General features: G+C 64.1%; 56 protein-coding genes and 1 pseudogene (1 of these 57 cut by a window edge). 27 read left to right on the top strand and 30 right to left on the bottom strand.

Annotated features, from left to right (window positions below; translation table 11 throughout):
- Positions 1 to 207, top strand: the 3' end of a protein-coding gene (glk, locus tag SO140_RS33000) for a glucokinase (RefSeq protein WP_449381735.1). 771 nt of this gene lie to the left of the window's left edge; 207 of the gene's 978 nt are visible here — the last part of the coding sequence; the start codon falls outside the window, past its left edge; it ends in the stop codon at positions 205 to 207.
- A 101-nt stretch (positions 208 to 308) separates the two neighbouring features.
- Complete coding sequence (locus SO140_RS32995; RefSeq protein ID WP_449381681.1) at positions 309 to 548, top strand: hypothetical protein; 240 nt, start codon at positions 309 to 311, stop codon at positions 546 to 548.
- A gap of 30 nt (positions 549 to 578) precedes the next feature.
- Here the strand turns inward: SO140_RS32995 and SO140_RS32990 are convergent, their stop codons facing one another.
- Entirely contained in the window at positions 579 to 755 is a 177-nt protein-coding gene (locus SO140_RS32990; protein WP_498543608.1) for a hypothetical protein, read from the bottom strand.
- Between the two features lie 229 nt (positions 756 to 984).
- On the opposite strand from SO140_RS32990, the gene SO140_RS32985 reads away from it, so the two are divergent.
- Together SO140_RS32985 and SO140_RS32980 are read left to right on the top strand one after the other, a co-directional pair.
- Positions 985 to 1188: a hypothetical protein gene (locus SO140_RS32985; protein WP_449381683.1), complete on the top strand. Its 204-nt coding sequence runs from the start codon at positions 985 to 987 to the stop codon at positions 1186 to 1188.
- A gap of 148 nt (positions 1189 to 1336) precedes the next feature.
- Positions 1337 to 1492 carry a hypothetical protein gene (locus SO140_RS32980; RefSeq protein WP_449381684.1) on the top strand — a complete coding sequence of 52 codons (156 nt, stop codon included), beginning with the start codon at positions 1337 to 1339 and terminating at the stop codon, positions 1490 to 1492.
- A gap of 108 nt (positions 1493 to 1600) precedes the next feature.
- On the opposite strand, the gene SO140_RS32975 is transcribed toward SO140_RS32980, so the two are convergent.
- From SO140_RS32975 to SO140_RS32965, 3 genes are all read right to left on the bottom strand, one after another.
- Positions 1601 to 1867 (bottom strand): PilZ domain-containing protein, encoded by a 267-nt coding sequence (locus SO140_RS32975; protein WP_449381685.1) that lies wholly within the window; start codon positions 1865 to 1867, stop codon positions 1601 to 1603.
- Positions 1868 to 2177: 310 nt separating this feature from the next.
- Positions 2178 to 2567, bottom strand: a complete 390-nt coding sequence (locus SO140_RS32970) for a response regulator (protein ID WP_449381686.1) — start codon at positions 2565 to 2567, stop codon at positions 2178 to 2180.
- A gap of 102 nt (positions 2568 to 2669) precedes the next feature.
- Entirely contained in the window at positions 2670 to 3452 is a 783-nt protein-coding gene (locus SO140_RS32965) for a Spy/CpxP family protein refolding chaperone (RefSeq protein ID WP_449381687.1), read from the bottom strand.
- A 458-nt stretch (positions 3453 to 3910) separates the two neighbouring features.
- Here SO140_RS32965 and SO140_RS32960 point away from each other — a divergent pair, with 458 nt between their 5' ends.
- From SO140_RS32960 to SO140_RS32935, 6 genes are all read left to right on the top strand, one after another.
- A complete protein-coding gene (locus SO140_RS32960; protein ID WP_449381688.1) occupies positions 3911 to 5251 on the top strand; it encodes an ABC transporter substrate-binding protein in 1341 nt (446 codons plus the stop codon).
- Between the two features lie 162 nt (positions 5252 to 5413).
- Entirely contained in the window at positions 5414 to 6352 is a 939-nt protein-coding gene (locus tag SO140_RS32955) for a carbohydrate ABC transporter permease (protein ID WP_449381689.1), read from the top strand.
- Positions 6352 to 7263, top strand: a complete 912-nt coding sequence (locus SO140_RS32950) for a carbohydrate ABC transporter permease (RefSeq protein ID WP_449381690.1) — start codon at positions 6352 to 6354, stop codon at positions 7261 to 7263. Before SO140_RS32955 ends, SO140_RS32950 begins: the two co-directional genes overlap by 1 nt.
- Before the next feature lie 20 nt (positions 7264 to 7283).
- On the top strand, positions 7284 to 8384 hold the full coding sequence (locus SO140_RS32945) for an ABC transporter ATP-binding protein (protein WP_449381691.1): 1101 nt from the start codon (positions 7284 to 7286) through the stop codon (positions 8382 to 8384).
- Between the two features lie 37 nt (positions 8385 to 8421).
- Positions 8422 to 9411, top strand: a complete 990-nt coding sequence (locus SO140_RS32940; RefSeq protein ID WP_449381692.1) for a hydroxyacid dehydrogenase — start codon at positions 8422 to 8424, stop codon at positions 9409 to 9411.
- Positions 9412 to 9579: 168 nt separating this feature from the next.
- The gene (locus SO140_RS32935; protein WP_449381693.1) at positions 9580 to 10020 is read left to right on the top strand and encodes a hypothetical protein; all 441 of its coding nucleotides are present in this window, start codon (positions 9580 to 9582) and stop codon (positions 10018 to 10020) included.
- Between the two features lie 3 nt (positions 10021 to 10023).
- On the opposite strand, the gene SO140_RS32930 is transcribed toward SO140_RS32935, so the two are convergent.
- Complete coding sequence (locus tag SO140_RS32930; RefSeq protein ID WP_449381694.1) at positions 10024 to 10566, bottom strand: DUF1993 domain-containing protein; 543 nt, start codon at positions 10564 to 10566, stop codon at positions 10024 to 10026.
- 59 nt (positions 10567 to 10625) lie between these two features.
- Here SO140_RS32930 and SO140_RS32925 point away from each other — a divergent pair, with 59 nt between their 5' ends.
- Complete coding sequence (locus tag SO140_RS32925) at positions 10626 to 11411, top strand: transporter substrate-binding domain-containing protein (RefSeq protein ID WP_449381695.1); 786 nt, start codon at positions 10626 to 10628, stop codon at positions 11409 to 11411.
- Positions 11412 to 11589: 178 nt separating this feature from the next.
- A complete protein-coding gene (locus tag SO140_RS32920; protein WP_449381696.1) occupies positions 11590 to 12540 on the top strand; it encodes a DUF2147 domain-containing protein in 951 nt (316 codons plus the stop codon).
- Between the two features lie 127 nt (positions 12541 to 12667).
- On the opposite strand, the gene SO140_RS32915 is transcribed toward SO140_RS32920, so the two are convergent.
- The gene (locus tag SO140_RS32915) at positions 12668 to 13480 is read right to left on the bottom strand and encodes a class I SAM-dependent methyltransferase (RefSeq protein ID WP_449381697.1); all 813 of its coding nucleotides are present in this window, start codon (positions 13478 to 13480) and stop codon (positions 12668 to 12670) included.
- Positions 13481 to 13675: 195 nt separating this feature from the next.
- Here SO140_RS32915 and SO140_RS32910 point away from each other — a divergent pair, with 195 nt between their 5' ends.
- The 4 genes from SO140_RS32910 (at position 13676) to SO140_RS32895 (ending at position 16481) form a co-directional block, all read left to right on the top strand.
- A complete protein-coding gene (locus tag SO140_RS32910; protein ID WP_449381698.1) occupies positions 13676 to 14032 on the top strand; it encodes a hypothetical protein in 357 nt (118 codons plus the stop codon).
- A 239-nt stretch (positions 14033 to 14271) separates the two neighbouring features.
- The gene (locus SO140_RS32905; RefSeq protein ID WP_449381699.1) at positions 14272 to 15447 is read left to right on the top strand and encodes a TAXI family TRAP transporter solute-binding subunit; all 1176 of its coding nucleotides are present in this window, start codon (positions 14272 to 14274) and stop codon (positions 15445 to 15447) included.
- Positions 15448 to 15468: 21 nt separating this feature from the next.
- Entirely contained in the window at positions 15469 to 16050 is a 582-nt protein-coding gene (locus SO140_RS32900) for a hypothetical protein (protein ID WP_449381700.1), read from the top strand.
- 245 nt (positions 16051 to 16295) lie between these two features.
- Entirely contained in the window at positions 16296 to 16481 is a 186-nt protein-coding gene (locus SO140_RS32895; protein ID WP_449381701.1) for a hypothetical protein, read from the top strand.
- A 132-nt stretch (positions 16482 to 16613) separates the two neighbouring features.
- On the opposite strand, the gene SO140_RS32890 is transcribed toward SO140_RS32895, so the two are convergent.
- On the bottom strand, positions 16614 to 17018 hold the full coding sequence (locus SO140_RS32890; RefSeq protein WP_449381702.1) for a (R)-mandelonitrile lyase: 405 nt from the start codon (positions 17016 to 17018) through the stop codon (positions 16614 to 16616).
- Positions 17019 to 17035: 17 nt separating this feature from the next.
- Positions 17036 to 17734, bottom strand: a complete 699-nt coding sequence (locus SO140_RS32885) for a ribonuclease activity regulator RraA (protein ID WP_036012452.1) — start codon at positions 17732 to 17734, stop codon at positions 17036 to 17038.
- Between the two features lie 231 nt (positions 17735 to 17965).
- Here SO140_RS32885 and pxpB point away from each other — a divergent pair, with 231 nt between their 5' ends.
- From pxpB to SO140_RS32870, 3 genes are read left to right on the top strand one after another with little or no spacing between them, the layout of a single operon-like run.
- Positions 17966 to 18697, top strand: coding sequence for a 5-oxoprolinase subunit PxpB (pxpB, locus tag SO140_RS32880; RefSeq protein ID WP_449381703.1), 732 nt, complete (start codon positions 17966 to 17968; stop codon positions 18695 to 18697).
- Complete coding sequence (locus SO140_RS32875) at positions 18694 to 19731, top strand: 5-oxoprolinase subunit C family protein (RefSeq protein WP_449381704.1); 1038 nt, start codon at positions 18694 to 18696, stop codon at positions 19729 to 19731. Before pxpB ends, SO140_RS32875 begins: the two co-directional genes overlap by 4 nt.
- A gap of 24 nt (positions 19732 to 19755) precedes the next feature.
- A complete protein-coding gene (locus SO140_RS32870; protein ID WP_449381705.1) occupies positions 19756 to 20526 on the top strand; it encodes a LamB/YcsF family protein in 771 nt (256 codons plus the stop codon).
- 107 nt (positions 20527 to 20633) lie between these two features.
- On the opposite strand, the gene SO140_RS32865 is transcribed toward SO140_RS32870, so the two are convergent.
- The 6 genes from SO140_RS32865 to SO140_RS32840 all read right to left on the bottom strand — a co-directional run bounded on the left by SO140_RS32865 (position 20634) and on the right by SO140_RS32840 (position 27315).
- Entirely contained in the window at positions 20634 to 20786 is a 153-nt protein-coding gene (locus SO140_RS32865) for a hypothetical protein (RefSeq protein WP_449381706.1), read from the bottom strand.
- Between the two features lie 187 nt (positions 20787 to 20973).
- Complete coding sequence (locus tag SO140_RS32860; protein ID WP_449381707.1) at positions 20974 to 22590, bottom strand: sulfite reductase subunit alpha; 1617 nt, start codon at positions 22588 to 22590, stop codon at positions 20974 to 20976.
- Complete coding sequence (locus tag SO140_RS32855) at positions 22587 to 24368, bottom strand: NirA family protein (protein WP_449381708.1); 1782 nt, start codon at positions 24366 to 24368, stop codon at positions 22587 to 22589. The genes SO140_RS32860 and SO140_RS32855 overlap by 4 nt, the downstream gene beginning before the upstream one ends.
- A gap of 13 nt (positions 24369 to 24381) precedes the next feature.
- Positions 24382 to 25212: a formate/nitrite transporter family protein gene (locus tag SO140_RS32850; protein ID WP_498543607.1), complete on the bottom strand. Its 831-nt coding sequence runs from the start codon at positions 25210 to 25212 to the stop codon at positions 24382 to 24384.
- Between the two features lie 346 nt (positions 25213 to 25558).
- On the bottom strand, positions 25559 to 26728 hold the full coding sequence (locus tag SO140_RS32845; RefSeq protein ID WP_449381710.1) for a CmpA/NrtA family ABC transporter substrate-binding protein: 1170 nt from the start codon (positions 26726 to 26728) through the stop codon (positions 25559 to 25561).
- Positions 26725 to 27315 carry an ANTAR domain-containing response regulator gene (locus tag SO140_RS32840; protein WP_449381711.1) on the bottom strand — a complete coding sequence of 197 codons (591 nt, stop codon included), beginning with the start codon at positions 27313 to 27315 and terminating at the stop codon, positions 26725 to 26727. The genes SO140_RS32845 and SO140_RS32840 overlap by 4 nt, the downstream gene beginning before the upstream one ends.
- Positions 27316 to 27427: 112 nt before the next feature.
- On the opposite strand from SO140_RS32840, the gene rimO reads away from it, so the two are divergent.
- A complete protein-coding gene (gene rimO, locus SO140_RS32835) occupies positions 27428 to 28753 on the top strand; it encodes a 30S ribosomal protein S12 methylthiotransferase RimO (protein WP_449381712.1) in 1326 nt (441 codons plus the stop codon).
- A gap of 23 nt (positions 28754 to 28776) precedes the next feature.
- Here rimO and SO140_RS32830 read toward each other — a convergent pair whose 3' ends face one another.
- Together SO140_RS32830 and SO140_RS32825 are read right to left on the bottom strand one after the other, a co-directional pair.
- Positions 28777 to 30039: a methyl-accepting chemotaxis protein gene (locus SO140_RS32830; protein ID WP_449381713.1), complete on the bottom strand. Its 1263-nt coding sequence runs from the start codon at positions 30037 to 30039 to the stop codon at positions 28777 to 28779.
- An 86-nt stretch (positions 30040 to 30125) separates the two neighbouring features.
- Positions 30126 to 31076 carry a hypothetical protein gene (locus SO140_RS32825; protein ID WP_449381714.1) on the bottom strand — a complete coding sequence of 317 codons (951 nt, stop codon included), beginning with the start codon at positions 31074 to 31076 and terminating at the stop codon, positions 30126 to 30128.
- Between the two features lie 728 nt (positions 31077 to 31804).
- Between SO140_RS32825 and SO140_RS32820 the strand changes: the two genes are divergently transcribed.
- Positions 31805 to 33001 (top strand): acetylornithine transaminase, encoded by a 1197-nt coding sequence (locus SO140_RS32820; RefSeq protein WP_449381715.1) that lies wholly within the window; start codon positions 31805 to 31807, stop codon positions 32999 to 33001.
- A gap of 51 nt (positions 33002 to 33052) precedes the next feature.
- Here the strand turns inward: SO140_RS32820 and metG are convergent, their stop codons facing one another.
- From metG to pcsA, 4 genes are all read right to left on the bottom strand, one after another.
- Positions 33053 to 34735, bottom strand: a complete 1683-nt coding sequence (metG, locus tag SO140_RS32815; RefSeq protein ID WP_449381716.1) for a methionine--tRNA ligase — start codon at positions 34733 to 34735, stop codon at positions 33053 to 33055.
- Positions 34736 to 34984: 249 nt separating this feature from the next.
- Entirely contained in the window at positions 34985 to 35959 is a 975-nt protein-coding gene (locus SO140_RS32810) for a quinone oxidoreductase family protein (protein ID WP_449381717.1), read from the bottom strand.
- Positions 35960 to 36050: 91 nt separating this feature from the next.
- The gene (locus SO140_RS32805) at positions 36051 to 36776 is read right to left on the bottom strand and encodes a TerC family protein (protein ID WP_449381718.1); all 726 of its coding nucleotides are present in this window, start codon (positions 36774 to 36776) and stop codon (positions 36051 to 36053) included.
- Positions 36773 to 37498 (bottom strand): phosphatidylcholine synthase, encoded by a 726-nt coding sequence (pcsA, locus tag SO140_RS32800; protein WP_449381719.1) that lies wholly within the window; start codon positions 37496 to 37498, stop codon positions 36773 to 36775. Before pcsA ends, SO140_RS32805 begins: the two co-directional genes overlap by 4 nt.
- Positions 37499 to 37629: 131 nt before the next feature.
- Between pcsA and SO140_RS32795 the strand changes: the two genes are divergently transcribed.
- Complete coding sequence (locus tag SO140_RS32795) at positions 37630 to 38814, top strand: UbiH/UbiF family hydroxylase (protein WP_449381720.1); 1185 nt, start codon at positions 37630 to 37632, stop codon at positions 38812 to 38814.
- 9 nt (positions 38815 to 38823) lie between these two features.
- On the opposite strand, the gene SO140_RS32790 is transcribed toward SO140_RS32795, so the two are convergent.
- Positions 38824 to 39777, bottom strand: a complete 954-nt coding sequence (locus SO140_RS32790; protein WP_449381721.1) for an AEC family transporter — start codon at positions 39775 to 39777, stop codon at positions 38824 to 38826.
- A 106-nt stretch (positions 39778 to 39883) separates the two neighbouring features.
- Between SO140_RS32790 and hspQ the strand changes: the two genes are divergently transcribed.
- Positions 39884 to 40216, top strand: a complete 333-nt coding sequence (gene hspQ, locus SO140_RS32785; protein ID WP_027523411.1) for a heat shock protein HspQ — start codon at positions 39884 to 39886, stop codon at positions 40214 to 40216.
- 80 nt (positions 40217 to 40296) lie between these two features.
- On the opposite strand, the gene SO140_RS32780 is transcribed toward hspQ, so the two are convergent.
- Positions 40297 to 41115: an invasion associated locus B family protein gene (locus SO140_RS32780; protein WP_449381722.1), complete on the bottom strand. Its 819-nt coding sequence runs from the start codon at positions 41113 to 41115 to the stop codon at positions 40297 to 40299.
- A 266-nt stretch (positions 41116 to 41381) separates the two neighbouring features.
- On the opposite strand from SO140_RS32780, the gene SO140_RS32775 reads away from it, so the two are divergent.
- The 3 genes from SO140_RS32775 (at position 41382) to SO140_RS32765 (ending at position 46039) form a co-directional block, all read left to right on the top strand.
- A complete protein-coding gene (locus SO140_RS32775; RefSeq protein WP_449381723.1) occupies positions 41382 to 43199 on the top strand; it encodes an extracellular solute-binding protein in 1818 nt (605 codons plus the stop codon).
- 28 nt (positions 43200 to 43227) lie between these two features.
- Positions 43228 to 44730 (top strand): AMP-binding protein, encoded by a 1503-nt coding sequence (locus SO140_RS32770; protein WP_449381724.1) that lies wholly within the window; start codon positions 43228 to 43230, stop codon positions 44728 to 44730.
- Between the two features lie 85 nt (positions 44731 to 44815).
- On the top strand, positions 44816 to 46039 hold the full coding sequence (locus SO140_RS32765; protein ID WP_498540675.1) for a GGDEF domain-containing protein: 1224 nt from the start codon (positions 44816 to 44818) through the stop codon (positions 46037 to 46039).
- Positions 46040 to 46172: 133 nt separating this feature from the next.
- Here SO140_RS32765 and mfd read toward each other — a convergent pair whose 3' ends face one another.
- Both mfd and SO140_RS32755 read right to left on the bottom strand, forming a co-directional pair.
- The gene (gene mfd, locus SO140_RS32760) at positions 46173 to 49691 is read right to left on the bottom strand and encodes a transcription-repair coupling factor (protein ID WP_498540676.1); all 3519 of its coding nucleotides are present in this window, start codon (positions 49689 to 49691) and stop codon (positions 46173 to 46175) included.
- On the bottom strand, positions 49688 to 49978 hold the full coding sequence (locus SO140_RS32755; RefSeq protein ID WP_449381727.1) for an FAD assembly factor SdhE: 291 nt from the start codon (positions 49976 to 49978) through the stop codon (positions 49688 to 49690). Before SO140_RS32755 ends, mfd begins: the two co-directional genes overlap by 4 nt.
- A 206-nt stretch (positions 49979 to 50184) precedes the next feature.
- Here SO140_RS32755 and recG point away from each other — a divergent pair, with 206 nt between their 5' ends.
- Entirely contained in the window at positions 50185 to 52293 is a 2109-nt protein-coding gene (recG, locus tag SO140_RS32750; RefSeq protein WP_449381728.1) for an ATP-dependent DNA helicase RecG, read from the top strand.
- A 25-nt stretch (positions 52294 to 52318) separates the two neighbouring features.
- Here recG and SO140_RS32745 read toward each other — a convergent pair whose 3' ends face one another.
- From SO140_RS32745 to SO140_RS32720, 6 genes and pseudogenes are all read right to left on the bottom strand, one after another.
- Complete coding sequence (locus SO140_RS32745; RefSeq protein WP_449381729.1) at positions 52319 to 52882, bottom strand: MmyB family transcriptional regulator; 564 nt, start codon at positions 52880 to 52882, stop codon at positions 52319 to 52321.
- Between the two features lie 39 nt (positions 52883 to 52921).
- Positions 52922 to 53158, bottom strand: a complete 237-nt coding sequence (locus SO140_RS32740) for a helix-turn-helix domain-containing protein (RefSeq protein WP_449381730.1) — start codon at positions 53156 to 53158, stop codon at positions 52922 to 52924.
- 113 nt (positions 53159 to 53271) lie between these two features.
- Positions 53272 to 53661, bottom strand: a complete 390-nt coding sequence (locus SO140_RS32735; protein ID WP_449381731.1) for a nuclear transport factor 2 family protein — start codon at positions 53659 to 53661, stop codon at positions 53272 to 53274.
- A gap of 145 nt (positions 53662 to 53806) precedes the next feature.
- On the bottom strand, positions 53807 to 54664 hold the full coding sequence (locus tag SO140_RS32730; RefSeq protein ID WP_449381732.1) for an NAD(P)-dependent oxidoreductase: 858 nt from the start codon (positions 54662 to 54664) through the stop codon (positions 53807 to 53809).
- A 113-nt stretch (positions 54665 to 54777) separates the two neighbouring features.
- Positions 54778 to 55557: a DUF502 domain-containing protein gene (locus SO140_RS32725; protein WP_449381733.1), complete on the bottom strand. Its 780-nt coding sequence runs from the start codon at positions 55555 to 55557 to the stop codon at positions 54778 to 54780.
- A gap of 100 nt (positions 55558 to 55657) precedes the next feature.
- Positions 55658 to 55882, bottom strand: a pseudogene (locus tag SO140_RS32720) (glutamine--fructose-6-phosphate transaminase (isomerizing)); the annotation flags it as partial.

Genomic DNA, 55882 nt, shown 5'->3' with positions numbered 1-55882 from the left:
ACGTTCGGTGCTCGCGGCGGCGTCTATATCGCCGGCGGCATCGTCCCGCGCTTCCCGAAATTCCTCGCTGCCTCCGCCTTCCGCGAGCGCTTTGAGGCCAAGGGACGTTTCCGGGATTACCTGCACCCCATTCCGACCAGCATCATCGTCAAGCCGGACGCCAGCTTTGCCGGCCTGAAGGCTTTTTGCGATCACAGTACGGCTTGAGCCTTCGCCCCACGACTGCGGTGTCAAGCGTGAAACGCCTCACGGCTTGCCGCCCCGGCCGTGTTAGGATCACGGGGTTTGAGGGCTCGGGGGGGACTTTTGTGAAAGACCTGATCCGGATCATTGCGATTTCGTTTGTCTTGATTGCCCCTGGTTTTGCGCAAAAGCTGGTCGATCCAGGGGCGGTTGCGCCGGAATACCGCGACGCCGCGGAGCATCGCCGCGCCGAGCAACTGAGGCAGCGTGCCTGCGCCCTCAAGGCGGACCAGGCCAAGATCCTGCTGCGCGACCGCGCCGCCTTTGTGCTGAAATGCATCGACGCGGCCGATGCGAGCAAATAGCCCGTCGCCCGCTAGCGGCGTTTGCCAAGCTCACCGCGCTTGCGGCCGAGCATGCCTGCCAACGTCAGCCGTCAGACACGCCCATCCGCGCAACTGCGCGAGCGACCAGCCAAGCTCGGCCTGCGCGAAGTAGTCCAGCAGGATGGCGGCATAGCCGGCCACCCAGACGGCGACAATGATCGAAATGAAATCGAATTCGTCTTGCATTCGCGTATTCCAATGCCCTGCCGCTTAGCTATAGGCCCCGGCAGGCGAGAGCTCTGTGACCTCTTTCACAGCGGACGCGCGATCTACCATTGATCTCGCGCAAGGCAGGCGAGCCAATCCACAGCTGATTGCACCGGTCACGTCGCCGGACGCGAGTTCCTCCTTGCCCGCTGCCGTCGCTTGAACAACAATTCGCCCGTGGTGCGTGTGTACGATATGGGGGCGTGGCATGCGTAAGCTGGATGTGGGATTTGACTACCATCGCTATCACCGGTTGCTGACCGAGGCGGTGGACGAGGACAGGCGATTGGCGCTCATCGATCTCCTGATCGAGGAAAAGGCCAGGGATCAACTGGCCGCGCAGCGTGCCTCTGACCGGGCCGCGATGACGGCGCATACCATCGCCAAGGTGCTGCGAACGGGCCGCGACTAATCCCGGGCCACCAGCCCTGCCGGCCCGCCGCGGAGTCGGGTTTCGATTGCGATTCCGTTAAGGATGCCTAGCAATCCCGTATCAAACTTTCTGCGCTAGAGCTTTCCCCTACCTGATGCAATTCAGGATCAAAACAGGGGGAATTCACATGAGCATGCTTTCACTTGCTGAGATGCCGGCCCGCATTGAGGTCCGGTCGTTCGACAATGCCTTCAAGACCATCGTCTTCTTCTGCTGCATCGGTCTCGTCGCCTCGTTCAGCCTGATGGCGACCGGCATTGACCTGAGCGCCGGCTTGATGTGAGGACGAGACGCGTTGATTAGAGACGTTCTTTAGGTCAGTTTCACCGCAAGACATTGATCGAATGGCCGCCCCTCGGGCGGTCATTCTCGTTTTCGGCCCGCATGCAGCTCAGGAGCGCCGCGTTGCCTCCTCTGGGCCGACGAAGGCGAGTCCGATCCGGTTCTTCTGGATCCAGATCACCCGACAATCGTGGACCGAGGAGTCCTTGGCCATGACGAGGCGAAAACGCTGGGGAACGAAGGCGGGATTGTCGACGTCGATTGCCGCGCCGGCAGGCGAGATGTTGCGCACGACACAGCTCATCACCGAGCCGCCCGCGGAGACATAGGCCAGCTCTTCGATATCGATACGCGGATACTTTCGTTTGTCGTCCATGCGCGGTCTGCCTCGATCCAAGCCTAGCCGGACTGCCTAAACAAATTGCACGATCCTCGGGTTTCCCCAGCGTCTTTTCATTGTGCGATGCAATGGGGATGGCGGCTGGCGTGAAAGCCAATCACGCGCCCGCGTCGCGGGTTCCCGACAAGACCGCAGCTCGGCCACAGGTCGGGCGTGAATCGGTCGGCTTTTCTTCAAGTTCCCGTGACGAATTGGGCAGGCCGCGCCGCTGCGGCAGGATAGCCGGGCGCAGTGCCTTCCACCTACCCCAGGGCAAGGTTGCCCGGCTATTCGCCGCGAGCGGACGTCAGGCCGATCCGCTTTTCGAGGCGGCCGGTGCGCCGGGAAAAAGAGAATCGATGATCGCCTTGAGCTGGTCGATTGAAATCGGCTTGCGCAGGATCGGCCTGCGCCGGAGCAAGGACGGCAGCAATTCCGGTCCGTAACCCGTGGCGAACAGAAACGGTTTGCCGCGGCGCTCGATCAGGTCCGCGACGGGGTCGACGTAAAGCCCCATGAGATTGATGTCGAGAATGGCAAGATCGTATTGCGCCGTCATCGCGAAGGCGCTCGCGTCCTGAACATTGTCGGCCTCGGCCACAACATGGTGGCCAAGCTCCTCCACCATGTCGGCGATCATCATCCGGATCAACGCCTCGTCTTCGACCAGGAAAACGGAGAGTGCGCCCGTCGTCATATCAACCCCGCAGCGATCATTTGCAGCTAATCATAACTGCATCGCTGCGGGGATTCACGAGTTCGTGGCAGTCGAGCGCGACAAATCTTACTCAAACGCCGATCAATCCAGGCCGCGCTCGTGGCTGAGGCGCACCATTTCCTGGATGAACACTTCCTTCTGCTTGTCGTCCAGGCTCGAAAACAGCGGCTCGGCGGCATCGGCGACGTTGCGCTGGTCGGCCGCGCGGTCGATCAGGAACTGTGCCTCGTTGCGCATCTGCTCGATGATGTCGTCCGGCGGATCGCGCTTGGCGCGGGCAATCCGCAGATTGAGCCGCTCGGCACCATTATGCCCGAGGTAGTGCATGGCGCTGGAGAAACCGTACCAGTGCTTCTCCTGGTCAGGCGTGAGGTTCAGCTCGGTCTTGATGCGCTCGATATAGGAATCGCTGTTGGCGACGATCTGCTCGCCGGTGAGCTGCGGCGCGCCGTTCTGGGTGAGAACGGTGACGTCCTTTGTCGCATCCTTCGGTGCATCCTTGCCGGCCTTGGCGGTCTTGCTGCCCTTACCACTTTTGGCGTCCTTGGTGCCCTTGGCGTCGGCGCCCTTGTCGGCCCCCTGCTGCTTCGCGTCCTTGCTTGCGTCCTTGGCGGGCGGCGCCTGGTTGTTGTTGCCAACCCCGAGCACGCCGGTGAAGACACCGACCACGCCGCCAATCGCGCCGCCCAGCACGCCACCGACCGGGCCTGCAGCCTTGTTGCCGGCGGCCGCGCCCTCCTGAACTCCTTTGACCAGGCCCTGCGCATTGGCAACGCAAGCCGCGCCCAACAGCAATGCCACGACTGACCCGAGCGCGAACCATCGTCGCAGGCGAAGCCGCGCAGGCGGCGTCGGGTTGATCATTCTAGTCTCCATGTCGATCTGATTGGCTGCTCGGAGGGTGGAATCGCGGAAAGTCTGCCCGCCGGAACTCTAGCGTTTTCACGCCGCTCCGGTCCAGATCGAGGAGCGCCCCTCCACATCCGAAAAGTCTGTCCTGCGAACCGGTTAGTTCAGGGTTATTCGGAACTGCGGCGTAATTGCGCTCAAACGATCCTCGCCGATCCTGACCACAGTGTGCGTCGCAAAAGGATCAGTCCAGGTTCAACACCGCGACACATGCGCGACGCGGAGCTACTGAATTTTCGGACTCAACGTTAGTTCAAGAAACGCGCGCGTCGGATTTCTCGACAGACGCGATCAATTCTGATCTGATCGCGCTACCAATTCTCCGCGGCTCGCGTGACTGGCCACGCGAGGCGACGGCAAGAAAAACAAAACAACAAAAAGCAAAACAACGAACGCCAAAGCGAGGAAACGAGATGTCACGCAAGAAGCTTACGCGGCGACAATTTGTGGCCGCAACTGCCATGTCCTCCGCCGCCCTGATCACCGCGCCCTACGTGCGCGGCGCCTACGCCGCCGGCAAGCTCTCGATCGGCTTCTGGGACCACTGGGTGCCCGGCGCCAACGACAGCTCCAGAGCTCTCGTCAACGAGTGGGCAGCGAAGGAAAAGGTCGAAGTCTCCATCGACTACATCACCAGCAACAACAAGAAGATCGAGCTGACCGTTGCCGCCGAAGCGCAGGCCAAATCCGGTCACGACATTCTTCAGATGTACACCTGGTGGCCGCATGCTTATGCCGAGCAGCTGGAGCCCGTGAATGACGTCGTGGAGGCGGCGATCAAGCAGAACGGCGAGGTGAACGGCACCGTGAAATATCTCGGTCAGGCTGCCGGCAAATGGCTTGCCGTCCCCGCCACTCCGGGAAGCCAGATCAAGGGACCCTGCTCCCGCATCGATCTGATGAAGAAGCACGCCGGCATCGACGTTCAGGAGTTGTATCCGGCTGGCGGCCCACCGAAGGCAGACAGCTGGAACATGGATACCTTCCTGAAGGCGGCGGAAGCCTGCCAGAAGGCGGGCTTCGCATTCGGCATCGGTCTTGGCGAGACCACCGACAGCGTCGACACGGCGGGCGCCATCTTCCAGTCGTTCGGCGCCGAGCTCGTCAACTCCAAGGGCGACCTCACGGTGAAGACCGATCAGGTCCGCCAGGCGCTGGAATACTACAAAAAGCTGATCGCCTTCCTGCCGCCGGATGCGCCGTCCTGGGACGATGCCTCGAACAACAAATGGCTGATCTCGGGCCGCGGCGCGCTCATCATGAATCCGCCGAGCGCTTGGGCGGTTGCCAAGCGCGACGCGCCTCAAGTCGCCGAGCAATGCTGGACCCACGGTTTCCCGGCGGGTCCAAAGGGCCGCTTTGCGCCGTTCCTGCCGTATTTCTGGGGCCTTTGGAGCTTCTCCAAGAACAAGGAAGCGGCCAAGAGCCTGCTCACCTATCTGTCGCAGCCGTCATCGATCGAGAAATTCGTCGCGGCGAGCGGCGGCTATGACCTGCCGGCCTATGCCAACATGACGACGCTGAAGACCTGGGCCGAGGAAGGGCCGCCGAAGGGTACGCTCTATCATTATCCGAACCCCTACAACCATCAGACGCTGTCGATCGCGGCCTCTCCTGCGCCGCCGAAGATCGCCCAGCAGATCTATGCGCAGGCGACGCTGACCAAGATGGCGCTGCGCTTTGCGCAAGGGGAGAAGCTGGAGCAGTCGCTGGCCTGGGCCGAGGGCGAGTGCGAAGGCTTCATGCGAAGTTGAGCCGGGGTGTGCCACGGCGGTTCACGCCTCGCGCGTGGGCCGCCGGGCACCCCGCCATTCGCCGGACGTGATCAGATGAAGCCGACACGCGCGTGCCGGCTTCGACGTTGGACATCCTGCACGCAAGCTTGACCCAAGGAAGTTTGACCCGGGGAAACTGACATGGCCGATGTCGTCGTTGAGCACGGTCGCGTCGCGGGCACCGCGAACGCACGAAAACGGACGAGCCTGCACAACGCGTTGGGGCGAAAATCGACCGTAGCGTTCTTCCTGACGCTGCCGCTGATCCTCCTGATCGCGCTGCTCGTGCTCTACCCTGCCCTCTTCTCGATCCACCTCGCGACGCTGAACAAGTCGATGCAGAAGTTCGTCGGCTTCGGCAACTTCACCTTCCTGTTCAAGCGCGAAACGTTCTGGATGGTGGTCAAGCAGTCCTGCATCTTCGCGATCACCGCCGTGATCTTCAAGGCGCTGATCGGCTTCATCGTCGCGCATTTCGTGCACAATATTCCGGCCAAGGGCCAGCGCAAATGGCGCGGCATGCTGCTGGTGCCCTGGGTCATTCCGCCGGCGATGAGCACGCTGGCCTGGCTCTGGCTGTTCGATCCCTCCTATAGCGCATTCAACTACACGCTCTCATTGTTCGGCATCGGTCCCGTTAACTGGCTCGGTAGTGCCGCGTGGGCGCGCTTCTCCGTCATCCTGGTCAATGTCTGGTACGGCGCGCCGTTCTTCATGATCATGTATCTGGCGGCGCTGAAATCGGTGCCGGAGCAGCTCTATGAGGCCGCCGCAATCGACGGCGCCAATTGGTGGCAGCGGATCTGGTACGTGACGCTGCCGATGATGCGCAACATCATCGCGATCACGACGCTGTTCTCGCTGATCGTCACCTTCGCCAATTTCGACATCGTCCGCATCCTGACCTCGGGCGGGCCGCTCGACCAGACCCAGATCTTTGCCACCTACGCGTTCCGGGTCGGCATCGAGAGCAGTGACATCCCGCTCGGCGCCAGTGTCTCGCTGTTCATGGTCCCCATCCTCGCCGTCGCGGCGATCTTCATCCTGCGCGACGTCTCTAAACGCGGGAACGAATCCTGATGAGCACGCTCGCGATCGACAAGGCCGGCCCCCGGCGCAAGGTCAAATATGGCAGCATGAGCCGCGACCGCGCCTGGGCGCTGCGCTGGTCCTACTTCTTCCTGGTGCTGTTCGCGATCTTCTTCCTGACGCCGCCACTCTACATGGTGATCACCTCGCTCAAGAGCAGCGCGGAGATATCGGCTGCGACCAATCCATGGTGGGTTTTCCACCCGACGCTGTCGAATTACCTCGAACTCCTGACGTCCAACCAGTTTCTCCGATTTTTCTGGAATTCGTCGATCGTCTCGCTGGTGGTCGTGTTCGTGACCATGCTGATCAGCGTCCCCGCGGCGTTCGCGCTGGCGCGGATGCGGTTCTGGGGCTCGGCGACACTCGCGACCGGCGTCTTCCTGACCTACCTCGTCCCCGACAGCCTCCTGTTCATTCCGCTCTTCAAGATGTTCGCGCTGATCCAGGATCTGACTGGCATCACGTTGCTCAATCGATGGTACGTACTGCTGTTCGTCTATCCGACGCTGACGGTACCGTTCTGCACCTGGATCATGATCGGCTATTTTGCCTCGATCCCGAAGGAGCTCGATGAAGCCGCGATCATCGACGGGGCGTCCTGGCTGCAGACCCTGACCCGGATCTTCATTCCGGTGGCCCTGCCTGGCCTGATCGCCGCGACGATCTTTGCCTTCACCGTCTCCTGGGCCCAGTTCCTCTATCCCCTGGTGTTCACGACCTCCATCGACCAGCTCGTGCTGCCGGTCGGCATCACCACGACACTGATCAAGGGCGACGTCTTCAACTGGGGCCAGATCATGACGGGCGCGCTGCTCGGCGCGGCGCCGCCATTGGTCATCTACGCCTTCCTGATGGACTACTACATTGCCGGCCTGACCGCCGGTGCGACGAAGGGTTGAAAGCGAGAGGTTGACGATTCATGGCTGAAGTTTCCTTGCGCAAGGTGGTCAAACGTTACGACGACGTCGAGGCGGTGCGCGGCATCGATCTCGACATCGCAGACCACGAGTTCATCGTGCTGGTGGGCCCGTCGGGCTGCGGCAAGTCGACCACGCTGCGCATGATCGCGGGCCTCGAGGATATCAGCGACGGCGACATCACGATCGGCGGCGACGTCGTCAACGACGTTCCCCCGAAGGACCGCGACATTGCGATGGTGTTCCAGAACTACGCGCTTTATCCGCACATGACGGTGGCGGAGAACATGTCGTTCGGGCTGCGCCTGAAGCACTATCCCAAGGCCGAGATCAAGGCGCGCGTGACGGAGGCCGCCCGCCTCCTCGACATCACCGACCTGATCGACCGCAAGCCGAAGCAGCTCTCCGGCGGCCAGCGCCAGCGCGTTGCGATGGGGCGCGCGATCGTGCGCAATCCGAAAGTGTTTCTGTTCGACGAGCCGCTGTCCAACCTCGATGCCAAGCTGCGCGTGCAGATGCGCATCGAGATCAAGAAGGTGCATCAAAAGGTGCGCACCACCACAGTCTACGTTACCCACGACCAGGTCGAAGCGATGACGCTGGCGGACCGCGTCGTCGTGATGAACAAGGGCCGCATCGAGCAGATCGGCACGCCGAACGAGCTCTACCACAAGCCGGCGACGCGCTTCGTCGCGGGCTTCATCGGCTCGCCCGCGATGAATTTCGTGCCATGCCGGCTCGAGGACGTCGGCGGCCAGCTCAACATCCGCCTGACCGATCGTGTCTCCTTCCCGCTGCCGCCGGCGCGCGCCTCGCGCTACAACGCTCTGCCGCGCACCGACAAGCTGCAGCTCGGCATCCGCCCCGAGCACCTCACCGAGTCGCATGCGCATCTGGCGCCCGGGGTCGAGACCTTCGACACCGTGCTGGATGTCACCGAGCCCATGGGCATGGAGACGCTGGTCTACTTCACCCTCGAGGGCACGCCGGTCTGCGGCCGCGTCGATCCCAATGCCGGCGCCAAGGACGGGGCACCCATGCGTTTGGCGATGGACCTCAACAACATGCACCTGCTAAACGAGGCGACCGGCCTCGTGCTGTGATGGCCGGACGAGAAAAGCTTCGAGCAGGCAGGGAACGATGGCGGCCAACAAGAAGAAGATTTTTGTCACGCAAACTTTGTCGCGGGGCGCACGCGCCCTTCTCACCCAGCGGGACGACATCGAGCTCGTCGAGTTCTCCAATCTGATCTCGGCTTCGGATTTCCAGGCGATGCTGACGGCGCATGCGCCGGTTCATGGCGTGGCGCTCGGCGCAACCCGGTTCGGCGAGCCCGAGCTCGAGGCCTCCAGGGACATGAAGGTGGTGACGCGGATCGGCGTCGGCTACGACGCCGTCGACGTGCCTGCCCTCTCGCGCCGCAAGGTGCCACTGATGGTGGCAGGCAGCGCCAACTCGCCCTCGGTCGCGGAAGCCGCGCTGTTCATGATGCTGACGCTCGCCAAGCGCGCCCAGGAGCTGCACGCCTGCGTCAGGGACAACAAATGGGCCGACCGGCTCGGCATCCTGCCGTTCGATCTCTACGGCAAGACCGTGGTGATCGTCGGCTTTGGCCGCATCGGCAGCCGCACCGCCAAGCGCTGCCTCGCGATGGAAATGAACGTCCTGGTCTACGACCCCTACAAGCCGGCGGCCGACATCAAGGCTGCCGGTTGCGAGCCGGTCACCGATCTCGACGCGGCGCTGTCCCGCGCCGACTTCGTCAGCATCCACTGCCCGAAGACGCCAGAAACCGTCGGCATGTTCAATGCCGCGCGGATCGGTCTGATGAAGCGGGCCGCCTATCTCATCAACACCGCACGCGGCGGTATCGTCGAAGAAAAGGCGCTCTACGACGCGCTCACCTCTGGCCGGCTCGCCGGTGCCGGCCTCGACGTGTTCGAGCAGGAGCCGCCGCCGGCCGGACACTCGCTGTTCGAGCTTTCGAACGTGATCATGGCGCCGCATGTGGCCGGCGTCACCGTCGAGGCAGTCGACCGCATGAGCGAGCAGACCGCGCGCAATATCCTGAGCGTGCTCGACGGCGATCCGATCCGTCAGAATGTGATCAACCAGGATGTGCTCGCCTGAGCGCTGCAGTTTTCGGAGAGGCAGAAATTGCCGCACCAAGGTCAACCAGACGTCCCATTTTGGCACAATCGGGCCCAAACCTGGCCTTAATCAAAGGCAAGCTAGGCTGACAGGTCGCGACCGGTCGTGGGACGGAATTGCCGGCGCGTCCTCTTGGAGGATGACCCCTTGTCAGACATCGACCCGACCGACCACGCGCTGGCGACGATCGCCAGCATTCTCGAACACCCCGAGGCCCGGCCCGAGACTGAGAAGTTCGCGAGCGTCGACGAGCATCCGAGTGCCGACGAGGATCTGGTCGTCGACGAGCAGCCGCTCGTGCCGGAGCACCCGGCCGACGCCGACGGCTACAGCAAGCTCGGCCCCGGGCCGATGGCGGCACTGCGGTTCAAATGGACCGTGCAGCGCGGCGACGAGGGTCTCTACTACGTTCACGAGACCATCGGCGAGTATTCCACGCCTGTGGTCAGCGGACCGATGTCGGGCGAAGCCGCGGTGCGGTTCGTCGATGAGCGCGAGAGCGAAGCGCATCGCCGCTTCGAGGTCCTGCGCGACGAGATCGCTAACCGCAGCTCGGTCGCCGACATCGTACGGAAAGGTGAGGCGTAGGCCTCACCTTCTTCCCAAAAAATCCTTCTTCACGAGATCGACGCCGGCGTGCCGCAGGATGTCGTAGGCGGTCGTGACGTGGAAGAAGAATTGCGGGACCGAGAAGGTCAGAAGCAGCGAGCGCCCGGTGAAGGGCAGCTCGGCGCCGCTTTTCAGGCGGAAGGCGACGTCCTTTTCGCCTGCGGCATCGATCTCGGCCTGCGGCAGGCTCTCGACGAAATCGATCGCGGCCGCGATGCGCCGCTGCAGCTCCGCAAGATCAGGCTTGGCATCGGCAAACGTGATCGGCTCATGCCCGGCAAGCAGCGCGGGCCCGACCACGGCATGGCGGACCGCCTCGCCCACCTGCTGCGCCAGATCGTACATGTTCGGATAGAGCCGCATGCCCAGCAGGATGGCCGGATCGATCTTGCGCACCTCGGCGTAAGCGGCGGCCTTGTCGAGCAGCCCGGACAGGTTGCGCAGGAACGGCACGAACATGCCGACCGAAGCCTCGTGGAGAGAGAGCGTCACCTCAAGAAATTCCTTCTCGCAGTTTGCGGACATCTGGTCTAAATCCGCAGGTTCAAGAGCAACATGACAGCTCATGCGAGGGTAGGAAAGAGATGATCGTTCGACGACTGGCGGCGCTGGCTGCGGCGGTGGTGATAGGCTTTGCGGCCCATGCACAGGAGACAACGTCCCCTTCCCGCCTCGACGAGATCATCAAGCGCGGCACGCTGCGCGTCGGCATGACCGGCGACTACAGGCCCTTCACCTCTCTCGACAAGACCACGCAGAAATTCAGCGGCTTCGACGTCGACATGGCCGAAGCGCTGGGCAAGGCGCTCGGCGTCAAAGTGGAGTACGTCCAGACCGCCTGGCCCAAGCTGATGAAGGACTTTGAGGCCGATCAGTTCGACATCGCGATGGGCGGTGTCTCCATCACCTTCGACCGCCAGAAGAAGGGCCTGTTCTCGACGCCCATCATGCGTGAGGGCAAGACGCCGATTGCGCGCTGCGCGGATGTCGGCAAGTACCAGACGCTCGCCGATATCGACAAGAAGGGTACGCGCGTCATCGTCAATCCCGGCGGCACCAACGAGCGCTTCGCGCGGGCCAACATCAAGGACGCCGACATCGAGGTCTTCCCGGACAACACCGCGATCTTCGACGAGATCGCCAAGGGTCATGCCGACCTGATGATGACGGACGCCTCGGAGACGCGCTACCAGCAGAAGCAGCATCAGGGTGTGCTCTGCGCAGTGCATCCGGACAAGCCGTTCGATTTCTCGGAGAAGGCCTACTGGCTCCAGCGCGACGTCGCGCTGAAGGCCTTCGTCGACCAGTGGCTGCACGTCTCTATGGAGGACGGCAGCTACCAGAAAATTTATGGCGCCTGGTTCGACTAGAACGCGGCGCCTGTCCGCATTTTGGCGGCCCGCCGGTCAAACCTTGAACCGAGTTGGCGGGCATTGAACCAAGATCGAAGGGAGTACGACTCATAGCTGGAAAGTGATCTGGATCACGTTTCGCCACGGGGCCGCGGCGTAAGGGTCGATACGGGGAGCACCTGCTCAGGAGATTGCAATGAAAAAGCTGTTGGCGATGGCCGCATTTCTTTTGGCGAGCACGGCCGCGCAAGCGCAATACACCTTCGAGTATGGCGGCCGCACCATCCGGATCGACCCCGATCGCGGCACGGTGCAGATCCCAGGGGTCTACGACAACACCGGCCAGGGCAAGGCGAGGAAGGCCAAGAACGACACGAAGAACGACGCCAAGACGGACACCAAGAACGCTCCCAAGGCGGACACGAAGCCGCCCCAACAGGCCAAGGTCGATCCGCAGCCGCCGGCCAATCCTGCGCCCGCGCCGGCTCCCGTGACACCGCCTCCGGCGGCCGAGCAGACGCCCGCGGCAGCGCCAGCTCCAGCAGCAGCCGTACCGCCTCCGGCGCCACCCACCCCGCCTGCACCGCCACCCGCCACGACCGCCAACAACGCGCCGGCTGCAACCGCCGTTGCGCCTCCGCCGGCTCCACCATCGCCGCCCGCCCCGGCCCAGCAGGACGCCGCTCCCGCGGTGACACCGCCGCCTGCTCCGCCAGCCACCGTCGCGGTTGCTCCGCCTGCACCTCCGGCTCCGGCTCCGGCCCCGCCGCCGGCGCCCGCTCCGCCTCCCGTTCAGGCGACGGCCGCTCCAGCTCCGACGACAGCGCCTACGCCCACGCGCGACCTCAATTCGCCGCTCGGCATCTGGCTCACCGAGGAGAAGGAAGGCAAGGTCCGCATCGAGCAGTGCGGCAACAATCTCTGTGGCTACTCGGTCGATGCCAAATCGGACCAGAACGGCGAGCAGATCCTGATCAACATGAAGCCGGTCCAGGGCCAGAAATGGACCGGCCGGATCGTCGATCCCAACACCGGCTCGACCTATGATTCCACCATCGCGATGCGCGGCACCGATCGCCTGCGCGTACAGGGCTGCGCCTTCGGCGGCATGTTCTGCGGCGGCCAGACGTGGACGCGCGTGAACTAGTTCACATCCGTCTAGCTAAAGCGCGATGAGATTGGGATGAATCGTCATCGCGCTTTGGGGCGTTGTTTGGGCATGATCTCCGCGCAATCGCGAGGGAATACCGCTTCACACTTTTCCGGATCATGCCTTAGGACGTCGCCTCGATCACGTGCGCCTGGATCTTTGCGGAGATCTCGCCCTCGCCATGTCGCGCTGCAATTTTCTTTGCCGCGTGAGCAGTAGCAGCCTCCAGCGCGTCGGGACGTCTCGCCTCGATTTCGTTGCGGAGTGGCGTACCCTGACAGTAGCTCATCGCCACATGCCGCGCTGAGATGGATCGGCTTTCATCCGACCGTGTTTGAACTGCCACCTCTGAAAACCCTGCGTCCTGCAAATCGCGGTGGATCGTGGCGGTGTCGTGATAGCCATGCGGCGTGCGCGCCAGGAAGCGCGGCGGATCGTCCGGGAAGAACTCGGCCAGCGCGTCGGTGACGTCTCCGGCAAAGACGTTGTCCTCGACCCTGTCCCAGACGCTGAAGATGAAAATCCCTCTCGGCCTCAGCACGCGCCGCGCCTCCCGGTAGGCCTTGACCCGATCCGGGAAGAACATCGCGCCGAACTGGCAGCACACGACGTCGAACGAGCTGTCGGGGAACGGGAGCACCTGCGCGTCGGCCTGGCGCCAGCTGACGCGCGCATCGGCACCTTGCCGAAGTTTTGCATGCTCGAGCATCGGCTGATTGAGATCGGTCACGACGTAAGTCGCATCGGGCGGCAGAACGGCTGCGACGGCGCGTGTAACCACGCCGCTTCCCGCCGCCGTCTCCAGTACGGCCTTTGGCGAGCGCACGGCAACGCGGCGCGCCATGTCGTCGGCATAGCTCTGGAAAATCAGCGGAACCATATAGCGGTCGTAATTTTCCGGGACCGCGCCGGCAAACACCTTGTCGGATTCAGGCATCCTTTCGTCCTCCGCGAAAAGCCTTTCGGGTCGCAGGCAGCAGGCCATGAAGGCGGCGCCTTGTCACGTCGCGCTGCACAGCAGGCCGCAGCGTGCGCAAGGTCACGCCCCGCAGAACCGGCGTGATAGCCCTCACATCGGCGCGCTCGACCACCGTGGCAGGTTCCCAGAACGTTCAACTCATAGGGGCAAGCCATGAATCATTTTAGCAAAGGACTTTTGACCAGCATCCTCGTCATTGCCCTGCCGTATGGGCAGGCACGCGCTGCGACCGGCAGCTTCGACGGCACCTGGAATGTGCGGATCACGTCAACGAGCGAAGCCTGCGGCAACGGCTCGACGGTCGCCATCGGCATCACCAACGGTCAGATCGCCTCCGGCAGCGCCGCGGTGAGTGCATCGGGCAGCGTCGCACAGGCAGGTAAGATCAGCGTCCTCTTGAGTAGCGGCATCAAGCGCGCCGCGGGCTTTGGCCACCTCGCCGGCACCTCAGGCTCAGGCACCTGGCACGGCACAATGTGCACGGGCACGTGGACGGCGGAAAAAATCTAGGACGGCAACGCTCGCCCGACGGGTGGCAATCAATCGCGGTTCGCCAATGGTGGACAGACATCCCAGGGAACGTCGCTCTGATCGGTGCGTTGAGAAGCCCAAGCAAACCCACTCCAGCCTGTCGCGCGACGGATGGGCCGAGTGCGATTTGCCGGCTAGACAAGGGCGCGCCAAAGCTGGCGCGCTGACGCCGCGAACAGGCTTGAACAATGAGGGTCTGCGGAGCTATGCGGGCCGGTTTGTTCATCGCATTCATTGCAGCGGCCTGGCTCGGCGGACAGGTCCAGACGTCCCTCGCACAAAGCCGGCCATCCGTTTCCCCCAGCGACGCGTCGAAGACGTCTCTGTCGAAGATGTCTCCGCGGAAGGAAAATGCCCCCAGGAAGGAAGCCGCAAACTCTGATCCGCACACGACAGGATTTGTAACCGGCGCGGCGCAGAGCACCGAGTTCGCCATCGCTCAGGACCTTGCTACCACCCTGGCCAGCGGCCAGGAGACCGGCCCTCACGGGGAGGTCGCATTGCGGGTGCTGCCAATGGTGGGAAACGGTGGCATTCGCAACATCATCGACATACTCAGCCTGGCAGGCGCCGATATTGCGATCGCCCCCGTCCCATTGGCCGATCGTCTCCGAGAGTCAGGAACGCTCGGAGATATCCGCAACAAGCTTGTCTACGTCACCCCGCTGTTTGTCGAAGAGTTCCACCTCCTCGCGCGGCCCGAGATCCAGAGCCTGTCGGATCTCGCGGGAAAGCCTGTCAATCTCGGCGAAGAAGGCAGCGCTGGCGCCGTCCTCGGTCGCGAGGTGCTCAACTATCTGGAGGTGAAGGTCAGCGAATCTAACCTGGCTTTGGACGCAGCACTGGAGGGAATGCGGAAGGGGCAAATCTCCGCCGCCTTGCTGGTGTCGGGCAAGCCGGTCAGCTTCCTCGCGCGATACGCGCAAGATGATGGCCTTCACTTTCTGTCCATCCCCTATTCGAAGGCGATGCTGGAGCGTGAGTTTCTGCCCTCGACCCTCCGCCACGAAGATTACCCAGACCTCATCGGCGTCTCTGATAATGTCGACACCATCGCGATCAAATGCGCGCTTTTCGCTTACAACTGGCCGGCGCGCAGCGAGCGGTTTCCGCTGGTGGAACTGTTTGTGCAGACGCTGTTCTCGCGATTTCCTGAATTTCTTGGCGACGGTCATCACCCGAAGTGGCGAGAGGTGAACCTGACGGCGCTGCTTCCTGGTTGGAGGCGATTTCAACCAGCGGAGCGCTGGCTCCAGCAGCAATCCGGCGGAGAGGCCGCGCTTCGCAAGGCGTTCGGTCGTTTCCTCGAGCAAAAGCCGATCAGCAATCCGCCGGACCGCGAACAACTGTTCCAGGACTTTATGCGGTGGCGAGAACGCCAGCAGGGCCGATGACCCAAGCACCGGGAGGTCTTGATGCGCAATTTACTGGTGGCCGCAGCCTTGGCCACGTTGCTTGCATTGATCGCCGACGTGAGGCGGCCGGCGGCGCAACTTTTTCCATTCGAGCTTCCGGATCCGCAGACGCTCGCTCCCGTGCCATCAACCGACAATGCCGGGAAAGCCAGGGCGGTAACTCGTCCAGACGGCAAACCACATGCTCGCCCGGACGAAAAACGACATGGAAGACTCTACGTCGCTCCCGCACGGCCAAATCAGCGGAGGATCGCCGAAAAGAAGGGATACAAGCGCGTCAGCGATCTCGTGAACTTCCCGAAGTTCTTTCCCGGCCTGGGCATCCTCTTTGTCAAACCCGACACTCTGCCGCTAGGTCCTTTCCTCTGCTTTGATCGCAGGGATCGCCTGGTGGCGAGCGTGTATATGGTGCCCATCAAGGATATCGACGATCACAAGTCGTTGGAGGCGCCCGGCTTCGCTGGAACAGTTGACCACGTCAGCATCTACTTCAATCCGGGGCATCCTGGAGTGGACGTGCCGCATTACCACCTCGTGATCTGGCACGTGAGCAAGAAGGAGGAAGCGCGCGTCGCCAAGTGACGCACAGCTTTGCGTTTGCTCATGGAAAAAGTGCTTGCCTATGCGATCTCGGGTTTCATCGTGTGCTTTGGCGTCTGGATCTTCGTTGCCGGCCTAAGCACCAGCGCACCCGCGCTGTGGTCGTGCGCGGCCTTCTTGCCCACCGCAATCGGACTTTGGAGCGCTTTCGGGGATATCTAGAGATAGTCCGGCCGGAACCAGAACGCGCCTGCGACCTTGGTTCTTGGGTGGCGAGATCTTATCCGATGGACCTTACCGCAACCGAGCGCGATTTCCTGAGACGGCTGGCTTCCCAAGCCTGGATCAGCACGCCGCTGTTCGACCACGAAATCGTCGCCCGACTTATCGAACTCGGGCTCGTTGAGACCGAACCACTGGCTTCAGGCGAGGTCGAATACCGGATCACCGACGCGGGCCGCGATGTCCTGTGAATTCGGTGGTGCAGCCCGAAGTGTTGCGACGCGGAGTGGAATCTAGTCAGCTTGATGCTCTCGCGGGTCTGTGCCCCGGATTGGCAACGCATCGCTGACGCGCTGCGTTGCCGCCGGGGCGCGAGACCGTGGCTAACCCACCGGTGCCGAATATTCCGCGTCGGTGACCGGCTCCAACCAGGTCGAGTACACGCCGTCGAGCGCTTCCTGCATGGCGATGTGGGTCATGCCGTTGGTGGGCGAAGCGCCGTGCCAATGCAATTCCCCCGGCGGAATCCAGACGGTGTCGCCGGGGCGGATTTCCCTGATCGGGCCGCCCTTGGCCTGGACGCGGCCGACGCCGGAGATGACGTAGAGCGTCTGCCCGAGTGGATGGTGATGCCAGTTGGTGCGCGCGCCGGGCTCGAACGAGACGCGCGAGCAGTTCAGCCGCGCCGGCGCAGGCGCCATGATGACGGGGTCCTGCAACACCGTGCCGGTGAAGTTCTCCTTGGGCGCGCGGCGGGTCGGTCGCGTGCCTGCGACGTGGATTTCCATGGGTGCCTCTCTTCCTGTTACTTCTTGCTCGCGGCGTAGCGCGCCTTGGTCTCGGCGTTCATGGGGTAGAGGCCCGGCAGCACGGCGCCGTTGTTCACCTCGTTGACGATCCAGGCTTCCATTCGCTCCTGCTCGACGCCCTCATTGAGCACATGGTCGAGCATCGCCTGCGGGATCAGCACGCAGCCGTCCTGGTCGGCGACGACGATGTCGTTCGGAAACACCGCAACGCCGCCACAGCCGATCGGCTCGCCCCAGCCAACGAAGGTCAGGCCCGCGACCGACGGTGGCGCGGCGTAGCCATCGCACCACACCGGAAGATTGGTGCCGAGCACGCCCTCGACGTCACGCACGACACCGTCGGTGACGAGCGCGGTGACGCCGCGCTTGACCATGCGCGCGCAGAGGATGTCGCCGAAGATGCCGGCATCGGTGATGCCCATGGCGTCGACCACGGCGATGCACCCCTCCGGCATCGCCTCGATCGCGGTGCGGGTCGAGATCGGAGAGGACCAGGATTCCGGCGTCGCCAGATCCTCGCGCGCCGGCACGAAGCGCAGCGTGAACGCCGGGCCGACCAACCGCGGCAACCCCGGGCGCAGCGGACGCGCGCCGCGCATCCAGACATTGCGCAGGCCCTTCTTCAGCAGGACCGTGGTGATGGTGGCAGTGGTGATGCCGGCAAGGGTCTTGCGGGCTTCGGGGGATAGCGACATGGACGAGAACGAGCTCCGGGTGGGAAAGAAGCTGCGCATCTTGCGAGGCGCAGGCCTGCCGTCAAGGGCCAAGGCGAAGCGGCGCAGGGCTGTTATGCGACGCGATAACAAGGCTTTATCGCTTGGCGCTGAATTAATTTATTGGACTTGCAGGCGCATTTACGCGAAGCAAAGGGCAGCGGGAACCAAAGGAGTCTCCCGCGATTTCCAAAGGGCCGATTTCGACAGCTCATGGCCGCGACGCTTCCCCCGCCCCGCCTTCTGCCCAGCGGCGACAGTGCCGTCACGGTCGAGTTCAGCCGGACCATCGACGACGCGGCCAATCAGCGCGTGTTGGCGCTCGACCGGGCGCTCACCGAAGCCGGCATCGACGGCGTCACCGAGGCGGTCCCGACTTATCGCTCGCTGCTGGTGCACTACGATCCCGGCCGGATCGCCTTTGATGCACTGAGCGAAAAGCTGCTTGCGCTTGCAAGCCAGCCGCGGCCGCGCTCGGCAAAAGCGCGCCGCTGGCGCATTCCCGTGGCCTATGGCGGCGAGCACGGCATCGATCTCGAGGATGTCGCCAAGACGCTGAACACCACACCCGACGACATCGTGGCCCGCCATATCGCCGGCGACTATCGCGTCGCCATGATCGGCTTCACCCCGGGCTGGTCCTATCTCAGCGGCCTCGAAAAATCCCTGCACATGTCGCGGCGGCAGAATCCGCGACTCTTGACGCCCGCCGGAACGATCGCGATCGGCGGCGTTCAAACCGGCGTGCAATGCCTGGCCGGTCCCAGCGGCTGGCACCTGTTGGGGCGCACCCCCGTGCGGACCTATCAGCTCCACCGGAATCCCACCTTCCTCACCGAACCCGGTGATCGCGTGACGTTTTTTGCCATCGACCCTAAGACCTTTGCGGAGCAGGACTGCGCCGCCGAAGCGGGCGAGATCATTGCGGAGCTGACGACGTCATGAGTCGGCTCATTGTCGCCAGCATCGGCCCGGCCAGCTCCGTCCAGGACGGCGGACGGCCGGGCTCGCAGCGCTATGGCCTCACGCCGAGCGGCGCGATGGACCGGCTGGCGCTGGCGACCGCCAACTGCCTGGTCGGCAACGATCTGTTCGCGGCCGCTGTCGAGATCGGCCCGTTCGGCGTCTCATTCATCGCGCGCGACGGTGCGGTGCGCGTCGCGCTCGCGGGCGCCCCGCGCAATGCGGATATCGCCGGCAAGCCTGTGGCGAACGAGACCTCGATGACGCTGAAGGATGGCGAGACGCTGACGCTCGGCTTCGCCCGCGGTGGCGCGTTCAGCTATCTCGCGATCGAAGGGGCTGTCCGAGGCGAGCCCGTGTTCGGCAGCCTCGCAGTGAACGCCCGCGCCGGGCTCGGCAGCCCCTACCCGCGCCCGCTCCAGGCTGGCGACGAGTTCGGCGTCGCGGTCGCAAGCGGCGGGCCTGAGCAGCGGATCGAATTGCCGAAGCCAACGAGCGGTCCGATCCGCGTCGTGCTGGGGCCGCAGGACGACGAATTCGATGACGCCAACAAGGCGCTGTTCCTGTCGAGCGACTGGAAGATCTCCGCGACCTCGGACCGCATGGGTTACCGGCTCGAAGGCCCGGTGATCAAACATCTCCACGGCCACAACATCGTCTCCGACGGCACGGTCAATGGCAGCATCCAGGTGCCGGGCAACGGCGCGCCGATCGTCCTGATGATGGACCGCGGCACCAGCGGCGGCTATCCGAAGATCGCAACGGTCATCTCCGCCGATCTCGGCCGCCTCGCCCAGACCTCTGCCGGCACCGCGTTCCGCTTCAAGGCGATCAGCATGACCGAAGCGCAGGACGAGGCCCGGAAATTCGCGCAGCTCCTGCGCCGCCTGCCCGATCGGTTACGCGCGGCGGACACCGTGGAGCTCAACATCGATGCCCTGCACGATGCTAATGTCGCGGGCTACGCGGTGAACGCTGTCGATGCCGGGACGTGGCAGGTTTCGGCGGAGTCGTAACGGAACCAGAGGTGGAGAGCACCCATGACGACGATCGATCTCAACTGCGACCTCGGTGAGGGATTTGGCGCTTGGGAGATGGGCAACGACGCCGCGATGCTCGAGCTTGCGACATCGGTCAACGTCGCCTGCGGCTTCCATGCCGGCGATCCCGACATCATGCGGCGGACGGTTGAGCTCGCGAAGGCGCGCGGTGTCTCGATCGGCGCGCATCCCGGCTATCGCGACCTGCACGGCTTTGGCCGGCATCCGATCCTCGGGCTGAAATCGTCCGAGATCGAAAACCTCGTCGCCTACCAGATCGGCGCGCTCCAGGCCATCGCGACCGCGGCCGGCCACAAGGTCACGCATGTGAAAGCGCATGGCGCGCTCTCCAACGTCGCATGCGAGGACGACATGACCGCAAAGGCGATCGCAGCCGGGATCAAGGCCGTCGACCCCTCGCTGATCTTTGTTGTGCTTGCCAACTCGAAGCTGGTGAAGGCCGGCGAGGACGCGAACCTGCCGATGGTGCACGAGGTGTTCGCCGACCGCGCCTATGAGGACGACGGCAACCTGGTCTCGCGCAAGAAGGCCGGCGCGGTGTTGCACGATGCCAAGGCGATCGCCGATCGCGTCGTGCGCATGGTGCAGGACGGCGCCGTGATCTCGGTCACCGGCAAGGTCATCAAGATGCGGATGGATACGGTGTGCATCCACGGCGACACGCAAGGCGCGGTTGATATCGCGCGCAATCTGCGTCAGGCGTTGAAGGATGCGGGGATTGCGGTAGCGCCATTCAAGCGCGCCGCGTGAGCCTTGCTCGGTGCCGCAGGGTGGGCAAAGCAAAGCTGCCCACCTCTTCTGTCTCATGACCGGAAGGATGGTGGGCACGGCGCAAGTGCGCCTTTGCTCACCCAAAATCAGAACGGGTGCACCGACAGTGTGCCGAAGATGATGGCCGCGATGACCGCAAAGGCGCTGTAGAGCGCCACATGGTGCATGCTCGCCCCGGTCCGCCGGGAGAGCGAGCGCGCGTAAAAATGCAGCCTCGCTTCCGCCGATAGTTCGCGCATGGTCGATCTCCAACGCCCCATTTGCGGAGATATGAAGGAGCAATCGCGGCGTCGGACAAGATGGTGGCGGAAATAGCGACGGCGGTTCTCTTCAGAACCGCCGTCGTAGAGTAAAATTCTCTTCACCCATGGGTTCCGAGAATCTTATTCGCTCAACCTTTAAGCCAATGGAACCGGTTCCTGCACGCTAATAGACATCCGCCTGGAACCTGCCCTTCTTCTTGAGGTCGGCAACGAAGCTCACGGCCTCGTCCGTGGAACGTGCGCCGAATTGGGCGACGATGTCGACCAGCGCACGCTCGACGTCCTTGGCCATGCGCTTGGCATCGCCACAGATGTAGAGATGCGCGCCTTCGGCCAGCCACGTCCAGACCTCGCGGCCGAGCTCGCGCATGCGATCCTGCACGTAAAACTTCTTCTCGCCGTCGCGCGACCAGGCGAGCGACAGACGCGTTAACAAGCCCGCCGTCTTCAGCGCGTTGAGCTCGTCGCGATAGAAGAAATCGCAGTCGCTGCGCTGGTGGCCGAAAAACAGCCAGTTCTTGCCCGGCGCGCCGGTCGCCTTGCGGTCGAGCAGGAAGGCGCGGAACGGTGCAACGCCGGTGCCGGGACCGACCATGATGATCGGCGTCTTCGGATCCTGCGGCAGCGCAAAGCCGTGCGCCTTCTGCACATAGACCTTCAGTTTCTCGCCTTCGGTGATGCGCTCGCCGAGGAAGGTCGACGCGACGCCGAGGCGCTTGCGCTTGCCGATGACGTAACGCACGGAATCGACGGTCAGCGACAGCTTTCCGGGCGACGCATTGTGCGAGGACGAGATCGAGTAGAGCCGCGGCTGCAAGGGCTCCAGCGCTTCGACGAAGGCTTCGGGATGCGGTCGGCAGCCGGAGAATTTTTGCAGCGCTGCCATGACGTCGAGCGTTGCGGCATCGCCATCGGGATCCTCACCCTGCGCCAACGCCCGTGCCTTCTCGCGCTGCGCGCCGCCGGTGATGAAAGAAAGCAGCTCGAACAGCTTGTCCGGCGCCGGCGACAGCGAGACGTCCTCGACCAACGCCTCGCGCAGCGTCTTGCCGTTGACCTGCGTGGTGTGGGAGGCGCCAAGCAGCGCGATTATCTGGTCGACCAGGCCGAGGTCGTTGCGCGCAAACACGCCGAAGGAATCGCCGACGACATAGTCGAGCTTGCTGTCGGAGAGATCGAACTCGATGTGATAGGTCTCCTTCTCCGAGCCCTGCTTGTTGAGGAGGCGTCGCGACAGGAATACGGCTTCAGCCGGATTTTCGCGGGCGCGACCCAGCTCGGCCTTTACTTCGGGCGCAGCCGGTGCGGCCGCTGCCGGCGATGCACCGCCCCCAGGAGGTTTCGCTGCCGGCGCCTTGTCCAGCTCCTCAAAGAGCTGCTTCAGCATCCGCGCGGTGTCCTTGCCGCCTGGAGCGCAGAGGTTGAGACGGGCTTCGCTCTTCTTGGCGATGGCGTTGGAATAGTCGGCACAATTGTAGCCGCACTGGCCGCAATCCTGCTGCGCCATCGCCGCCATCATGCGGCGGCGGAGCGGACGCCCTTCCGCAAGCTTCATGCGATCGCCGATTGGCATCGCCGGATCGTGCCAGGGCGCCTCGCCGTCATCGCCATCGCCCTGGGGCGCGAGCACCGCACCGTTTTCGGCCGGCGACAGCGGCGTCGAGCCGTCGAGGCCGAACATGCCCACGAGAAATCCATTCAGCCACAGCCGCTGCCCTTCGCTGAAAGGCGCGTTCGGCGGGATGATCTCGAGTTTCGGTGGGACAGGCATCTGGGTCATGCTGTTGCTTCCGCTCCGGCCAGTTTGCGCAGGGCTTCGCCGTCATGGCGACGAGAGAAGGTAAGGAACGTTTCTTCCGGCGAGGCGCGGTTGGCGAGATAGGCCTTCAAGAGACCCTCGACGAGCCTGGGCGCGTCCTCGGCCTTCACGTCGTGATAGACCTCCTGCCCGATATCGGCATCGGGACCGAAGCCGCCACCGGTGAAGAGGTGATAACCCTCAACCGTGTCCTCCTCCGTGGCGCCCGGCACCTTGGCCGCGATCAGGCCGATGTCGGAAATGTAGTGCTGCGCGCAGGAGTGGTGGCAACCGGTGAGATGGATGTTGAGCGGCGTGTCCAGCTTCACTCGCTCATCGCACCAGTCCCCGATCGCGGCAGCGTGGCGCTTGGTATCGGAGGCGGCGAACTTGCAGCCGGCATTGCCGGTGCAGGCGATCAGGCCGGCGCGGACTTGAGAGACCTGCGTGGCGAGGCCGAGCTTCTCGATGGCCGCGGTCACCAGCGCCACGTTCTCGTCCTGGACGCCCGAGATCAGAAAGTTCTGCCAGACGGTCAGGCGGATATCGCCGTCGCCGAGATCCTGGGCGATCTTGCCTATGCCGCGCATCTGCTCGCAGGTGAGCTTGCCGACCGGAAGCGCGACACCGACCCAGTTGTGACCCGCCTGCTTCTGCTTGTGCACCCCAATATGGGCCATGCGATCGAAAGCCGGACGCGGTGCGATCGCATCCGACGGCACGCGCGTGAACGGTTTCTTCAGCCGTTCCTCCACGAGCTTGAGAAACTGATCGTGCCCCATATTGTCGAGCACATATTTCAGCCGCGCCTTGGTGCGGTTGGTGCGGTCGCCATGCTCGATGAAGACGCGCACGATGGCGTCGGCAACTGCAGTGGCGTCCTCGGGACGAACGACGATGTCAGAATATTTTGCGAAATCCCTGTGGCCGGTGATGCCGCCGATGCCGAGCCGGAACCAGACGCCCGCGTCGACGCCAAAGCCGTCCTTCACCTCGACCGCGGAGAACGCGATGTCGTTGGTCTCTTCCAGCACCGCGATGCGGCCCGCGCCGTCGAAGGCGACGTTGAATTTGCGCGGCAAGCCGTAGAGCGAGCGGTCGTTGAGGATGTGGTAGTGCCATTCGCGCGCGTAAGCGCGCGTGTCGATCAGCTCCTGCGGATCGATGCCAGCGGTCGGCGTGCCCGTGACGTTGCGGATGTTGTCCGCGCCGGAACCGCGCGAGCATAGGCCGATGTCCTGGATGCCCTCGATGAGCGCGACCGCGTTCTTCGGCTCGATCTCACGGATCTGGAAGTTGGCGCGCGTGGTCACGTGGGTGTAACCGCCACCATAGGCTTCGGCGAGATCGGCAAGGCCCGAGAGCTGCCAGTGCTTCAGGATACCGTTCGGAATGCGCAGGCGCGCCATGTAGGAGGTCTGCGCCGGCGCGACCCAGAAGATGCCGTAGTAGCGCCAGCGGAAATTGTCCGCCGGCGTCGGATTTGCGTTGTTACGCGCCTGGTCCTTCAGCCGCTCATACCCGTCGAAGGGATGCAGCTCCCGCTTGAACTTCTCCTGGTCGGCGAGCTTCTTGCCCGCCGCAGTGAGCTTGTCCTGCGCCTTGATGGCGGCGGCATCGGGACCGGTCGGCTCCGAGGGCGCGCCGCCAGCGACAAAGGCGCGGCCGACACGTCCGACCTGGAGGCCGGACATGAAGCCTTCGAGATAGCGCTTCTGCTCGTCGGAGAAGTCGGCCGTGGGTGCTGTGTCGAGTTTCATGGGGTAACGGGACCTACTCTGCTGGCTGAACCGCGACCTGCGCCACTTCGGCTGCCGGCTTCGCGGGCTTGTACGTTGCGTAGAGGGCAAGGCCGGTGAAGACAAAGCCGCCGACGAGATTGCCGAGCGCCACGGGAATCTGATTCCAGAGCCACCAGTCGGTGACGGACACTTTCGCGCCGAGCAGCATTCCGGTCGGGATAACGAACATGTTGACGACGGCGTGCTCGAAGCCGAGCGCGAAGAACAGGAAGATCGGCAGCCAGGTCGCCGCGATCTTGCCGACTGTCGAAGTCGAGGTCATCGCCATGACGACGCCGAGGCAGACCAGCCAGTTGCAGAGAATCGCCTTGACGAAGACGGAGACCATGCCGGCGGTGCCGATCGCGGCATTGCCGATCGTCTTGGCTTCCGCCACCGCAACGATGCGTGCGGCGACGCCGGCGACCTCGACCTTGCCCATGTTGGTGAGCGAGATCGCAATCAGGGCACCGAAGGCGAGGCTGCCGAGCAGATTGGCGACGAAGACCCAAGACCAGTTGGCGATCACCGCATTCCAGGTGGCTTTGCCCTCGAGCCGGGCGAGCGGCACGATGGCGAAGCTGCCGGTGACGAGTTCGAGCCCGAGCAGAACGATCATCACGAGGCTGACGGGAAAGATGAGTGCGCCGACGATCGGCTGGCCGGTGGTCACCGCGCCGGTGAGGGCGAGGGTCGTGGCGGCACCAAGCAATGCTCCCGAGATCGCGCCTCGGATCAGGAGGTCGCGCGGCCCGAGCGCAAGCTTCTTCAAGCTGGCATCGACCATCGAGGCCACAACATCAGAGGGTTTTGAATAATCCATATCGAAGCTCCAGCACCGCGCAGGGCGGCCACAACGGGTTGAAACGACGTTGATCGCTGGGAGCACGATTTCAGGCGCACGTGGCCTGGCCGGAACCCGGGGCGATCCGATCAGCCTCGTTGCTGCGGAAATCCATCATGGACTTGGAGCCGCCGGCTTCCACGCCGGTCGGCTTACTCCTCCTATTCAAGGAGTGTGCCAACGCAGCATAATTCTGGAATTCGAGCAAAATCAGTTGGTTACATTTGGGTGCACTGCATGAAATGGATCAGCATTCATGCTGCTTCAGGCAGCAATGGCCCAAAGTTTAAGCTTCGAATCGTGGCGCCTAATGTTTGAGCAGGATCTAACGGACGCGGTGCGTAACCTCGAAGGAGGCGAGATACCCGGCCAGATCTTCGGGGTCAAAGGCCGGTCCAGCGAAGGCCCCGAACGAGCTGGCCGAGGCCTCCTTGCCGCCTCCCCCGGCGTCCACTGCGGCGTCATAGAGGTCAGGCCGAAACACCCCCATGGCCGTCTTCAGCGCCGCCTCGCTCAGCGCGGTCTGCCCCCAGCGTACCATCTGCGCATAGAGCCAGGCGGCTTGGACTGGGTCGGGGCGCCCTGCCCCCTCACGGCCGACCAGGAGATAGCGGCCGCTTTCGCGCAGGGTGCCGTCAGGCGCGATCTTCAGCCGGCCATCGAGGGTCCGCTGAATGACCTGGGCATCGACGCCGATCCGCTCCGGCTGCGCCAGGATGCGCGCGGCCTCGTTGCGGTTGTCGGGATGCTCAATGAAGGCTGCGGCCTTCTCCGCCGCGCGCACCAGCGCGGCCACCACATCCGGATTCTTCTCCGACCAGGTCTGGCGCATGGCCAGCACCTTCTCCGCGGCACGGACCAGGATGTCGGAGGAGAAATGCAGGATATGGCCGATGCCGAGATCGACCGCGACCGAATTCCAGGGCGCGCCGACGCAGAACGCATCGACATGGCCGTTGGCGAGGCTGTCGACCATGTAGGGTGGCGGCAGCACCACGAGGCGCACGTCCTCGTCGGGATCGACGCCGGCCGCCGCCATCCAGAACCTGAGCTGGTAGTTATGGGTCGAGAATGGGAAGGTCATGCCAAAGGTCAGCGGCTCAGCCCCTGCCTGGCGCCGTTTCGCCACCACGCGCGAGAGCGCTTTGGCGGTCGCCATCGGATCGAAGCGGTCGCCGTCGATCTGCTCCATCAGCGCGGCATGCAGCGCGGGCGAGATAGTGATGGCATTGCCATTGATGCCAAGGTTGAAGGGGGCTGCGATCGGCACCTTGACGTGGCCAAGCCCGAGCGAGGACGCGATCGCGACGGGCGCGAGCAGATGCGCTGCATCGAACAGTCCGATATTGAGCTTGTCGCGGACGTTGGACCAGGAGACCTCGCGCACCAGCTCGACCTCGAGCCCTTCGGCCGCGGTAAACCCCTTGTCGACGGCAACGATCAGCGCTGCGGCATCGACCAGCGGGATGAACCCTATGCGGAGCGGTCCGGTCATTTCAGCATCTCCGACGCGGTGATGATCGACTGGGCGATCTCGCCGATCTTCTTCTTCTCGCGCATCGCGGTGGAGCGCATCAGCACATAGGCCTCGTCTTCGGTCAGGCCCTTCACCCGCATCAATATGCCCTTGGCACGCTCGATGACCTTGCGGTCCTCGAGCTGCGACTTGGTGCGCTCCAGCTCCTCCTGGAGTTTCGCGAAGGCGTTGAAGCGGGACACGCAGAGGTCGAGGATCGGCTTGATGCGCTCTTTCTTCAGCCCGTCGACGATGTAGGCCGATACCCCCGCCTCCACGGAGGCCTGGATCGAGGCCGAATCACTCTGGTCGACGAACATCGCGATCGGCCGGCGAACGGCGCGGCTGACCTGGAACATCTGTTCCAGGACGTCGCGACTGGGGTTTTCCAGATCGATCAGGATGATATCGGGGTCAACGGCATAGATGCGCGCCAACAGGCTCTGCATCTCCCTGATATGAACGACCTGGGTGAAGCCCGCCTCCCGCAACCCCTCCTCGAGGATCGCGGCCCGGATCGGGCTTTCGTCGACAATCACAATTTTAGGCGACTGTTCGGCGCTCATCGCTCACTCACCACCCGGCGAGGCATCCATAGCACGCCGGAGCCCCATGCAAAGGGTTGTAATTGTGGGCAATTAGGACTAGCTGCAGGCGGTCAATCAGGCAGATTTAGGTATGGATCAGACGGCTGCGCCCAAGGTCAGCTTCGTTTCGCTCGGGTGCCCCAAGGCATTGGTGGATTCCGAGCGCATCATCACGCGCCTGCGCGCCGAGGGCTACGAGCTCGCCCGCAAGCATGACGGGGCCGATATCGTCATCGTCAACACCTGCGGCTTCCTCGACAGCGCCAAGCAGGAATCGCTTTCGGCGATCGGCGAGGCCATGGCCGAGAACGGCAAGGTGATCGTGACCGGCTGCATGGGCGCCGAGCCCGAGCAGATCGAGCAGGCCTATCCCGGCGTGCTGTCGATTACGGGGCCGCAGCAATACGAATCCGTGCTCGATGCCGTGCACCGGGCGCTGCCGCCGGCGCACAATCCGCATCTCGACCTGGTGCCGCCGCAGGGCATCAAGCTGACGCCGCGCCACTACGCCTATTTGAAGATCTCCGAGGGCTGCAACAACCGCTGCACCTTCTGCATCATCCCGAAGCTGCGCGGCGACCTGGTGTCCCGCCCCGCCAATGACGTGCTGCGCGAAGCCGAGCGGCTGGTCGGCGCCGGCGTCAAGGAGCTGCTCGTCATCTCGCAGGACACATCGGCCTATGGCGTCGACGTGAAGTATGCCGAGAGCCAGTGGAAGGACCGCCAGGTCCGCGCCAGATTCCTCGACCTCGCGCGCGAGCTCGGCGAGTTCGGGGCCTGGGTGCGGCTGCAATATGTCTACCCCTACCCGCATGTCGACGAGGTCATCGCGCTGATGACCGAGGGCAAGGTGCTGCCCTATCTCGACATCCCCTTTCAGCACGCGAGCCCAGACGTCCTCAAAGCGATGAAGCGGCCGGCGGCGCAGGACAAGACGCTGGCGCGGATCAAGCGCTGGCGTGAGGAATCTCCCGATCTCGCTTTGCGTTCGACCTTCATCGTCGGCTTCCCCGGCGAGACCGATTCGGACTTCGCCTATCTGCTCGACTGGCTCGATGAAGCCGAGATCGATCGCGTCGGCTGCTTCAAATACGAGCCGGTCGCGGGTGCAACCTCCAACGCGCTGCCCGGCGCCGTGCCGGATGAGGTAAAGCAGGAGCGCTATAACGCGCTGATGGCGCGCCAGCAGAAGATTTCGGCACGACGGCTCAAGCGCAAGGTCGGCACGCGCCAGCAGGTCATCATCGACGAGGTTGGCCCGACCGTTGCGAAGGGTCGCTCCAGGTCGGACGCGCCGGAGATCGACGGCGCCGTTTATCTGTCGAGCCGCCGTCCCTTGCGCGTCGGCGAGATCGTCACCGCCAAGATCGAGCGCGCCGACGCCTACGATCTGCACGGCAGCGTCGCCGGATTTTGATCTTCACCCGAGCGCGCCCCGCGTTACGCGGCGCGCACGGCTTTCAGGAACCCGGCCACCTTGTCGCGCAGCGCAACTGCATGTCGTGACAATTCACCGGCAGCTCCGAGCATGTCATTGGCAGCAGTGCCCGTGGCATCGATCGTGCGCGTGACGGCATTGATATTTGCGGAGACGCCGCTGGTGCCTGCCGCCGCTTGGCTCACGGAGCGCGCGATCTCCTGCGTCGCATGACCTTGCTGCTCGACGGCAATGGCAATCGTCTTGCCGATATCGCTGATCTGTCCAATCGTGCCGCCAATTCCCTGGATGGCCGCAACAGTATCGTCCGTTGCACGTTGCATGGCGCTGATATGAGCGCTGATCTCTTCGGTCGCCTTGGCGGTCTGGCTGGACAGGCTCTTGACCTCGGCAGCGACGACCGCGAAACCGCGACCGGCATCACCGGCTCGCGCCGCCTCGATCGTGGCGTTCAAGGCCAGAAGATTGGTCTGGCTTGCGATCGCATTGATCATCTCGGTGACCGCTCCGATCTTGGCCGCTGCCTCCGACAGGCTCTTCACGAGATCATTGGTGCGTGCGGACGCCTCCACCGCTTCGGCAGCAATGTTCGAGGAGGTCGTGACCTGGCGGTTGATCTCGGCAACCGAGCTCGACAGCTCTTCGGTCGCACCAGCCACCGACTGAACATTGGTCGATGCCTCGGATGATGCAGCTGCGACGGTCGAAACGCGTTGCGCAGCGTTCTCGGCAGTCGAGCTGAGCGAGCCCGCCGTCACCTCTACGTCCTTGGCAGCCGACGACACGGCATTGGCAATGGAGCCGATGGTTTCCTCGAATTCGCCGGCAAGGTTGGCGATGGCGCGCTTCTTCTCTTCCCGCGCGGCAATCAGCTCCGATAAGTCCCGCCGATAGCTGATGACGACGGGCTGGCCATCGATCTCTGCGGGAACGAGCGTGACCTGCACCGGGACCATCTGCCCATCCGCGCGGCGCGTGATCCATTCGAAGCGGGCGTGGCCGTCCTTCATCGCCCGCGCAAGCGTCTCCTTGACGTACTCCGACGAGCGGCGGCCATCCGCCTGGAATTCGGGAGCCATATCGGCCGGCGAGCGCGACAACAGATCGGCCTTGCTGCGATAGCCGCCGAATCTGACCGCGGCCTCGTTACAGGCGATGATCTTGGGTCCCGCCAGCACCATGATCGCATCGACCGAACGTTCGAAAATTGCTTGCCAGATCTGGCCGTCGCGACCCTGGCTTGTCTGCCGCCCGAAGAATCTCATCCGCTCCCCCCAATTCGAAGCGGGCCAGTGAATAGCAAGAGAATATTGACCAAAAGCTTAATGGTCGCGAGCCGTTAGGGGCGAGGTCAGCCTGCGGCGAGCCAGGTCGGCACCCAACGCTCAGGCCGCGGTGCGCGGGCGAGGTCAGCCTTCGCCTCTGACAGCTCCGCCGGGACGTCGTCAATCGTCGGACGCTCGTCATAGTCGAAGCGCGGCATGACGCGGCCGTCGGCGTAGAGGCCAAAATCCATCGAATACCAAAGCCCGAGCTCCGGCTGCGCGCGGCGCATGTCGTCGCGCAATTCACGCAGCAACGGCTCGATCGCCTTCTCCTCCTTGAACGACTGCGGACCGGAACGCATGACCCGCGCCTGATATTGCGCGCCGACGATCGCGACCTCGAACCGTGTCTTGTCCCAGGGATTTTTGCCTTTCGGTAGATGCGCAGCGAGACGCCAGCCGAGTTCGGCCATCATCGGATGGTTCGCCCAATAGGTCTCGCGCTCCCTGCTCCATCTGTCGACGAAGCCACGAAAGTCGGGCAGGTCCGATGACGCCTCTTCCAGTGGCGTCACCCCGACATCGGAAAGTCGCCTCGCCAACCACTGCGCTAGCTCCACCGTCTCGCATTCCACCTCGTCGTTCGGCGCCAGATCATGCCACGCACGCTCGAACTCCTGCCTCGCGAGCTTGGCGATCAGCCGTGGCAATGACGGAGCAAGTATGTCGTATTCGCCTTCCGATCCAAGTCCCACGATGGGCGGATCGGCTCTGTCCAGGCCCTCGCCATACCAGGCGCCGACGGCCGAGCCGTCCGGCAGCCGCATGAACAGGGCGAACTTGTCGCGCAAGGGGCTGCTGTCGAAGACCGGAGCGGTATCGGCGAACTGTCCGCGCAGATCGAAGCAGCCGACGCTGCCCCAGGGACGCCCCTTCAGCCAGCCCGCAAAATCGAGCAGCAGGGGCGGCGCTTCGGTGCCGGGCGGAAAGGCTCGGCGGATGCTGTCGACGTCGATGCGATAGGAGGGTTCGGACAAGGGGGCCCGCCTGGCGGAATGGAGATGTCTTCTTGGTCGCGCAGGCCGCCGGCCTGGTTCGAACCAAACGGCGCCTGAGAGGTACAAACACGCGGGCGTGAAAATGGTTCGGCGCGGGCGCGATGGATGAAACCTGAATTTTGGGCTGATCTCAGGGCTTTTGCGGCCGTTCTCGCACTGCTGGTGCCCTCGCTCGCCGCCCCACGTCGAACGAAGGCGCAGACGCCCTCACCGTCCGAGCTGCGCGAACAGTGCTTCGCACGCGACATGATCCGCTTTTCGCGGCAAATCCTATTTGGCCAAGCGAGACTATAGCCACGTGTTCGCGCTGGGGCGTCGAGTAATCCGCAACCGCAGCGCGCGAGCAACATCGCGCCGTGCTTCGAGGTCGATCGCCGGCGCCGATTGGGGCGAAGACGACGGTGAAGAGTCGTCGCGATTCACCTGAAGCCGGCACCGCATCGACCGGCCCCCCTCGCGGAGCAGCTTGACAAACCCTGCCCTTCGGCTGTATGGCCGCGACCCATGACCTCTTCTCGGACCCACCGCCGCGCAGCTTTCCGTCGTCGCACCCGCGACGATGATGGGTTGCGCCATGTCCGACGACGCCGCTGAAGCACTGACATCAGCAGAGTTTTCGAGAAGGCCGCACCCGCAAAGTGCGGCCTTCTTGCTATTTCGCGCGTCTTTTTCCCGAAGATCGTCCCTGCCCCCAAGAGGAGTCTGATATGACCAACGCTACCCATCCGTATGATGCGCTGATGGACATCACCGCACGGCCGAAGGCCGTGTTCGTCCGCGGCGCGGGCTCCTACCTCTGGGACGACGGCCGCAAGCGCTATCTCGATTTCGTGCAGGGATGGGCGGTCAACTGCCTCGGCCATTCACCGCCGGCGGTCGCCGATGCGCTTGCGGCTCAGGCCAAGCGACTGCTGACGCCGAGCCCCGCCTTCTACAACGAGCCGAGCCTCAAGCTCGCGCAGGCGCTGGTCGAGAACAGTTGCTTCGACCGGGTGTTCTTCGCCAATTCCGGCGCGGAGGCCAATGAGGGCGCGATCAAGCTGGCCCGGAAATATGGCAGCCGGCACAAGGGCGGTGCGTTCGAGATCATCACCTTCGCGGGCGGCTTCCACGGCCGCACTCTCGCTACCATGTCGGCGTCGGGCAAGAAGGCATTTGAACCGCTGTTCGAGCCGAAAGTCTCAGGCTTCAAGAAGGCGACGCTGAACGACATCGCCTCCGTCGAAGCGCTCATCACCGCGAACACCGTGGCCGTGATGCTCGAGCCGATTCAGGGCGAAGCTGGCGTGTGGCCGGCGACCGACAAGTTCTTGCAGGAGCTGCGCGCGCTCACCAAGGCGCATGGTCTCCTGCTGATCTTCGACGAGATCCAGACCGGCATGGGCCGGACCGGAAAGCTCTTCCACTACGAGCATGCCGGGATTGCGCCCGACATCATGACGCTGGGCAAGGGCATCGGAGGCGGCGTGCCACTCGCCGCCCTGCTTGCGACCGAACAAGCCTCATGCTTCGAGCATGGCGATCAAGGCGGGACGTTCAACGGCAACCCCGTGATGTGCGCCGCCGGGCTCGCCGTATTCGAAGAGGTCGGCAAGCCGGAATTTTTGAAGGCCGTCGCCGACACGGGTCTGCTGCTCGAAAGCGAGTTGCAGAAGGTCTCGGCGCGGCACGGCCTCGGCGAGGTGCGCGGCCGCGGCCTGCTTCTGGCGCTCGACCTGAAATTGCCGATCGCATCTGCCATCGTCGCACAGGCATTTGAAGAGGGCGTCCTCCTCAACGCGCCGCAAGTCGACACGCTACGCTTCATGCCGGCCCTCAACGTGACGCGCGAGGAGATCGCCGAAATGATCGATTGCCTTGATGCGATTTTGACCAAGGCGGGCGCGGCACGGAGGGTGGCGTAGCGTAGGCATATCCACTCCGTCATGGCCGGGCTTGTCCCGGCCATCCACGCTTCAATCGCCGCCAAAACGCGCGGTCAAATAGCGCGCCTTGTCAGAGGTGATTTTCTCGACGATCGGGCCGAGCTGCGCTACCGCCTCACCGGCGTGGCTGTCGAGCAGCGAGTGGCAGGACTGAGCGGGCCAGCCCGGAACACCTTTGTCAGCGCCGAAGGCGCGCAGGACGGCGTCGGATAAAGTGGGGATGATGCTCCATGCGAGCACCGCCGAGAGCCGCACCAGATTCAGGCCCGTCCGTGTCACAACCGCCGCCCGTGCAGGATCCGACTTGATCGCAGTCCACGGCGCCGCCTGCTGGAGATAGGCGTTGGCCACACTCCAGAACGCCCGCGTCTCCGCGGCAGAGGCGCGGAACTCCAACGCTTCGTGATGCTGCCGCAGCGAAGCGATGCGCCGGTCAAGGTCGGCTGCCAGTGCGAGCTCAAGCCCGGAAGGCTTGCCGCCGTCCGGAATGCGGCCGTCGAAGGCAACATGCGCAAAGCTAATGATCCGATTGGCAAGATTTCCAAAGACGTCTGCGAGGTCTTTGTTCACATCAGTGATGAACCGCCTGACAGTGAAGTCCGTATCCGCGCTTTCCGGTGCGTTGGCGACCAGCCACCAGCGCCAGTAGTCGGCCGGCAGCGCCTCCAGGGCAGCGTCGGTGAAGACACCACGTTGTGCGCTGGTGGAGAACTTACCGCCCTCATGGGTGAGCCAATGAAAGCCCTTGATGACGTCGACCGTCTTCCAGGGTTCGTTCGATCCGATCAGCGTCGCGGGAAAGCTGACGGCGTGAAACGGCACATTGTCCTTGCCGAGAAACTGGATGTACCTGACATCGTCGGCCTGCCACCACCAGCGCTGCCAATCGCGGCATGGGCCGGCAGCGGCCCATTCCTGCGTCGCGGCAATGTAGCCGATCGGCGCGTCGAACCAGACATAAAATACCTTGTTCTCGAAACCGGCACGCGGCACTGGAATTCCCCAGGAGAGATCGCGCGTGATGCAGCGATCCCTCAGCGCCGCGGTCAACCAGCTCCTCGCCGTCGACACCACGAAGGGCGGCCAGCCCGCGCGACTGTCGATCCAGGCGCGCAATTTTCCGACGAGGAGGGACTGGCGCAAAAACAGATGCCCGGTTGCACGGATCTCGAGACCCGAGTCTCCCGAGAGCGCCGAACGCGGCGCGATCAGTTCGTCCGGGTCCAGCAGTGCACCGCAGGCATCGCACTGATCACCCCTCGCCTCACCGTGGCCGCAATGGGGACAGGTGCCGAGCACATAGCGGTCCGGCAGAAAACGCTGGTCGACCGGAGACCAGACCTGCTGTAATTCGCGCTCCTCAATCAATCCTGCCGCGTCGAGCTTGCGATAGAAGTGTTGCGTCAACGCGGCGTTCTGCGGCGATGACGTGCGGCCGAAATGGTCGAAAGAGAGATCGAAGCGGCGATAGATATCGGCCTGTATCGCGTGCTGCCGCGCACAGAAGTCGCCGATCTCCTGTCCCGCTCTGAGCGCGCCAAGTTCGGCCGGCGTGCCGTGCTCGTCCGTGGCGCAGACGAACAGCACATCGTCGCCGATCTGTCGCCTGAAGCGTGCGTGCACATCGGCGGGAAGCAGTGAGCCGACGAGATTTCCGAGATGTTTGACGCCGTTCACATAGGGCAGCGCACTGCTGATGAGAATTTTGGTCATGGGAAGCGCTCTTTTTTGCGTTGGAGTAGCGCTGAATCCGAAAGCAATAAAAAAAGCCCTCCCGCGGGACCGGAAGGGCTTGGATTCAGCTCACGCTCGGCACGCAATATGCGCGCACTATCCCATCCGGCAAACCTCCTCGCGGTCGGGCCGGGGCATTCGATTCAGGAATCGTGCGTTCCCAAAGATCACTGGCAATATCCTCTACCCCGCAAGGTAGCATCGTTTCGTGGACGCAATCAAGCCGGCTTACGGCTTCAATATCGACGCGCCCGTGGTGGCACGGCTTTCGAGATCGATATGCGCCTTCGCCGCGTCCTTCAATGCATAGGCGTGGTTGATCGGGACGTGCAGCTTGCCGCTGATCACGGCGGCGAACAGCGTATCGGCGCCTTCCAGCAATTCCGAGCGCTTGCCGATATAGTCGTTTAGCTTGGGCCGGGTCGCAAACAGCGAGCCGTGAGTGTTGAGCTCGGCGATCGCGAATGGCGGCACGGGTCCGGAGGCATTGCCAAATGAGACGAACATGCCGCGCGGCTTCAGGCAGGACAGCGAGCCGGGGAAAGTCGCCTTGCCGACGCCGTCATAGACGACGTCACAGCCTTCGTTGCGGCTGATTTGTTTGACGCGCGCGACGAAATCCTCCTCGTTGTAGAGGATGACGTGGTCGCAACCGTTGGCCTCTGCAAGCTCCGCCTTCTGGCGCGAGCCGACGGTGCCGATGACATGGGCCCCGAGCGCCCTCGCCCATTGGCAGGCGAGCAGGCCGATGCCGCCGGCGGCGGCATGGATCAGCACGCGATGATGTGGCTCGACCCTGAAGGTCTTGTGCAGGAGATACCAGACGGTGAGCCCCTTCAGCATCAGCACGGCGCCCTGCTCGTAGGTGATGTGGTCGGGCAGCTTGACGAGCCGCTCCCAGGGGATGTTGCGCTCGCCGGTGTAGGCACCGAGATTGTGGTAGTAGGCGACGCGGTCACCGGGGTGGAAATTCGTCACGCCGGGACCGACGGAGACCACCTCGCCCGCCGCCTCGTTGCCGGCGATGAAGGGAAGTCCCGGAGCCTTGTAGAGGCCGGTGCGGAAATAGACGTCGATGAAGTTCAACCCGACCGCGTGCTGGCGAATGCGCACCTCGCCCGGTCCCGGCGCCGGCACCTCGACGCTCTCATAGACCAGGACTTCGGGGCCTCCGACCTGGTGCACGCGGACGGCTTTGGTCATCACCTGACCTCCTCGTTCTTGTTGAGCGCAAGCGAAAGCCATCACGCCTGCGTTGTCAACTCGACGCAAGAAGCGGACCGGACAAACCGGCCTATTTGCCGGCCTTCCTGCGATTGCGCTTGGCCAACACGTTGAAGAATTCGACCGCCGCCGAGAACGCAATTGCGAAGTAGATGTAGCCGCGCGGAATGTGAAACTTGAATCCGTCGGCCACCAGCGCGACGCCGATCAGCACCAGAAATGCCAGCGCCAGCATCTTGGTGGTGGGATGCTCCGCAACAAATCGCGCCACCGGTCCCGAGGAAATGTACATCACGAGGCAGGCGATCACGACAGCCGCGATCATGATCTCCAGATCCTGCGCCATGCCGATTGCGGTGATGATGGAATCCAGCGAGAACACGATGTCGATGACGACGATCTGGGCGATCACCCAGAAGAAGGCCCGGCGGCCGGAATTGTCCTCGCCGTCCTCGTCATCCGCATCGACCTCGGCATGGATCTCGTGGGTCGCTTTCGCGATCAGGAACATGCCGCCGCCGATCAGGATGAGATCGCGCCAGGAGAAATCATACCCCCTGAGCGAGAACACCGGCTGGGTCAGGCCGATCAACCAGACGAGGACGCTGAGCAGGATGATGCGGAACACCAGGGCCAGCGCGAGCCCAATCTGACGGGCGCGATGCGCCTGTTTCTCGGGAATACGCGACACCATCACCGACAGGAAGATGACGTTGTCGATGCCGAGCACGATCTCGAGCGAGGTCAAGGTGAGAAGCGCGGCCCAGGCCTCCGGGCTGGTGATGAGATGCATCATGCGAAGGATCTAGCCATCCTGATCACGGCGTCGCTGCCGACAATCCAGAGCGCGATCGCGCACAGCGCGACCTTCACCGCAGTGGCGACCTGGAAATCCATCTCCAGCGCATAGAGGCCGAGCACGGCCCAGATCACGATCAACGTCATCGTGAGCCAGCGCAGCCGCACCACGCGGACCGGATGCAGCACGTGGAAGGGAACGAAGGTGAGGACGACCAGCGCCGCAACCAGCAGCGTCGACCACAATGGCGGCCAGTGCAACAGGAACAGATAGAACGCCGCAGCGTTCCACAGCGCCGGAAAGCCGCGGAAATGGTTGTCCTCTGCCTTCATGCGCAGGTCGGCGAAATAGAGCGCGCTGGTGACGATGATGGCGACCCCGAGCAGTGGCGCCGCGACGGGCAGGAGCAGGCCGCTCGCCACGATCGCATAGGCCGGCACGAACACATAGGTGACGAAATCGACCACGAGGTCGAGCACATCGCCCGACCAGTTCGGCTGCACGTTCTTGACGTTCAGCCTGCGCGCAATCGGCCCGTCGATCGCGTCGATGATCAGGGCGACGCCGAGCCACTGAAACATCGCCGCCCAATGCTCGCGCACGGCTTCCAGCATCGCCAGCAGCGCGACCGCGCCGCCGAACGCCGTGAAGATATGCACGGAGAAGGCCGCGGCACGGGCGGCCGGCGTGGGGTTGAGAGAATCCTGCGGGGTATCCATGGCTGGCGCAGTGCTATCAGAATGAGAACGATTTGCACATAAGGCGCGGCAATGTCCGGCCGTGCAATTCGCGACAAATTCGCGCGAAACAGCGGCTTGAAATTACCGCCGGGCATGTCAAATGTCCGGTCATGACAGATCTAGCAGCACCTTTTGACGCGGCCGTGATCGGCGGTGGACCGGCGGGCATCGCCGCGGCCATCGCGCTGGCGGAGACCGGCGCACGCACGGCGCTGGTGGCGCGGCGCGCGCCCTATTCCGACAACCGCACCACCGCGCTGCTCGGCGGCTCCGTTGAATTCCTGGACGGGCTCGGGATCTGGTCGCGCTGTAGCGACAAGTCCGCACCGCTCGAGGCGATGCGGCTTGTCGACGACACTGGCCGACTGATCCGCGCGCCCGAGGTGCGGTTCTCCTGCCATGAGATCGGTCTCGACGCGTTCGGCTACAACATCGACAACCGCTCGCTGATGCAGGCGCTGGAGGCGCGCGCCACCGAGCTTGCCAATCTCGTTCGCTTCGATGACGAGGCTGACAGCGTCCTCGCCGAGGCCGAGGCTGTCGCGATCCGCACCGCCGCGGGGCGGTATCTCACGGCGCACCTCGTGGTCGGCGCCGACGGCCGGCATTCACTGTGCCGCGAGGCCGCCGGCATCGACGTCACGCGGCGCGATCTGAAGCAGACGGCGCTGACCTTCAACGTCAGCCATTCCCGGCCGCATCGCAACGTCTCGACCGAGTTCCACACGCCGCATGGACCTTGCGTGTTCGTGCCGCTGCCGGGCGATCGAAGCAGCATCGTCTGGGTGACCTCGCCTGCGGAAGCCGAGCGGCTCAGGGCCCTGAGCGACGAGGAACTCTCGACGGCGATCGAGAAGCAATCGCATTCCATCCTGGGCCGGATGACCGTGGAACCGGGCCGCAACTTGTTTTCGCTAGCGATTGAGCGGCCGAAGGCTTTCGCCCGCGACCGCATCGCGCTCGTCGGCGAAGCGGCCCATGTGGTTCCCCCGATTGGCGCGCAGGGCCTCAATCTCGGCCTGCGGGATGCCGCCGATATGGCGAGGCTCGCCGGAGAGGCGATCGCGGCAGGCTGCGATCCCGGTGCTGACGAGGTGCTCAAGCGCTACGACTGGGCCCGTCGTCCCGACATTCTGAGCCGCACCTTCATGATCGATATGGCGAACCGTTCGCTGCTGAACGATTTCCTGCCGCTGCAGCCGGTCCGCGCCGTCGGCATGCACCTGCTCGGCGCCATCGGCCCGCTGCGGCGTCTCGCGATGCGTGAAGGATTGGCGCCAACGTGGCGACGGTAATTTGGCGGCTCACGGAAAAGCCAGCCGGCCGGTCTGGATGAACCACATCACGCTGGTCAACGTGACCACCGACGCAAACGTCCCGAGCAGCACCGCAACCGAGGCAGGCTCGATCCAGGCGTCATTCTGACGCGCGATGACGAACACGTTCAGCGCCGGCGGCAGCGAGGCCATCAGCACGGCGGTCGCGGCCCAGGGTTGCGCGAACGGCCCGAACGCCAGCATCAGCGCGAACGAAGTGAGCGGATGGATCAGCAACTTGACCGCGATCACACCTGGCACCTCCCATGGGACTCGATCGAAAGGCCGCAGCGCCACGGTGACGCCGAGTACGAACAGTGCCGTAGGAGCTGCGGCATTTTGCAGGAAGGTGATGGTGCGATCGAGCGCGACCGGAAGCTCGATATGGAGCGCCGCAACAGCCGCGCCAAAGCAGGCCGACATAATCAAAGGGTTGAGCAGGATCTGCTTCAGCACGACGCCAAAGGCGTGCAGGATCGAGGGATGATCGCGGTCGGAGAGCTCGATCAGGAGCGGCACGATCGTGAAGAGGAAGATGCTGTCGCAGCAGAAGATCAGCGCGGTCGGCGCCGCAGCCTTCGGTCCGAGCACCGCAAGCGCGAGCCCCGGGCCCATATAGCCGATATTGCCATAGCCGCCGGAGAGCCCCGCAAGCGTTGCCTCGCGCAGCGACAGCCGGCCAAGGACCCTTCCGACAATGAGCGCAATGCTGAACGCCGCAACCGTCGACAGCGTGGTCGCAACGAGGAACGGCGGGTTGTTCAGCTCGGAGAACGGCGTCTTCGACATGATCGCAAAGAGCAGTGCCGGCAACGACACGTAGAGTAGGAAAAAGTTCATCCAGGCGAGGCCTGACTCGGGCAGGGACTTGGCCTTACCGCAGGCGAAACCGACGAAGATCAGGCCGAAATAAGGTAGGGCCAGATTGAGGATATCGACCATTTATGAAGTGATTTCTAAGGTAATCGGGGCTATCCGCCCCGCCTCCGCGGGTTAATTCCAAGCAAGGGCACTAGCATCGGCCACAATCCTGGTCTATCGACGAAGCATGATTAAAGCGCGGACCGCCAAATTCCAGATCGGACAGGTCGTGCGCCACCGGATCTTCTCGTTCCGGGGCGTGATCTTCGACATCGATCCGGAATTCAACAACACCGAGGAATGGTGGCTGTCGATCCCTGAGGAGGTCCGGCCCCACAAGGATCAGCCGTTCTACCACCTGCTGGCGGAAAACGCGGAGTCGGAATACGTCGCCTACGTGTCCGAGCAGAACCTGTTGCCCGATGATTCCGGCGAGCCGATCCGGCATTCGCAGGTCGCCGAGATCTTCGTGAAGGACAAGTCGGGAGGCTATCGCCCGCGCAATCCGTCGCTCAATTGATCCGTTTCGAATTCGGCCAATCAAGCCAATAAAAAAAGGCGCTCAATCGAGCGCCTTTTTCGTGTTCCGCGTTGGCCCGATCACTTCTGGGCCGAAGGTGCGGGCGTCGCCTGACCGCTCTGCTCGAGCTTCTTGCGCTGCTCGTCGGCCTTCTTCTGAAGCTCTTCCTGGAGCTTCTTCTGGTTCTCTTCGAACACCTTCGGATCGGTCGGCGGACCGTCATAGGCCTTGGCGAACTCACCTGCCAGCGGCAGCGGCAGCGTCAGCGGCGCGCCATTGGCGTTGATCGCCTGAACCACCAGGTTCTGGCCCTTCTTCAGGTTGTTGATGAGTTCGGCGGTCGCCTCATAGTCCGACATGCAGCCGTTCGCGAAGCAGATCACATAGGGGCTCTGCAGCGGCGGATTGTTGTCGACGATGATGCGCGTGCCGTGAACGAGCTGCATGCCGAGCGGCAGCGTGACGCGAAGAATCTTCTTCGGCTCGCCTTCCGGCTCGATGATCACGGCGGCGATCACCGGCTGGCCGGACTCGATGCGGCCGTCCTTTCCGGTGAAGCAGACCTGCTTGGCATTGGCGTCCTGGCCCTTCAGGCAGAACTTGGTCCAGGGCGCGTAGATCAGCTGGACCTGCTGCTGTTGCTGATCGGCGGGCGGTGCGCCGGCTGGCGGAGCGCCGGCGGCGGGTGCCTGACCCTGAGCCTGCGGCGCCGGTGCGGCGGGCGCGGGCGCCTTGGGAGCTGCCTTCGGCGCGGCTTTCGGAGCTGCCTTCGGCGCCGCCGGAGCAGGCGTTGCGGTCTGAGCCTGGACGGCGAACGGAACAACCAGTGCCGAGGCCGTCAAAAGGGCGAGAAGGCGCCCGCGCGGCCGGACCGACGCGGCCAAAATACGGAAATTCATTGCGGAAAACCCTTTCTGAACGGGAAGTGCCCGAACCGCTCCTAAGCACCGATACTGAGCCGCCTTGGCGCGGCTGTCTCCCCATCAATAGAGGCGGAAACGTGACAAGTTCGACGCTCCTGCGCGATTGCCCGCCTTCTTAACGTGGCGGACGAAAAGATCAATGCCGACAAGCATGTTTGAAGTGGGCAGAGAGGCTTAAGACGAAGGCATATGCTAGGGTTTGGGCGTGACCGGTCTCCGAATCAATCCGCGCGCCGTTGTTCATGTCTAAGTGCCTGCGCTTAGCCGCCGCGGCCTGCGTAGCGCTTGCTCTCGCGGGCTTGAGGTCCGTCCCGGCCAAAGCGGACGAAAGCTACGCCATTGCTATGCATGGCAAGCCTGCGCTGTCGCCCGATTTCACCCACATGCCCTACGCCAACCCCGATGCGCCCAAGGGCGGCCGGCTGATTTGGTCGGTGCTCGGCACCTTCGACAGCCTCAATCCGTTCATTGTCAGGGGCATCGCGGTCCAGCAAGTCCGCAGCTACGTCATCGAAAGCCTGCTGGCACGCGGCAATGACGAGGCTTTCACGCTGTATGGCCTGCTCGCGAAGACGGTCGAAACCGACAACGACCGGACTTACGTGACATTCCACCTCGATCCGCGCGCGCGGTTCTCCGACGGAACACCGGTCCTCGCCGAGGACGTGCTGTTCTCCTGGCAACTCCTGCGTGACCATGGCCGGCCCAACCACCGGCAATACTACGCCAAGGTCGCCAAGGCGGAGACGCCGGATCCCCTCACCGTTCGCTTCGATCTCACTGGCGCCAACGACAGGGAACTGCCGCTGATCCTCGGTCTGATGCCGATCTTGCCCAGGCACGCGGTGGATGTCGCAACCTTCGAGGAGACGACGATGATCGGCCCGACCGGCTCGGGCCCCTATCGCGTCAGCGCGGTCAAGCCCGGCACCAGCGTGACGCTGACCCGAAATCCCGACTATTGGGGCCGCGACCTGCCGGTCAATCGCGGCCTCTACAATTTCGACGAGATCAGGCTCGATTATTATCGCGAGGCCAACGGCCAGTTCGAAGCCTTCAAGCGCGGCCTCTATGACTTTCGCGTCGAGACCGAGCCGCTGCGCTGGCACGACGCATACGACTTCCCGGCCGTCAAGACCGGCGCAGTGATCCGCGACACCATCAAGCCGGGTTTGCCGCAGCCCTCGGAATTTCTGGTGTTCAACACCCGCCGCCCGATGTTTGCCGACATTCGCGTTCGGCAGGCATTGACGCTGCTGTTCGACTTCGAGCTGGTCAACCGCAGCTACTTCTTCGGGCTCTATTCGCGCGTAGCCGGCTACTTCGCGGGCTCGGACCTCTCCGCCTATGGCCGCCCGGCCGACGCGCGCGAGCAGGAACTTCTGAAGCCGTACGCGGCGCAGATCCGGCCGGACGTCATGGACGGCAGCTACCGCCTGCCCGTGACAGACGGCTCGGGGCGTGACCGCGCCACGCTGCGCGCGGCACTGAAGCTCTTGTCGGAGGCGGGCTACGATCTCGACGGCACGGTGCTGCGCAACCGCGCGACGAAAGCGCCCTTCACCTTCGAGATACTGGTAAGCACGCGCGACCAGGAGCGCATTGCGCTCGCCTTCGCACGTGACCTCAAGCGAGCCGGCATCGAGCCGACCGTGCGCTCGGTCGATCCGGTGCAGTTCGACCAGCGCCGGCTCGGATACGAGTTCGACATGATCCAGAACCGCTGGGACCAATCACTCTCGCCGGGCAACGAGCAATCGTTCTACTGGGGCAGCGCCGCCGCCGACAATCCCGGCACCCGCAACTACATGGGCGCAAAGGACCCGGCTGTCGACGCAATGATCGCAGCCCTGCTGGAGGCCCGTGATCATACGGAATTCGTCTCCGCCGTCCGGGCGCTCGACCGTGCCTTGATCGCCGGCTTCTACACGATCCCCCTGTTTAACGTATCGGAGCAATGGATCGCGCGTTGGAATCGGATAGAACGGCCATCGGCTATCGCGTTATCCGGTTATCTGCCGGAGACCTGGTGGCAGAAGGTGGACGCCCCGAGCAAGTAAAAAGGCAACCAGCAAGCGACGTGATGCCGTGAACCAGCCAGCCGTATCGCCGACGCTCGACACGCTGTTCCAGCGGACGCTGACCCGCCAGCCACATGCGCCTGCGCTGTACGATCCCATCAACAAGATTCGCATCACCGGGCATCTGCCGAGACGCTTGACCTATGCCGAAGCCGATCGGGCGATCGAGGCGCTGTCGGCCCATTTCGTCGAGTCCGGCCTGCCGGCCAACTCCGTCATCGCCGTGCAACTGCCGAGCACCGTCGAGTTCGTGCTCACGGTGCTCGCGGCGCAGCGCGCCGGCCTCGTCGTCGCCGTGCTACCGCTACTCTGGCGGCACGCGGAGCTGACCGCGGCGCTCAACCGCACCGCCGCACGTGCGATCGTCACCATGAGCAAGGTCGACGGTGTCATCTACGCCGATCTCGCGATGCATGCCGCGGCAGAAGCCTTCTCTATCCGTCACGTCTGCGGCTTCGGCACCGATCTGCCCGAAGGCATGGCCTCGCTCGACGACGTTCTTTCGCGCGCGCCCGGCACGACTCGTAGCGTCATCCAGGACGGCCGCAAGGCAGCGATGATTTCCTTCGACGTCACGGCGGAAGGCTTTCGTCCGGTACCGCGGCCGCATTTCAGCATCATCGCGGGCGGGCTCGCGATGTCGCTCGAAGCCGACATTCCGCAGGGTGCGACCATCATGTCGGCGTTCACGCCGATGTCGTTTGCCGGCCTCGCCTCCTCGCTTGCGATCTGGCTCCTGTCTGGCGGAACGCTGGCGCTGCATCATCCCTTCGACAGCGAGGTGCTGGAGCAGCAAGTCAACGAGCAAGGTTGCGATGTGCTGATCGTGCCCGCCCCGCTGGCCTCGCGGCTTGGGGAAGCCGATCTCGCGGCGCGGATGCCGGGCTTGCGAAACGTCATCGGCCTGTGGCGCGCGCCGGAACAGGTCGCGGCGAGCGACGCCTGGATCGCGCCGCATGCGCCACTGACGGACGTCTACTTGTTCGGCGAGGCCGGCCTGTTCGGAGTGCGGCGCGGCGAGGACGGCATGCCCGTGCCGGTGATGCCAGGGCCGCATGGCGCCCCGCGCGAGCAGTCGGGCTCCTCTGTTGCGGGCGAAATCCTGCTGACACCGAAAGGCACGCTCGGCCTGCGTGGGCCGATGGTGCCGATTGCGGCCTACGCCCCGCCGCAACCGCTCGGCGACACCCTGTCGGCGCAGCCGCCGCGCGACTATGTCGACACCGGCTACGCCGCGCGGCTCGATCGCCCAAGCGGTGCGATCTGCATCACGGCGCCCCCCTCCGGCATCATGGCCGTCGGCGGCTATCGCTTTCTGTCCAACGATTTGCAGGAGTGGGCGCGCCGGCTTGGTCAGGGCGCCCTGCTCACGGCGCTGCCAGACCGGCTCTCGGGGCACCGTCTGGCCGGCCGCGCCCAGGACAACGCAAGGGCCCGCGAAGCGCTCGGCGAACTCGGGCTTAACCCCCTGATGGTCGAGGCTTTTCGCGACCGCACCGGGCCCGGTTGAAGCGCTTTTCATCGCTTCCGTTGACCGGGCATTAAGGCGGCCGGACTAGATTGCGCGGCATTCGTGTACGTAATCAGAGCTTGAGATGTCCCAGGCGGGCCCAATCCTCTTTGTGTCCAATGGTCAGCGGCCGGCCTTCATTTCGGCGCTCGATGGGGCCCGGCTTTTCCCCGTCATCGACAGCGATTGGGCGAGCGCGGCACGCGCCGTCGAAGAGGTCCAGCCAGCCGCTGTCGTCGGGGCGCTTGCCGGTGGGCATGAGCCGCATCTTGCCGCGGTCGCAAAAGTGATCGCTCAGCAGACGCTTTACCTGCCGCTGATCATCGTCGATCCCCAGACAGCCCTGCCCCATAACGCGCTGCCGTTCACGCTGAGCGGCAACAATTCCGACCACCTCATCGCGCGGCTGCGCGCCGCCATGCGCGTCCGCACGCTGCACGCGACCGTGCTGCGCCGCCTGCCGGAGGCAAAGGTCTCGCTGCCCGACTCCGACCCCGCGCGCGACGCTACGGTGCTGCTGATCGGCCGCGGCTCCGCCTATCCGGCGCTGTCGGTCGCACTCGGCGAGCGCGTGGGCGTAATCGGGGCTCTCAGCATCGAAGCCGCTGCAAAGCATCTCAACACCCGCGACATCGACGGCGTCGTGCTTGCCGAAGGCTTCACCGCGCGCGTTGCGGACGCCTTCCTCACTGTGCTTGCGGAAGACACCCGCTTTCGCAACATGCCCGTGATCGTCACCGCGCATCAGCTCACCCAGGCTTACGACCTGCCCAACCTCGAGCTCATCTCCGGCGAGCCGGCACAGATCGCCGCCAACGCGCTGCCGCTGATCCGTCAGCACGCGATGGAGGCGCAGTTCAGCCGCACGCTGCGCTCGATCGACGCCGGCGGCTGGCTCGATCCGCGCAGCGGCCTGCTCACGCCGGAAGCCTTTGCCCGCGATTTCTCCAAGGCAGTCGAGCAGACGCTCGCCCGCGGCGGCGGCCTGTCGGTGGCGCGCTTTGCTTTCGATGCCCATAATCCACGCGCGCAGTTAGACGCCGCGCGGATCCTGAGCCGGCTGATGCGGCAGATGGATTTCGGTGCCGCTCAGAAGGACGGCTCCGTCATCGTGGTGTTCGCTGAGACCGACTTCCGGACCGCTCACATGATCGCCCGCCGCCTCTCCGCCGTGATGCGCCACACCTCCAACGGCAAACGCGAGCCGCGCAGCGAGCCCGTCGTCAGCGTGGATTCGCTGGCGCCGTCGGATACGGCAAGATCGCTGCTCGCTCGTCTCTCTGCTGAGGCGCCGCGCGCGGCGTCGTAGCTATTCTCTCGATGCCGTAGGGTGGGCAAAGGCGCATAGCGCCGTGCCCACCATCTCTCCACGAAGGTGACAGAAGAGGTGGGCACGCTTCGCTTTGCCCACCCTACGGCTACAGCACCTCCCTTCGCGTCGCCTACGCCGCCTTCTTGCTCGTGGCGAGCTGCGCGAGCTGGCGCAGGATCTCGGTCGTACCGGCAAGCCGCTCCTCCGGCGTCTCCCAATCCTGGAAGAACACCACCTTCATGTCGGGCCGCACCTTCGCGGCCTCGCCGTGGCTGCGAATGAACGACACCAGCCGGTCCGGATGCGCAAAGGAGTTGTCGCGGAAGACGATGACCGCGCCCTTCGGACCGGCATCGACCTTCTCGACATTCGCGCGCCGGCAATAGGCCTTGATCGCCGCGACCTTGAAGAGATAGCGCACCTCGTCGGGCAAGACGCCAAAACGGTCGCGCATCTCGGCGGCAAAGTTCTCGATCTCCTCCTCGGTGTCGAGATCGGCGAGCCGCCGGTAGAGCGACAGCCGCACCGACAGGTCGCCGACGTAATCTTCGGGAATGAGCACGGGCATGCCGATCGTGATCGACGGCGACCAGCGGTCGGCCGCAGGCTCGGAAACGCCGGCCTTGAGGTTGACGATCGCCTCTTCCAGCATCGATTGGTAGAGCTCGAAACCGACCTCCTTGATATGGCCGGACTGCTCCTCGCCGAGCAGATTACCAGCGCCGCGGATGTCGAGGTCGTGCGAGGCGAGCTGGAAGCCGGCGCCGAGCGTCTCCAGTGATTGCAGCACGGTGAGCCGCCGCTCGGCCTGCGCGGTGATCTTCTGCTGCGCCGGCAGCGTGAACAGCGCATAGGCGCGCAGCTTCGACCGGCCGACGCGGCCGCGGAGCTGGTAGAGCTGGGCAAGGCCGAACATGTCGGCGCGATGCACGATCAGCGTGTTGGCATTGGGGATGTCGAGGCCGGACTCGACGATCGTGGTCGAGAGCAGGATGTCGAACTTGCCGTCGTAGAACGCCGTCATGATGTCCTCGATCACCGCGGGCGGCATCTGCCCGTGCGCGACCGCGACCTTCATCTCCGGCACGTTCTTGTCGAGGAAGTCCTTGACCTCGGCCAAGTCATCGATCCGCGGCACCACGTAGAACGCCTGTCCGCCGCGATAGCGCTCGCGCAGCAGTGCCTCGCGGATCATCAGGGGATCATGCGGGGCGACGAAGGTGCGAACCGCGAGGCGGTCGACCGGCGGCGAGGCGATGATCGAGAGCTCGCGCACGCCGGTCAGCGCGAGTTGGAGCGTGCGCGGGATCGGCGTCGCCGACAGCGTCAGCACGTGCACCTCGGAGCGGAGTGCTTTCAACCGCTCCTTGTGGCTGACGCCAAAGTGCTGCTCCTCGTCGACGATGAGCAGGCCAAGGTCGCGGAACTTGATCGCCTTGCCGAGCAGCGCGTGGGTACCGACAACGATGTCGACCGATCCGTCGGTGATGCCCTTCTTGACCTGGTTGAGCTGCTTGGTCGGGATCAGGCGCGAGGCCTGCGCGACCTGCACCGGGAAGCCGCGGAAACGTTCGGTGAAGGTCTTGTGGTGCTGGCGGGCAAGCAGCGTGGTCGGCACGACAACCGCGACCTGCTTGCCTTCGAGCGCGACCGCAAAGGCCGCGCGCAAGGCGACCTCCGTCTTGCCGAAGCCGACGTCACCGCAGATAAGGCGGTCCATCGGACGGCCCTTTTCGAGGTCCTTCAGGGTGGACTCGATCGCGCCCAACTGGTCCTCGGTCTCATCATAGGGGAAGCGCGCGCAGAACTCGTCATAGAGGCCTGGCTGCACCGGTAGCTTTGGCGCTTCGTGGAGTTGGCGCTCCGCGGCGATCTTGATCAATTCGCCCGCAATCTCGCGGATGCGGTTCTTCAGCTTGGCCTTGCGGGTCTGCCAGCCGCTTCCGCCGAGGCGATCGAGCTCGACCGTCGTCTGGTCGGAGCCGTAGCGCGAGAGCAGCTCGATGTTCTCGACCGGCAGGAACAGTTTTGTCTCGGCGGCATAATGCAGTTCGAGACAGTCATGCGGCGCGCCACCGACCTCCAGCGTCTGCAAGCCGATGAAACGGCCGATGCCGTGATCGACGTGGACGACAATGTCGCCGGCGCTAAGGCTCGTCACCTCAGAGATGAAATTGTCGAGCTTGCGGCTCGCCTTGCGCGGCCGCACCAGGCGGTCGCCCAGGATGTCCTGCTCGCTGATGATGGCGATCTCGTCGGTCTCGAACCCGCTTTCCAGGCCCAGCACGGCGAGCATGGTCTCGTTGCGCGGCGTCGCCTGCACGGTTCGCCAGTTATTGACGCTGGTCGTATGCGTCAGCTTGTGGTCGCGCAGCATCGAGGTCATGCGGTCGCGCGAGCCTTCGGTCCAGAGCGCAACGACGACTTTTTTGCGTTGGGCCTGCATGGCCATCACATGCGCGACCACCGCTTCGAAGACGTTGACGGTGGAATCGTTGCGCTCCGGCGCAAAGTCGCGGCCCTTGCGCGCGCCGGCATCGATGACGCTGGTGCCGTCCGCGGGCACCGAGAACTGCGTCAGCCGCACCAGCGGGATCGCGCCTTCGCGCTTTCCCCACTCCTCTTCGGTCAGATACAGCCTGTCAGGCGGCAGCGGCTTGTAGACGGCGCCACCGGTCGGATGCTCCAGCGCATCGCGGCGCGCCTCGTAGTAGTCGAGAATCTGCTTGAAGCGTTCGCGGATCGCGTCCTCGGCCTGCGGCTCGATCGCGACGGCAGCGCCTTGCAGATAGTCGAACAGGGTGTCCATCCGCTCCTGGAACAGCGGCAGCCAATGCTCCATGCCGGGATGGCGGCGGCCTTCGCTGACGGCCTCGTAGAGCGCATCGTCACGCTCGGGCGCACCAAACTCGGCGACGTAGCCCATGCGGAAGCGGCGGATGGTTTCGGTGACGAGCTGGAATTCCGAGATCGGCACCAGGTCGAGCGAGCGCATGTCGAGCAGCGTGCGCTGCGTCTCGGCGTCGAAGGAGCGGATCGACTCCAGGCTGTCGCCGAAGAAGTCGAAGCGGACGGGCTGGTCGAGGCCGGCCGGGAACAGGTCGAGGATGCCGCCGCGCACGGCATATTCGCCGGGCTCGCGCACGGTCGAGGAGCGGCTATAGCCGTTGTGCTCCAGCCAGGCGACGATGGTGTCCATCGGCACGACATTGCCAGGCGCAAGCGACAGCGCCTGCGCCGCCACCAGATCGCGTGAGGGCACGCGCTGCACGACGGCGTTGACGGTGGTCAGCACGATCAGCGGCTTGTCGCTGCCGGTGAGCGAGGCGAGCCGCGCGAGCGTCGTCAGGCGCTGGGCCAGGATGCCGCCATGCGGCGAGACGCGGTCATAGGGTTGGCAGTCCCAGGCCGGGAACTGGAGCACCGGCAGGTCGGGCGCGAAGAATTGCAGCGCGCGTTCGAGCTGCTGCATGCGCGGCCCGTCACGGCAGATCACTGCCAGGCTGACCGCTGACTTCTTGGGCCGAGCCGCGATGGCGCGGGCGAGATCGGAGACGACGAGCCCCTCGGCACCCTCGGCGACGTTGGCAAGCGTCAGCACACGGCCGGGCGCGAGCAATTCGGCCGGCGATTTCAACCCCTGTTTCATGAATTGCCATCCGCGACCGGGAACGCCTTGATGCGCGCAAACAGCGCGCCGGTGACATCGGCCGGCAGCACCTTGTCGCCGGTGATGGCAGCATAGAGATCGGGATCGTTGACCTCGAGCAGGCGCTCGAGTTCGGTCAGCTCCCTATCGGAGAGATTGCCGATCTCGGCGTCCGCAAAGCGACCGAGGATGAGGTCCATCTCGCGCGTGCCGCGGTGCCAGCAGCGGAACAGAAGCCGCTTGCGGCGCTCGTCCAGGCCGCCGCTCGATCGTGTCGTTCCCGTCATTTCTAGTGAATCCAGTCAAACGCCAAAAGCCCGGACGTGCCGGGCGGGGGTGATATAGCGGCTGAGGCGACCGCTGTCAGCCCTTTGTTGCAGCGGCTCACGGTACTCAAATCATCATGGCCCGGGCCGCTCGCCCGATGAAAAAAGCCGTGGATGCCCGGCATAAAGCCGGGCATGACGGGCAGGAACGATCCTAGATTCATCTCATGCGCCCCAGCCTGCTCAATCCGCTGTTTGCTCTCGTGACCAGCCTGCCCGGCGTCGGACCGAAGCAGGACAAGCTGTTGCGCTATCTGCTTGGCCGCGATGAGACGCCGCGGCTGGTCGATCTCCTGCTGCACCTGCCGAGCAAGGTCATCGACCGCCGGGCGCGGCCAAAGATTCGCGACGCCGTCCAGGGAACCATGGTGACGCTGGAGGTGACTATCGATCGTCATCGCCCACCGCCGCCGCGCAATGCGCGTGCGCCCTACCTGGTCTACGCCAGCGACGATACCGGCGACGTCGTGCTGACCTTCTTCCGCGCCAAGCCCGGCTATGTTGAAAAGCTGCTGCCGGTCGGCGAGAAGCGCTACGTCTCCGGCACGCTTCAGATGTATGACGGCATCCCACAGATCGTGCATCCCGACCGCGTGCTGGACGAGGCGTCCATCGCAAAGCTCTCCGGCATCGATCCCGTCTATCCCCTGACAGAGGGCCTGGCGCTCGGCTCGCTGCGCCGCGCGATCGCCCAGGCGCTGCAAAAGCTGCCGTCCCTGCCGGAATGGATCAGCCCCGAGGTGATGCGCCGCTGCCGCTTCCCGCCCATCACGGAAGCGCTCACCCGTGTGCACCAGCCGGTCGAGCTCACGGACGTGCTGCCGGACCAGCCGTTCTGGTCGCGCCTTGCCTTCGACGAGCTGCTCGCCGGCCAGCTCGCGCTGGCGCTGATCCGCGCGCAATTGCGCAGGCCCGCCGGCGTGCGCAATGCCGGCGATGGCCATTTGCGCAACACGATCATCGACGCCCTGCCCTATGCGCTGACGCCGTCGCAGCGTAACGCCGCGGCCGCGATCGCCGACGATTTGAAGCAACCCGTGCGCATGCTGCGGCTGCTTCAGGGTGACGTCGGCTCCGGCAAGACCGTGGTGGCACTGCTGGCTGCCGCCGCCGTCGCCGAAGTCGGCAAGCAGGCCGCGTTGATGGCGCCGACCGAAATCCTGGCACGCCAGCACATCAAGACCATCGCCCCACTCGCCGAGCGCGCGGGCTTGCGAGTTGCGATCCTCACCGGCCGCGAGAAAGGCAAGGAACGGCGCGACATCCTCGCGCAACTGGCCGAAGGCGAGATCGATCTTCTGGTCGGAACTCACGCACTGATCCAGGACGACGTGATCTTCAGGGCGCTCGCGCTTGCGGTCGTGGACGAGCAGCATCGCTTCGGCGTGCGCGAGCGACTGGCCTTGACGTCGAAGGGCGAAGCGGTCGACGTGCTGGTGCTGAGCGCCACTCCCATCCCGCGCACGCTGGTCTTGACCTATTTCGGCGACATGGACGTCAGCGAGCTGCGGGAGAAGCCGGCGGGCCGGCAGCCGATCGACACCCGCGCGGTGCCGATGAGCCGGCTCTCGGAGGTCATGGACGGCGTCGCCCGCGCGCTGCAATCCGGCAAGCTGGTCTACTGGATCTGCCCTTTGGTTGAGGAATCCGAGGCGGAGGGCACCGAGCATCTGACCAATGCGACGAAACGCTTCGAGAGCCTGCAAGAGCGTTTTGGCGATCGGGTCGGCCTGGTCCACGGCCAGATGAAAGGCACGGAGAAGGACCGCGTGATGGCGCAGTTCGCCGCCCACGAGATCGGACTTCTGGTCGCCACCACCGTCGTCGAGGTCGGAGTCGACGTGCCGGCTGCAACGATCATGGTGATCGAGAACGCCGAGCGCTTTGGTCTTGCGCAACTACACCAGTTGCGTGGCCGTATCGGACGCGGCTCGGAAGCCTCTACCTGCCTCCTGCTCTACTCGGAGCCTCTCGGCGAGATGTCGAAAGCGCGGCTGAGGGTGATCCGCGAGACCACGGACGGTTTTCGGATTGCCGAGGAGGATCTGAAACTGCGCGGCGAAGGCGACGTGCTCGGCGTGCGCCAGAGCGGCCTGCCCGGCTACCGCATCGCGCGCTCGGAGTTCCACAGCCAGCTTATCACGCAGGCCCGCGACGAGGCGCTACGGATCATGAAGGACAATCCGAAGCTGAGCGACGAGCGCGGCGAAGCGCTGCGCTGCCTGCTGTATCTCTACGAGCGGGACGAGGCGATCCCGCTGATCGGGGCGGGTTGATGCTCGTCGGCCTACCTTGTCCCCGTCAGTGGCGGGCCGACCAAAGGTTGGAATGGGCCCGTATGAACCTGCAATGCTCGGCTTCGGTCGAATCATTGGCCGGAAACATGCACTCGAGCCGCAGCTCCTCTGCAGTGACCGTCTGCGGCGTTCCGACCGTTGTGAGCATGGAGAAATAATCCAGCGTCACGCTGTCCTTGACGAAGGTGAGCGGAATCATCGGCATGGCGTCACCCGGCGATGGCGCGCGCCATTCCGGCTTCACGCCCGGATATCGCGACAATTCCGCCAGAAGGGCCTTCATCCTGTCGTTGATGACGCGTCCGACCGCCTCGCGATACACGCGCGCGAGCAATCCCCGGGCCGTCTCCGGCCAATTCGCCACGAAGGGACGCATGCCTTCCGGATCGAACATGAGGTGCAGCAAGTTCCGCGGGGTCGGTCGTGCGGACATGTCGATGAAGCAGTTGAACAGCTGCGGTGCGGCCTCATTGGTCATCAACACGTTCCAATGCCGGTCCATGACGATGGCTGGAAAGGGCTCGTGCTGACGCAGCATGCGTTGCAAGGCACGGTTGATGCTCGTCATGGCGGGCGCATCGAGGGCGGGATCGGAATAAGACGGCGCCTAGCCGGCGGCGAGCAGCAGCTCGTTTCTTTCGCGGAGCGGCACATCGAGGGCCTGGGCAAGATCGAGCAACATTTGGCGGCTCGGGATGCTGCGGCCACTCTCCACAAAGCTGATGTGCTTCTGCGAGACACCGGCATCGAACGACAGATCGAGCTGCGTCATGCCGCGAATATCCCGCCATTGGCGCAGGAGAGCGCCCGCCGAAGTGGCGCCTGTCTTGATGTCGCTGGCCATCGCTTTCATTTCGCGCAGTCCTTCTTGTCGATTTGCAGCTTCGTCAATGCGCGTCAGCAGTGGAGGTGCCCCGGCTGCCCCGGGGCACCCTCGCGCCGCCGATCTGAGCTGGATCAACCAAAGGCAACCGGGCCTACTGCACCGACCCAGCGACGCACCTTGGTGTCGTCCTTCTCGTCCATGTAGAAGAAATGGGTCATCGTGGGATGCACCGTAGCCGCCGACCGGTCATCGGGAGTCATGTCCACGACACCGCAAAACACCTTCAGTGAACCGGCATCCCAATATTCGGTGACATGATGCAGCGCAGTGAACCCGGTGTCGATGAAGGCCTTCAGATTGGTGCGGATTGCCTCGCGTCCCTTCCAATCAGCCACACCGAGGTTGCAGACGGCATCCTCGGTGAAGCAGTCAAAGCCCTTTCCGAAGGTTTTGTCGTCGATCTCCTTCCACATGTCGAGGAGCCATTGCGGCGGCTCCTTTCTCGTGAACATGACTTGCATGTCTCTCTCCTGATACAGTGACACAAGCTCGCCAGAAAGCTTCGTTGGATGCTCCGTGGCTGGCGAAGGATCAGGAGAGTAGTCGGACAGAGAATTGGCTCAATTACATGCCAGGTAATAAAGCGAACACCAAACCGCCGGCAACCTAGCCCTTCTTTTCCGTGCTCTTTTCAGCGAACGCCTTCAGCAGCTTTGCATCTGCCGCCTCGCCTTTCGCGTCCTCGGCGAGATGGTCAAACCAGCGCGCAAAACCCTCATAGATTTGACTTGCCGGATGGTCCGGTCCGAGGAAACCGGAAATCTCCCGCATCTCCGCGACCCAGCGATAGCTCTTCGGGATCATGTCCGGCAGCGCGGTGGATAGCCGCGCCAAAATCGCAGGCTGGCTGAGCGCGAGCTCGTCGCGCAGCGCATCGGCAGCGCCGGCCTTGGTGGCCGCGAGCACCATGGCCGAGCCGATTCCGGCGAGACCCTTGACGATACCTGCGTAGGACATTTTCAGCGCGGAGGCCGCGCCGACAGGGCCTTGGACGATCCGCAGGTCGAGACCGAGCTCTTTCAGCACGGCCAGATCCTTTGCGTGCTCGCCGGACGCATAGAACGCCGGCCCCTTGCTGCCCGGCTGCGGCGGGAAGCCGATGATGCCGGCATCGACGAACGGCGCCTGCGCCGAGCCGATGATCTCCTCAATCCCCAGCACAGTATCGACGTTGACCGCGTTGCAGTCGACGACCAGCGGCTTCTTCTCCCGCCTCACGATCACCGCGGCCAACCGCTCGGCGAGCGCCACGGCCTCGCCCGGAGGCACGATCGACAGTATGATATCGCAGCCCGCGATATCGGCATCCTCGGCGGCGATCATGCCCGCCTCCGCGGCGCGCTTTGCGGTTTGCTCGCTGCGCCCCTTCAGCGAGGTCAGTACGCGCGCGCCGTTTTCACTCAGGCGGCGGGCGACCGCGCTGCCCATGGCGCCGGGTGCGAGGATCGCGATGGTTGGGGACATGGCTCACTCCAGTTGGAATGCGAAAGCGATCTGCGTTTCGTCATCTGGAATGATAGCAGAGTGAGGGAACCGCAAAACGAATGCCGGCCATCCCGCGGCGGAATGACTGACGCTCATTCCACCTTGACGGGCTCGGGGCGCACGGCGGCGGCATTGGCGATGCGGGCGGCGTTCGCCACACCCGCGAGGGCTGCGATCTTCTTCGGATCGGGACTCGATCCCGGCTGCACCACGCCCGCCGACATGATCAGCGTCGCAGCATCTTCCGCGCTCAACTCGACCTCGATGATCTTGCTCTTGGGCACGTAGAAGAAGAAGCCCGTGGTCGGGTTGGGCGAGCAAGGCAGGAACACCGAGACGTGCTCCTCCTGTCCCGGCAGGCTGCGGGAGATGTCCTCGCTCGGCGATTGCGAGATCAGCACGATCGACCACATGCCCGGCGAGGGAAACTCGACCAGGCCGACTTTCCGGAAGCTCGAGCCCTTACCCGAGAACAGCGTCTCGAACACCTGCTTCAGGCCGCGGTAGATGGCGCGCACGGCCGGGATTCGGCCGAGGAAGGTCTCGCCGACATCGACCAGCGTCCGGCCGATCAGATTGGCAGCGAGGAAGCCGACCAGCGTCAGCGTGAAGAATGCGACAATCAGTCCCCAGCCGGGAACACCGTACGGCAGATAGGTTTCCGGCCGATAGGCCAGCGGCACGAACGGCCGCACCACCCCGTCGACCCAGGTGACGAACCACCAGACCAGGTAGAGGGTGATCGCGATCGGACCCGTAACGACGAGCCCGGTGAGGAAATAGTTGCGGAAACGGCCCATTAGGCCGGTATGCGGCTCCGGGGGCAGGTCTTCGGCAGGCGCAGGCGGGGACGCGTCGTCACGGGCGGTCATTCGGGTTCCAGGTCGGTCGCAGCACTCTAGCTAGGGTCTTCTAGCAGATTTTTGAAGGTGCAAGGCGACCGCGCCTGCTCTCCTTCTGTGCCCGGCCCGCCTATTCGACGGTCACCGATTTGGCGAGATTGCGCGGCTGGTCGACATCGGTGCCCATCACCACTGCCGTATGGTAGGCCAAAAGTTGCACGGGAACGGCATACACCATCGGCGTGAAGGCTGCCGCCATGTCGGGCATGACGATGGTGACGAGCGAATCGACCGTCGCCTCCGCCGCGCCCTTGGCGTCCGTCATCAGGATGATGTTGCCGCCGCGGGCGGCGAC

The sequence above is a fragment of the Bradyrhizobium sp. UFLA05-108 genome, assembly GCF_059803455.1.
Note: the sequence above shows the minus strand (reverse complement) of the source record. Positions and strands in the feature narration are given on the sequence as shown.

Bases quoted from the DNA above. Each gene is read 5' to 3' on its own strand.
- SO140_RS32990 (WP_498543608.1), bottom strand. From the start codon at position 755: ATGCAAGACGAATTCGATTTCATTTCGATCATTGTCGCCGTCTGGGTG.
- SO140_RS32985 (WP_449381683.1), top strand. From the start codon at position 985: ATGCGTAAGCTGGATGTGGGATTTGACTACCATCGCTATCACCGGTTG.
- SO140_RS32980 (WP_449381684.1), top strand. From the start codon at position 1,337: ATGAGCATGCTTTCACTTGCTGAGATGCCGGCCCGCATTGAGGTCCGG.
- SO140_RS32975 (WP_449381685.1), bottom strand. From the start codon at position 1,867: ATGGACGACAAACGAAAGTATCCGCGTATCGATATCGAAGAGCTGGCC.
- SO140_RS32970 (WP_449381686.1), bottom strand. From the start codon at position 2,567: ATGACGACGGGCGCACTCTCCGTTTTCCTGGTCGAAGACGAGGCGTTG.
- SO140_RS32965 (WP_449381687.1), bottom strand. From the start codon at position 3,452: ATGATCAACCCGACGCCGCCTGCGCGGCTTCGCCTGCGACGATGGTTC.
- SO140_RS32960 (WP_449381688.1), top strand. From the start codon at position 3,911: ATGTCACGCAAGAAGCTTACGCGGCGACAATTTGTGGCCGCAACTGCC.
- SO140_RS32955 (WP_449381689.1), top strand. From the start codon at position 5,414: ATGGCCGATGTCGTCGTTGAGCACGGTCGCGTCGCGGGCACCGCGAAC.
- SO140_RS32950 (WP_449381690.1), top strand. From the start codon at position 6,352: ATGAGCACGCTCGCGATCGACAAGGCCGGCCCCCGGCGCAAGGTCAAA.
- SO140_RS32945 (WP_449381691.1), top strand. From the start codon at position 7,284: ATGGCTGAAGTTTCCTTGCGCAAGGTGGTCAAACGTTACGACGACGTC.
- SO140_RS32940 (WP_449381692.1), top strand. From the start codon at position 8,422: ATGGCGGCCAACAAGAAGAAGATTTTTGTCACGCAAACTTTGTCGCGG.
- SO140_RS32930 (WP_449381694.1), bottom strand. From the start codon at position 10,566: ATGTCCGCAAACTGCGAGAAGGAATTTCTTGAGGTGACGCTCTCTCTC.
- SO140_RS32925 (WP_449381695.1), top strand. From the start codon at position 10,626: ATGATCGTTCGACGACTGGCGGCGCTGGCTGCGGCGGTGGTGATAGGC.
- SO140_RS32920 (WP_449381696.1), top strand. From the start codon at position 11,590: ATGAAAAAGCTGTTGGCGATGGCCGCATTTCTTTTGGCGAGCACGGCC.
- SO140_RS32915 (WP_449381697.1), bottom strand. From the start codon at position 13,480: ATGCCTGAATCCGACAAGGTGTTTGCCGGCGCGGTCCCGGAAAATTAC.
- SO140_RS32910 (WP_449381698.1), top strand. From the start codon at position 13,676: ATGAATCATTTTAGCAAAGGACTTTTGACCAGCATCCTCGTCATTGCC.
- SO140_RS32900 (WP_449381700.1), top strand. From the start codon at position 15,469: ATGCGCAATTTACTGGTGGCCGCAGCCTTGGCCACGTTGCTTGCATTG.
- SO140_RS32895 (WP_449381701.1), top strand. From the start codon at position 16,296: ATGGACCTTACCGCAACCGAGCGCGATTTCCTGAGACGGCTGGCTTCC.
- SO140_RS32890 (WP_449381702.1), bottom strand. From the start codon at position 17,018: ATGGAAATCCACGTCGCAGGCACGCGACCGACCCGCCGCGCGCCCAAG.
- SO140_RS32885 (WP_036012452.1), bottom strand. From the start codon at position 17,734: ATGTCGCTATCCCCCGAAGCCCGCAAGACCCTTGCCGGCATCACCACT.
- pxpB (WP_449381703.1), top strand. From the start codon at position 17,966: ATGGCCGCGACGCTTCCCCCGCCCCGCCTTCTGCCCAGCGGCGACAGT.
- SO140_RS32875 (WP_449381704.1), top strand. From the start codon at position 18,694: ATGAGTCGGCTCATTGTCGCCAGCATCGGCCCGGCCAGCTCCGTCCAG.
- SO140_RS32870 (WP_449381705.1), top strand. From the start codon at position 19,756: ATGACGACGATCGATCTCAACTGCGACCTCGGTGAGGGATTTGGCGCT.
- SO140_RS32865 (WP_449381706.1), bottom strand. From the start codon at position 20,786: ATGCGCGAACTATCGGCGGAAGCGAGGCTGCATTTTTACGCGCGCTCG.
- SO140_RS32860 (WP_449381707.1), bottom strand. From the start codon at position 22,590: ATGACCCAGATGCCTGTCCCACCGAAACTCGAGATCATCCCGCCGAAC.
- SO140_RS32855 (WP_449381708.1), bottom strand. From the start codon at position 24,368: ATGAAACTCGACACAGCACCCACGGCCGACTTCTCCGACGAGCAGAAG.
- SO140_RS32850 (WP_498543607.1), bottom strand. From the start codon at position 25,212: ATGGATTATTCAAAACCCTCTGATGTTGTGGCCTCGATGGTCGATGCC.
- SO140_RS32845 (WP_449381710.1), bottom strand. From the start codon at position 26,728: ATGACCGGACCGCTCCGCATAGGGTTCATCCCGCTGGTCGATGCCGCA.
- SO140_RS32840 (WP_449381711.1), bottom strand. From the start codon at position 27,315: ATGAGCGCCGAACAGTCGCCTAAAATTGTGATTGTCGACGAAAGCCCG.
- rimO (WP_449381712.1), top strand. From the start codon at position 27,428: ATGGATCAGACGGCTGCGCCCAAGGTCAGCTTCGTTTCGCTCGGGTGC.
- SO140_RS32830 (WP_449381713.1), bottom strand. From the start codon at position 30,039: ATGAGATTCTTCGGGCGGCAGACAAGCCAGGGTCGCGACGGCCAGATC.
- SO140_RS32820 (WP_449381715.1), top strand. From the start codon at position 31,805: ATGACCAACGCTACCCATCCGTATGATGCGCTGATGGACATCACCGCA.
- metG (WP_449381716.1), bottom strand. From the start codon at position 34,735: ATGACCAAAATTCTCATCAGCAGTGCGCTGCCCTATGTGAACGGCGTC.
- SO140_RS32810 (WP_449381717.1), bottom strand. From the start codon at position 35,959: ATGACCAAAGCCGTCCGCGTGCACCAGGTCGGAGGCCCCGAAGTCCTG.
- SO140_RS32805 (WP_449381718.1), bottom strand. From the start codon at position 36,776: ATGATGCATCTCATCACCAGCCCGGAGGCCTGGGCCGCGCTTCTCACC.
- pcsA (WP_449381719.1), bottom strand. From the start codon at position 37,498: ATGGATACCCCGCAGGATTCTCTCAACCCCACGCCGGCCGCCCGTGCC.
- SO140_RS32795 (WP_449381720.1), top strand. From the start codon at position 37,630: ATGACAGATCTAGCAGCACCTTTTGACGCGGCCGTGATCGGCGGTGGA.
- SO140_RS32790 (WP_449381721.1), bottom strand. From the start codon at position 39,777: ATGGTCGATATCCTCAATCTGGCCCTACCTTATTTCGGCCTGATCTTC.
- hspQ (WP_027523411.1), top strand. From the start codon at position 39,884: ATGATTAAAGCGCGGACCGCCAAATTCCAGATCGGACAGGTCGTGCGC.
- SO140_RS32780 (WP_449381722.1), bottom strand. From the start codon at position 41,115: ATGAATTTCCGTATTTTGGCCGCGTCGGTCCGGCCGCGCGGGCGCCTT.
- SO140_RS32775 (WP_449381723.1), top strand. From the start codon at position 41,382: ATGTCTAAGTGCCTGCGCTTAGCCGCCGCGGCCTGCGTAGCGCTTGCT.
- SO140_RS32765 (WP_498540675.1), top strand. From the start codon at position 44,816: ATGTCCCAGGCGGGCCCAATCCTCTTTGTGTCCAATGGTCAGCGGCCG.
- mfd (WP_498540676.1), bottom strand. From the start codon at position 49,691: ATGAAACAGGGGTTGAAATCGCCGGCCGAATTGCTCGCGCCCGGCCGT.
- SO140_RS32755 (WP_449381727.1), bottom strand. From the start codon at position 49,978: ATGACGGGAACGACACGATCGAGCGGCGGCCTGGACGAGCGCCGCAAG.
- recG (WP_449381728.1), top strand. From the start codon at position 50,185: ATGCGCCCCAGCCTGCTCAATCCGCTGTTTGCTCTCGTGACCAGCCTG.
- SO140_RS32745 (WP_449381729.1), bottom strand. From the start codon at position 52,882: ATGACGAGCATCAACCGTGCCTTGCAACGCATGCTGCGTCAGCACGAG.
- SO140_RS32740 (WP_449381730.1), bottom strand. From the start codon at position 53,158: ATGGCCAGCGACATCAAGACAGGCGCCACTTCGGCGGGCGCTCTCCTG.
- SO140_RS32735 (WP_449381731.1), bottom strand. From the start codon at position 53,661: ATGCAAGTCATGTTCACGAGAAAGGAGCCGCCGCAATGGCTCCTCGAC.
- SO140_RS32730 (WP_449381732.1), bottom strand. From the start codon at position 54,664: ATGTCCCCAACCATCGCGATCCTCGCACCCGGCGCCATGGGCAGCGCG.
- SO140_RS32725 (WP_449381733.1), bottom strand. From the start codon at position 55,557: ATGACCGCCCGTGACGACGCGTCCCCGCCTGCGCCTGCCGAAGACCTG.